Origin of the sequence: Brevibacterium renqingii (assembly GCF_017808105.1) — a bacterium.
Lineage (GTDB): Bacteria > Actinomycetota > Actinomycetes > Actinomycetales > Brevibacteriaceae > Brevibacterium > Brevibacterium renqingii.
Genome location: NZ_JADBHF010000010.1, coordinates 57,248 through 114,918, shown reverse-complemented (window position 1 = coordinate 114,918; position 57,671 = coordinate 57,248). Strand labels below are relative to the sequence as shown.

Sequence of the window (57,671 nt, the reverse complement as noted above, 5' to 3'; positions counted from 1 at the left end):
GGACTCCACACGCACACGCCTGTCGTTCGAAGCCGCCGCCAAACGGCTCTCGGCCGATGTGCTCAACTTCTCTGCGAAGGGATCCTCGGTGTCGAAGGGCGAGAGCCTGCAGGACACCATTCAGACGATCTCCGCGATGGGCGCCGATGCGATCGTCGTCCGTCATTCCGGCGCCGGCACCGCGCACCGGCTCGCCCACACCGGCTGGATCGACGTCCCCGTCGTCAATGCCGGCGACGGCACCCACGAACATCCCACCCAGGCGCTTCTCGACGCTTTCACTCTGCGCCGGGCACTCGCCGGGGTGCCCGCCTCGGGGCCGGTGGCCGGCGGCCCGCGCGGGCAGGGACTGGACGGTGCGAAGGTCGCCATCGTCGGAGACGTCCTGCACTCCAGAGTGGCTCGCTCGAATGTGCACCTGCTCTCCGGCCTCGGCGCGGACGTCCACCTCATCGCACCGGCCACCCTGCTGCCCTGGGGAGTGGAGGATTGGCCGGTCACCGTCCATTACGACTTCGACGCCGCACTGAGCGCCGAGGACTTCGCAGCCGTGATGATGCTGCGCGTCCAGCACGAGCGCATGCACGAATCGTTCTTCCCCAACGCCCGCGAATACGCCCGCCTGTGGGGACTGAGCGCCGCACGGCTGGAGAAGCTGCCGGCCGAGACGTTCATAATGCACCCGGGACCCATGAATCGCGGATTCGAGATCTCCGCCGCCGCGGCGGACTCACCCCGCGCCCTCGTCCTCGACCAGGTCGAGAACGGTGTGAGCGTGCGCATGGCGGTCCTCTACCGTCTGCTGACAGGTCAGGAGGAGACCAATGACTGATTACCTCATCCGCGGAGCCGATGTGCTCGGACGCGGTGCCGCCGACATCGCCGTCCGCGACGGGCGCATCGTCGAACCCGAGCTCCTCGACCCCGATGCGACCGAGATCGTCGACGCCGCAGGGCTCGTGGCTCTCCCGGGACTCGTCGACATGCACACCCATCTGCGCGAACCGGGCAAGGAAGATGCAGAGACGGTCCTCACCGGTTCCCGCTCGGCCGCGGCCGGGGGCTTCACCTGCGTGCACGCCATGGCGAACACCGCTCCCGTGGCCGACACCGCCGGAGTCGTCGAACAGGTTCACCGGCTGGGCCGCTCGGCCGGCTTCACCGAGGTCGTGCCCGTCGGTGCGGTCACCATCGGCCTCGAAGGCAGGCAGCTGGCCGAGCTCGGGGCGATGGCCCGGTCGGCGGCACGGGTGCGGATGTTCTCCGACGACGGCATCTGCGTCTCGGATCCCCTGCTCATGCGCCGAGCGCTCGAATACGTCAAGACCTTCGACGGGATCATCGCCCAGCACGCACAGGAACCGCGTCTGACCGAAGGCGCGCAGATGAACGAGAGCGCGGTCTCGGCCGAACTCGGACTGCCCGGTTGGCCGGCGGTGGCCGAGGAGTCGATCATCGCCCGCGACGTGCTGCTGGCCGAACACGTCGGCTCCCGGCTGCACATCTGCCATGTGTCCACGGCCGGCAGCGTCGACCTCATCCGCTGGGCGAAGGCCAGGGGAGTGGCCGTGACCGCCGAGGTGACCCCTCACCATCTCATGCTCACCGACGAACTCGTGCGCACCTTCGACCCCGTGTACAAGGTCAACCCGCCCCTGCGCACCGATGTCGATGTCACCGCCCTGCGCAAGGCACTGGCCGACGGCACGATCGACGTCGTCGGCACCGACCACGCCCCCCACACCGCCGAGCACAAGTGCAGCGAGTGGACCGCGGCGGCCATGGGCATGGTCGGCATGGAATCGGCGCTGTCCATCGTCGTCGCAGCGATGGCCGACTACGACTTCGGCTTCGGTGACGTGGCACGGGTGATGTCGACCGCTCCGGCTCGGATCACCGGTGCCTCAGGCCACGGAAGCCTCGAGATCGGAGCGAGCGCGAACATCGTCCTCGTCGATCCCTCGGCTGCGCACACCATCGATCCCGCCGCACACGCCACGAAGGGACGCAACAACCCTTTCGCCGGCGTCGAAGTGACCGCCCAGGTCACCGACACCTTCTTCTACGGCCACCGGGTATTGGCCGCAGGGGCACTGACAACACCCCACCCGGCAGGAGCAACATGGACAGATCACTAGGCACACTCATCGTCGCAGTCGTCATCATCCTCGTGATTCTGGCGATCGCCTGGGGATGGAGCCGACGCAAACGAGACCAAGCGCAAGTCGTCGTCCCTCCGAAGCCGCATCTCGGGATCACCCCCGTGGCCGATCCCGTCGAAGGCTCGTACGTGTCGACGACGAAGGCCGGACATCCGCTCGAACGCGTGGCCGTGCACGGCCTGGGCATCCGCACCACCGCCGAACTCGTCATCACCGACGGCGGAGTGATCATGGACCTGGCCGGACGCGAGGACTTCCTCATCCCGCGCCGGGACATCGTGTCCGTGGACACCACGTCCGGGATGATCGGCAAATTCGTCGAACGCGGCGGCATCGTCCGCATCACCTGGCGCCTGGGAGACACCCTCGTCGACACCGGCTTCCGCGCCCGCTACGCAGCGTCCACCGCTCCCACCGTCGACCGCATCCGCGCAATGATCGAAGAGGCACAATGAGTTTTTCCACCACCCCCGCCGTCCTCGTCCTCGAAGACGGCCGCACCTTCCACGGCTCCGCCTACGGAGCGATCGGCGAGACCACGGGCGAAGCCGTCTTCGTCACCGCGATGTCCGGTTACCAGGAGACGCTGACCGACCCGTCCTACCATCGCCAGATCGTCATCCAGGCCGCGCCGCACATCGGCAACACCGGGATCAACCGCACCGATGACGAATCGGCCCGTATCTGGGCCGCAGGGTACGTCGTCCGCGACGCCTCCCGGATCTCGTCGAGCTGGCGCTCCGAGGGCGACCTCGCCGATTGGCTCGCAGACTCCGGCATCGTGGGCATCAGCGACGTCGACACCCGCGCGCTGACCCGGCATCTGCGCGACAAGGGCGCCATGCGCGTGGGCATCTTCTCCGGACCGTCCGCCGAGATCGCCGAGGCAGAGCTCTTGGCCCGAGTGCAGGCCTCCCCGCAGATGGCCGGGGCCAACCTCGTCGACGAGGTCTCGATCACCGAACCGAAGCTCATCCCGGCCCGCGGCGAGAAGAGGTTCAGCGTCGCCGCCGTCGACCTCGGCATCAAGTCGATGACCCCCGAACGCCTGACCGAACGCGGCATCGACGTCCACCTCGTGCCGTCGTCGGCCACCTTCGACCAGATTCGAGCGCTGAACGTCGACGGAGTGTTCTTCTCCAACGGCCCCGGCGACCCCGCCACTGCCGATGACCAAGTCGAACTGCTCCGGTCCGTCCTCGACGCCGGGATCCCCTTCTTCGGCATCTGCTTCGGCAATCAGCTGCTCGGCCGGGCGCTGGGCTTCGGCACCTATAAGCTGCCCTTCGGCCACCGCGGCATCAACGTGCCCGTGATGGATCGGACGACGAGCAGAGTCGAGATCACTTCGCAGAATCACGGCTTCGCCGTCGACGCCCCGCTCGAGGGTGAGACGACCGCCCCGCACAAGGCCGACTACGGGCGCGTCATCGTCTCGCACGTGTGCCTCAACGACGATGTCGTCGAGGGCTTGGCCTGCCTCGACATCCCTGCCTTCTCCGTCCAGTTCCACCCCGAGGCCGCGGCCGGACCGCACGATTCGAGCTATCTGTTCGATCGCTTCATCGACCTCATGTCCGCTTCCCAGGCCGATACGGCTGCCCAGGCCTAAGGAGACCACCCATGCCACTGAGACAAGACCTCAACTCCGTCCTCGTCATCGGTTCCGGGCCGATCGTCATCGGCCAGGCCTGCGAATTCGACTACTCGGGCACACAGGCCTGCCGTGTCCTGCGGTCCGAGGGCCTGCGCGTCATCCTCATCAACTCGAACCCGGCGACGATCATGACCGATCCCGACATCGCCGATGCCACCTATGTCGAACCGATCGACGCGCAGGTGATCGAGACGATCATCGAGAAGGAGCGCCCTGATGCGCTCCTGCCCACGCTCGGAGGGCAGACCGCCCTCAACGCCGCGATCGCCCTCTACGAGTCGGGTGTGCTCGAGAAGTACGGCGTCGAACTCATCGGCGCGGATGTCGATGCCATCCAGCGCGGCGAGGACCGGCAGAAGTTCAAGGACATCGCCGTCGAATGCGGCGCCGAAGTGGCTCGTTCGGCCATCTGCCACAGTCTCGACGAGGCCATCGCCGCGGCCGAGGAACTCAACTACCCCGTCGTCGTCCGCCCCTCCTTCACCATGGGCGGTCTCGGCTCGGGCATGGCCTACGACGAATCGGATCTGCGCCGGATCGCCGGAGCCGGACTCGCCGACTCCATCACCCATGAGGTGCTGCTCGAGGAGTCCATCCTCGGGTGGAAGGAGTATGAGCTCGAGCTCATGCGCGACAACAAGGACAACGTCGTCGTGGTGTGCTCGATCGAGAACGTCGACCCCGTGGGCGTGCACACCGGTGATTCGATCACGGTCGCGCCGGCCCTGACGCTGACCGACCGGGAATACCAGGAGATGCGCGATATCGGCATCGCCATCATCCGTGCCGTGGGCGTGGACACCGGCGGATGCAATATCCAGTTCGCCGTCGACCCCAAGACCGGTCGCATCGTCACCATCGAGATGAACCCGCGCGTCTCCCGGTCCTCGGCGCTGGCGTCGAAGGCGACGGGCTTCCCGATCGCGAAGATGGCCGCCAAACTCGCCGTCGGCTATTCGCTCGACGAGATCCCCAACGACATCACGAAGGTCACCCCGGCCAGCTTCGAACCGACCCTGGACTACGTGGTCGTCAAGATCCCGCGCTTCACGTTCGAGAAGTTCCCGGCTGCCGACCCGACCCTGACGACGACCATGAAGTCCGTCGGCGAGGTCATGGCCCTGGGACGCAACTTCACCACCGCCCTGCAGAAGGCTATGCGCTCACTCGAGCAGAAGGACGCCTCCTTCGGCTGGGACGAGCTGCCCGATGTCTCCAACGACGAGGTCCGCGAATCGGTCCTTGAGGCGATCTCGCACGCCACCGCCGACCGCATCCACTCCGTCCAGCGGGGGCTCGCCGCCGGGCTGAGTGCCGCCGAGGTCTTCGACGCCTGTGAGATCGACCCCTGGTACCTCGACCAGATCCAGCTCATCAATGAAGTCGCCGCGCATATCCGCGATGCCGAAGAACTCGATGAGGCGGTGCTGCGGATTGCGAAGAACCACGGGTTCTCCGATGAGCAGATCGCCAGTCTGCGGAGCCTGCAGACCGATGTGGTGACGGGGATCCGCCACGCTCTGCGCGTGCGTCCGGTGTTCAAGACCGTCGACACCTGTGCCGGCGAGTTCGAAGCGCACACTCCGTACCACTACTCGAGCTACGATGCCGAGACCGAGGTCGCACCCCGTGAGCGCTCCGCCGTGATCATCCTCGGCTCGGGACCGAACCGGATCGGGCAGGGCATCGAATTCGACTACTCGTGCGTGCACGCGACCATGGCGATCGCCTCGGCCGGCTACGAGACGATCATGGTCAACTGCAATCCGGAGACCGTGTCGACCGACTACGACACTGCCGATCGCCTCTACTTCGAACCCCTGACCTTCGAAGACGTCATGGAGGTCTACCACGCAGAACTCGCCGCCGGGCCAGTCCTCGGCGTCGTGTGCACCCTCGGCGGACAGACGCCGCTGGGTCTGGCCGATCAGCTCAAAGCCGCAGGCGTGCCCGTGCTCGGCACCCAGCCCGAGGCGATCGACCTGGCCGAGGACCGCGGCGAATTCGGTGCCGTCCTCGACCGGGCGGGGCTGACCGCGCCGAAGCACGGTACGGCCGTGACGTACAAGGAAGCCGCCGACATCGCCGAGGAGATCGGCTACCCGGTGCTCGTGCGCCCCTCCTACGTCCTCGGCGGCCGCGGCATGCAGATCGTCTACGATCGCACCCAGCTGCTCGACTACATGGCCACGGCAACGGAGATCTCCGTGGACCGACCGGTGCTCGTCGACCGCTTCCTCGAAGACGCCATCGAGATCGACGTCGATGCACTCTACGACGGTGAGGAGGTCTTCATCGGCGGCATCATGGAGCACATCGAGGAAGCCGGGATCCACTCGGGGGACTCGGCCTGCGTCCTGCCCTCGCTGACCCTGGGCGATGATGTGCTCGAGCGCGTCCGTCAGGGGACGAAGGCGATCGCCGAGGGAGTCAGCGTGCGCGGACTGCTCAACATCCAGTTCGCCATCGCCGCCGACGTCCTCCACGTCATCGAGGCCAATCCGCGCGCCTCCCGCACGGTGCCCTTCGTCTCGAAGGCGACGTCGACCCAGCTGGCCAAGGCCGCAGCGCTCATCGCGGTGGGCCGAACCATCGACGAGATGCGCGGAGGGCTGCTGCCGTCGACCGGCGACGGTTCGAGCCTGCCGTTGGATCACCCGATCGCGGTGAAGGAAGCGGTTCTGCCCTTCCGTCGGTTCCGCACGGTCGAGGGCAAGGTCGTCGATTCGATCCTCGGACCCGAGATGCGCTCGACGGGTGAGGTCATGGGCATCGACCACGACTTCCCGACCGCCTTCGCCAAAGGCCTGCTCGGAGCGTCGGTGAAGCTGCCGACCTCGGGCACCGTGTTCGTGTCCGTGGCCGATCGGGACAAGCGGGCCATGGTGCTGCCGGTCAAGGAGCTCGTCGACATGGGATTCGACGTCGTCGCCACCACCGGCACAGCCGCCGTCCTCTCGCGCTACGGAATCCGGACCACGCAGGTGCACAAGCACTTCGAGGCCGATGCCGAGGACCGCACGGTGCTCGACTACCTCGCCGCGGGCACCATCGACATGGTCATCAATGTACCCTCCGGCAGGCAGGAGCGCGCCGACGGCTACGAGATCCGCGCCGCAGCGACCGCGAACTCCGTGCCTCTGATCACCACGCTGGCGGAATTCGCAGCGGCCGTGACCTCCCTCGAAGTCGTCCGCGACTCGACTTTCCAGGTGCGCAGCCTGCAGGACTGGAGCGCATGATGTTCGGCACCCGGCTGGCCGCCGCGACGGCCGAGCACGGTCCGCTGTGCGTGGGCATCGACCCGCACGAGCATCTGCTGCAGTCCTGGGGTCTGCCGCTCAGCGCCGAGGGCGTGCGCGAGTTCGCCCTGCGCACGGTCGCCGAGCTCAAGGGCACGGTGGCTGCGGTGAAACCCCAGTCGGCGTTCTTCGAGCAGTACGGTTCGGCCGGTGTCGCCGCCCTCGAAGAGACGCTGGCCGCGGCCGGCGAGGCCGGCATCCTCAGCGTCCTGGACGTCAAGCGCGGCGACATCGGCTCGACCATGGCTGCGTACGCGAAAGCCTATCTCGACCCCGCCTCGGCGTTGGCCGCCGATTCGATCACGGTGTCGCCCTACCTCGGATTCGGGGCGCTGGAGCCGGCGTTCGAACTGGCCGCCGCCCACGGCAAGGGCGTGTTCGTGCTCGCCCTGACCTCGAATCCCGAAGGCGCGCAGGTCCAGCACGCGCAGGGCACAGAGGGCTCGGTGGCCGGCTCCATCGTCGCCCGAGTCGCCGAACGCAACAGCCTCGCCCTCGCCGAGGCTGGGGAACGGGAAGGGCTCGGACCCTTCGGTCTCGTCGTCGGCGCCACCATCGGCACCGCCGCCCACGACCTCGGTGTCGACCCCAGCGGCTGCGGAGGCCCGATCCTGGCACCCGGGGTCGGCGCGCAGGGCGCCGGCATCGCCGAACTGCGCACGGTCTTCGGCGATCGGGCACTGACCTCCGGACAGGTCCTGGCCACCGCCTCGCGAGCGGTGCTGGGAGCAGGTCCGCAGGGTCTGGCCGATGCCGCTCGCCGCCTCAACGCAGCGCTGACCGAGCTCCGCTGACCATCGGTCGCCGCTGAGCCGGGGAGTCCCGGTCCGAGCATCGGACTTCGGTCAGGGGGCTCTGCCCGATGCCAGGAGCGATCGGAAAGGGCCGAAATCGGACTCGTGAGGAGTTTTCTTCGGCTCATTGCGCCTCTGCGCAGGGAATGTGTCTTAGACTGAGACAACTTCCCTACCTGCCCGTTCATGGTGACAGAGGAGATAATGTGGCACTCGAACCGTTGACCCCGCAACAGCGTTCCGCTGCTCTGGACAAGGCGTTCAAGGCGCGTCAGGCGCGGGCCGAAGTCAAGTCGGCACTGAAGAACGGTGAAACCGATCTCGCAGCCGTGCTCAAGAAGGCCGCAGACGACGAGGCACTCGCGAAGATGCGCGTGCTCGATCTGCTGCGGGCACTGCCCGGTGTCGGAGACCGCCGGGCAGAGGCAGCCATGGAAGAGGTCGGCATCGCGACCTCCCGCCGGATCAAGGGACTGGGCGTGCACCAGAAGTCCGCCCTGTTGGAGAAATACTCCTGAGTGTGACAACCTCGGATCTGTGAACACTCGACTCACCGTCCTCGCGGGTCCGACTGCCGTCGGAAAAGGCACCGTCAGCACCTACATCCGGCAGAATCATCCCGAGGTCTGGTTCTCCGTTTCCGCCACCACGCGGCCGAGGCGACCGGGCGAGGTCGATGGTGTCCATTATCACTTCCTGTCCGATGACGACTTCGACGCGCTCATCGCCGACGGACAGCTGCTCGAATACGCCGTGGTCCATGGACGTCACCGCTACGGCACTCCGGCGGCGCCGGTGCGCGAGAGACTCGAGCAGGGCGTCCCGGCCCTGCTCGAGATCGATCTGCAGGGCGCCCGCCAGGTCAAGGAGAAGATGCCCGACGCCCGATTCGTCTTCCTCGCCCCGCCCAGCTGGGACGAGCTCGTCTCCCGGCTGACCGGCCGGGGAACCGAATCGGCCGAGGAGCAGCAGCGGCGTCTGGCCACTGCGAAGCGCGAAATGGCCGCCGAAGCCGAGTTCGACGTGACCATCGTCAACGACCACGTTCGCACTGCGGCCGAAGAACTCCTATCATTGATGGGTATATCCACCTCCGATTAGATGGGAACCCCCTTGCCCGCACAGCCCGAAGGCATCACCAATCCTCCGATCGACGATCTGCTGAGCGTCACCGGTTCGAAGTACGAACTGGTCTCCATCGCGGCCAAGCGCGCCCGTCAGATCAACTCCTACTACGCCCAGCTGCAGGAGGGACTCCTCGAGAACGTCGGTCCGCTCGTCACCCCCGGCACGAACGAGAAGCCGCTGTCGATCGCTCTGCGCGAAGTCAACGAGTCGAAGATCGTCGCCCGTGAGGTCTCCGAGGCCGACTTCCTCCAGACCGCTGCCGAGCCGCAGCAGCCCGCTCCCGTGAGCAACGACGGCGCGATCGACTTCAGCGACCAGTGAGGACCGTACTCGGCGTCGCCGGTGGGATCGCCGCCTACAAGGCCGCGCACATCGTCCGGCGACTCCGGGAACTCGAGCACAGCGTCAAGGTCGTCCCGACGGCCAATGCGCTGAATTTCATCGGTGCCCCCACGTTCGAGGCACTCTCCGGACAGTCCGTGACGACCGACGTCTTCGCCGAGGTCGAAGACGTCAACCATGTCCGCATCGGACAGGAAGCCGAACTCGTCATCATCGCCCCGGCGACGGCGAACCTCATCGCGAAGATCGCCGCCGGAATCGCCGACGACCTGCTCACAGCCACCGTGCTGACCACCACGGCAGAGGTGGTCGTGGCGCCGGCTATGCACACGGAGATGTGGCACAACCCGGCGACCGTGGCCAATATCGCGACCCTGCGCTCCCGCGGCGTCCACGTGCTCGAACCGGCCGTCGGACGACTCACCGGACCTGATTCGGGACCGGGCAGACTGCCCGAACCCGAGGACATCGTCGCCTTCGCCCTGTCCGCGAAGGAAGGCGCACGCGGAGCCGTTGCCGCCGGAGGCGAGGAACCGCCGCCGACAGCCGGGGGACTGGCCGGCCGGCGCATCGTCATCAGCGCCGGTGGGACCCGGGAGGCACTGGACCCGGTGCGCTTCCTCGGCAACCGGTCCTCGGGCAAACAGGGCATCGCCCTGGCCAGAGCCGCCCGGGCCGCCGGCTCGCAGGTCGAACTCGTTGCAGCCAATATCGATTCGGGCCTGCTCAGGACCCTGCCTGCCGACATCGACGTGCAGCACGTCGAATCCACCCTCGAGCTGCAGGCGGCGATGCGCGCGGCCCAGTCGGACGCCGATGCCCTCATCATGGCGGCCGCCGTCGCCGACTACCGACCCGCCGCGACCGCCGAGTCGAAGATGAAGAAATCCGGCGACGACGGGCTGACGCTGCGTCTGGTGCAGAACCCGGACATCCTGCGCGGGCTCGTCGACGATCGACCCGAGAGCCAGATCATCGTCGGCTTCGCCGCCGAGACCGGTGACCCGGACACTGCCGCCGTCGACTACGCGCGGGCGAAGTTCCTGCGCAAGGGCGTGGATCTGCTCGTGTTCAACGACGTCTCCTCCGACCGCGCATTCGGTCATGATCACACGGCGGTGCAGATCATCGGCTCCAGAGCCGGAGAGACCTTCGTCGGTGAGGAATTCCACGGCACCAAGGACGATGTTTCGCAAAAGGTCATCGAGGCAGTGATCGACCAGCTCACCCACGTAGAATCGACAACGTGACTCATTCAAATCTCCGTTTCTTCTCATCCGAGTCCGTCACCGAGGGACACCCCGACAAGATCTGCGACCAGATCAGTGATGCCGTGCTCGACGATCTGCTGCGACAGGACCCCAACGCGAAGGTCGCTGTCGAGACCATGGTCACCACCGGGCTCGTGCACGTGGCCGGTGAGGTCAATACCGCGGCCTATGCCGATGTCGCCGGCATCGTCCGCAGCCTCATCACCGGCATCGGCTACGACTCCTCGGACACCGGATTCGACGGGCATTCCTGCGGAGTCTCCGTCTCGATCGGCAGCCAGTCCACGGACATCCACTCCGGAGTGACGAATCCCCTGGACTTCCGTGAGGCCGTCGCCTCCGACGACCACGGCACCAGCCTCGGTGCCGGTGACCAGGGACTAATGTTCGGCTATGCCGACAATTCGACCGATGTGCTCATGCCGCTGCCGATCCATCTGGCCTCCCGGATGGCCGAGAGGCTGTCCGAAGTCCGCAAGACCGGTCGGCTCGACTATCTGCGCCCTGATGGGAAGACCCAGCTGACGCTCGGCTACGACGGCGACGAAGCCGTGTCCATCGAGAACATCGTCGTCTCCACCCAGCACTCCGCCGATGTCAGCCAGTACCAGCTGCACGCGGAGATCCAGGAAGAGGTCATCGAACCGGTGATCGCCGACTCCGGTCTCGACACCTCCGGAGCGAACATCCACATCAACCCCGCCGGGCCGTTCGTCACCGGCGGTCCCATGGGAGACGCCGGACTGACCGGACGCAAGATCATCGTCGACACCTACGGCGGCTTCTCCCGCCACGGCGGCGGGGCGTTCTCCGGCAAGGATCCCTCGAAGGTCGATCGCTCCGCGGCCTACGCCATGCGCTGGGTGGCGAAGAACGTCGTCGCCGCCGGGCTGGCCGATCGCGCCGAGGTCCAGGTGTCCTACGCGATCGGGCGCGTGGATCCGATGGGCCTCTACGTCGAGACGTTCGGCACCGAGAAGGTCGACCCGAACGCGATCTCGGCAGCCATCCGGGAGGTCTTCGATCTCCGCCCGGCGATGATCATCGCCGAACTCGACCTGCTGCGCCCCATCTACTCACAGACCTCGACCTACGGTCACTTCGGTCGTGAGCTGCCCGATTTCACCTGGGAGGTCACGGACCGCGCCGAGGACCTGCTGCGCGCCGTGTCCACCCACTGAGCCTGCTTCGCGGCGTGGACGAACCCCTCCCGATCGACACCGGCACCTCGGCCGAAGGCCAGGTGCCGGTGGCCTCTGACGATCCGGTCGCCAGAGTGCTCATCGACCACCCGGTACCCCATCTCGCGCGAGTCTTCGACTACGCCGTGCCCGCCAAGCTCGCCGAGGCGGCCCTGCCCGGGGTGCGGGTGCGCGTGAAGTTCGCCGGGAAGCTCCGTGACGGATATCTGCTGGAGCGCGTGAGCTCCTCGGAGCACCTCGGCCCGCTGGCGACGCTCCAGCGCCTGAGCGGGCCCGTGCAGGTGCTCGGCCCGGAGCTCCTGGCTCTGTGTGAGGCCACCGCGAGACGGTACGGCGGCACCCTCGCCGATGTGCTCCGACTGGCCATCCCACCCCGCCATGCCCGCGGCGAGAAGGCCGTGCTCAGAGCCGAGAAGGCGCGCACCGAAGACGCCGACCGCGGCACCCCTGCCCAGCAGGGAACGGCGACCGACGACACCGGGACGCAAGCGGCGCAGGCGGCCGCGGGGATCGGGGAGCCCGAAGCACAGCTGCTTCGTCGCCTCGCCGGATGGCTCCTCGAGGCGGTGCCCGAGACGACGGCCCCTGACGACGGTCCCGTGCCTCGGCGACGGACGCTGGCCTGCACCCCAGGTCCCACGCCCGGACTGAGCTGGATCCGAGCCGGACTCGCCGCGGCACGGCGGACACTGGCGGCCGGCCGATCAGTGCTGTGGCTCGTCCCCGACCATCGTGAGCTCACAGTCCTGCATACCAGCCTCGTCGCCGCAGGCATCGAGGACGTCTCCGTGCTCAGCGCCGACCAGCCGCCCGAACAGCGCTGGCAGTCATGGCTGCGCGGACTGCTCGGACACACGCGGGTGACGATCGGCACTCGGGCCGCGGCCTTCGCTCCGATGACCGAACTCGGCCTCATCATCTGCACCGATGACGCGAACCGCAACTACCTCGACCAGCACGCTCCCTATCCCCATGCCCGGGAGGTCAGCCTCCTGCGATCGACGATCGAGGACACCGAGCTCCTCTTCGTCTCCACCGAACGCAGCGCCGAGGTGCAGCGGCTCGCCGAGATCGGCTGGCTCGCCGACATCACTCCCACGGGGCCCGCACGCCGGAACGCGGCGCCCGTCGCCCACGTCCCCGACGAAGACCGGGACCCCTTCGCCTGGCAGCGGATCCCCAGTCGCGCCTGGCAGATCATGCGCACCGCTCTGCGGCCGCGGCCCCGTGACGGAGGCGTCCCCGGTCCCGTCCTCGTCCAGGTGCCCCGCTCCGGGTACTACCCGGTCTTCGCCTGCGCCCGGTGCCAGGAGGTCGCTCGCTGTCCCCGCTGCGAAGCCACGCTGACCACTCAGTCCGAGGTGGGCCCCTTCGCCTGCCGCGCCTGCGGGTATCACTCCGAGGAATTCACCTGTTCCCGCTGCCGCTCGCATCAGGTGCGCGCCGTCGTGCGGGGGCGAGCGCGGACAGTCGAGGAGCTGCGCCGGGCGATGCCGGACGTCGAGATCATCGAATCCGGCGGCGAGCACATCGTGACCGTCCTCGACGAAGCGCCGCGGCTGATCGTGGCCACCACCGGAGCCGAACCCTATGTGCTCGGCGGCTACTCCGCGGCGATCCTGCTCGACTCCCTGTGGCCGGGGCCGTGGATGCGTTCGATCGACGAGGCCGTGTCCCGCCGCCTCCGCGCGGCCGCGCTCGTGCGCTCACGCGACCAGGGCGGAGTCGTCTACCTCGGCGACGAGGACGAACTGATCAGGAAGACGCTGACCGGGTTCGACCCCATCACGTTCATGTCCCGGCAGCTGGCCGACCGGAAGGCGCTCGGGTTTCCTCCCTACCGGCGGATCCTCGAGCTCACCGGCGCCGGCTCCGACATCGACGCCGTGCTCAGCGAGCTCGGGGAGGTCGACGAGCTGCTGCGTGACGAGGCCGAGGACGGTCAGCGGAGTGTCTCGGCCTACCCGATCTCCGCCGGAGACCGGGTCGGGACCCGAGTGGCCGAGATGACCGCCTCCCGCTCGGCGAAGAAGCAGCCGCAGGTCCGGGTGCGCATCGACGATCCCCGCTCGCTGTGACCGGCCGGAGAACCAGTAGAATCCATGACGTGGATATCGTCTTCGCCGGAACCCCGGATGTCGCAGTGCCCGCCCTCGAGGCCCTCGCCGAATCCGAGCACCGCATCCGTGCGGTCCTCACCCGCCCCGACGCCCCCGTCGGGCGCAGGCGCGTCCTCACCCCCTCGCCGGTCAAGACCCGCGCCCTCGAACTCGGCCTCGACGTGATCGAGGCCGATCGGCTGCGCGGAGAGGTCATCGCCAGGCTGCGGGAGCTGCAGGTCGACGCCGTCGCCGTCGTGGCCTACGGCGCCATCGCCGGGCCCGCCGCACTGGCCACCGCCCGGCTCGGCTGGTTCAACCTCCACTTCTCCCTGCTTCCCGCCTACAGAGGCGCGGCACCCGTGCAGCGGGCCCTCATCGACGGCCTCGACCGCAGCGGAGTGAGTGTCTTCAGAATCGATACGGGCATGGACACCGGCCCCGTGCTGCGTCGGCGCGAACTCGACCTCGGCCACCTCGACGTCAGCTCCGCCTTGGAGGACTACGCACGACGCGGAGCTCACGAACTCGTGGCCGCCTTCGACGACCTCGCCGCGGGCACCGCCCACGAGACCCCGCAGACCGGACCGTCCTCCCATGCGGAGAAGATCACCGCCGCCGACGCCCGACTCGATCTCACAGCCCCTGTCGGTCGCGTGATCGACCGGGCCCGCGGCACCAGCCCCAGTCCCGGCCCCTGGGTCGAACTCGACGGGAAGCGGACGAAGCTCTTCGGCCTCAGCCGGGCACCGGAGGTGACTGCGAGCGCCGAAGCCGGAACGCTGACGAGCTGGAACGGTGCTCCCGTACTGCGCTGCGGAGACGGCTGGGTCCATATCGCCGAGATCCAGCCCTTCGGCAAACCGCGGATGGCGGCCGCTGACTTCCTCCACGGTCACGGCGACATCCGCTTCGACCACCACACCGACCAGGGAGCATGAGAGCAATGGCCGAATCAGAGCGACGTCGCGGGCAGCGCCGTCGGGGCGCGGCGGGACCGCGACGCAGCGGAGGCGGCGCGTCTCCTCGCTCAGGTGCGGGTGTGAACCTGCCCCGGCGCATCGCCTGGGAGGTCCTCCTCGATGTGGCGACGAAGGACTCCTATGCGAACCTGCTGCTGCCGGCGAAGCTCACCCGCACCCGCATGAACGCTCAGGACGCCGCATTCGCCACCGAACTGACCTACGGGGCCCTGCGCCGACAGAAGTTCTACGACGCCGTCATCGAATCAGCAGCTCGCCGCCGGATCGACGCGATCGACGCAGAGCCCCTGGCGGCGATGCGCCTCGGCGCCCACCAGCTGCTGGCCATGCGCGTGCCCGACCACGCCGCCCTGTCCGAAACCGTCGCCGTGGTCAAACGGAATGCTGCGAAGACCGCCGGCTTCGTCAATGCGGTGCTCCGTCGCATCTCCGAGGCCGACAGCCGGGAATGGCTCGAGCGAGTCACCGCGGGGACCTCGGAGACGACGCGCTTGGCCATCGAACACTCCCATCCGGAATGGATCGTGCGGGCCCTGACCCAAGCGCTCAAGGGCCACGAACGCGATGCCGGGGAGCTCGAGGCGCTGCTGGCGGCCGACAACGCGCCCGCGAAGGTCGGCGTCAGCGCCCTGCCCGGCCTGCTCGACCGTTCCGAACTGCCCGGAGAGGCGACCCCGCTGTCGCCGATCGGAGCGACCCTGGACACGGCGGTGCCGCGCGAGGTCCGAGCTGTCGCCGACGGTCGCGCCCGCGTCCAGGATGAGGGATCGGCGCTCGTCGCACTCGCCCTGGCCGAGGTCGACGCCCCCGCCGGCACGTGGGCCGATCTGTGTGCCGGGCCCGGCGGCAAGGCCGCTGTGCTCGGCGCCGCAGCTGCCCAGCGGGGAGAGGCCGTGGCCGCCTTCGACTCGAGCGAGCACCGGGTCGAGCTCGTCCGCGACTCGACCCAGGCTCTGCACAATGTCACCGCAGAGGTCCGGGACGGACGCGAAGCGAGCGGGCCCTACGTCAGGGTCCTCGTCGACGTGCCCTGCTCCGGGCTCGGAGCCCTGCGTCGGCGTCCCGAAGCCCGCTACCGCAGACAGCCGGAAGACATCACCGCACTGACCGGACTGCAGCGCGAACTCCTCGGCGCCGCCCTCGACGCCTGCGCCCCCGGGGGAGTGGTCGCCTATTCGACCTGCTCGCCGCACTACGCCGAAACCGTGCTCATCGTCGACGAAGTGCTGCGGACCCGCGCACAGAACGGGCACGAGGACGTCGAGGTCCTCGACGCTCCGTCCGTACTCGCGGCGATCACCGGTGCCGCCGCCGACGACTTCGCCTCGGTCTCACGAGGCGAAGGACGCTGCGCTCAGCTGTGGCCCCACCTGCACAACAGTGACGGAATGTTCCTGACACTCCTGCGAAAGGCGGAATGAGACATGGCCATCGACATCAACCCGAGCATCCTGTCCTCGGACTTCTCCGATCTGCGGGGCGAACTCGCGAAGATCGACACCGCCGATATGGCGCATATCGACGTGATGGACAATCACTTCGTCCCCAACCTCACCTTCGGCCCGCCCGTGGTCGAGAGGATCCAAGCGATCTCGCCGATCCCGCTCGACGCGCACCTGATGATCGCCGACGCCGACCGCCACGCCCCGGTGTATGCGGAGATCGGCTGCGCCTCGGTGACCTTCCACGCCGAGGCGGCAGCAGCACCGGTGCGCTTGGCCCGCGAACTCCGCCGACTCGGCGCGAAGGCCAGTCTCGCGCTCAAACCCGCCACCCCCATCGAGCCCTTCGTCGACCTCCTCGACGAGTTCGACCAGATCCTCATCATGACCGTCGAACCCGGATTCGGCGGACAGAAGTTCCTCGACGTGTGTCTGCCGAAGATCCGCCGCACCCGCGAAGCGATCTCCGCGACCGGTCTCGAGATCCGCCTGCAGGTCGACGGGGGAGTCTCGGCGGCGACGATCGACCGGGTCGTCGACGCCGGTGCCGACGTGCTCGTCGCCGGCTCTGCCGTCTACGGCGCCGCTGACGCCGCTGCGGCGATCAGCGAGCTGCGTTCCCTGGCCGCTGCCCACACCCACTGACCGATCCGGGCCGGCACGACCGACCCACCGTCCGAAGAGAGCCACCGATGGAACTGTTCGACTGGTTGAACACCCCGGCATTCGAGCTGCTGGGTCGACTTGTGCCCTATTCCGACCTGTTCGGCAATATCTGCGCCCTGGCCACGGTCGTCCTCGCTCTGCGACGCAGCATCCTGTCCTGGCCGGTGCAGATCCTCGGCTCGATCCTCCTGTTCTCCGCGAGCGTCTCAGCCGGCCTCGGCGGCAACGCCTCGCGGCAGGTCGTCATCATCGTCGCCGCCGTCTGGGGCTGGTCCCAGTGGAAGAAGTCGAAGGAGGTCTCCGGCGAGGTCATCGTCCGGTGGGCGAGCTGGAAGGAACGCGGTCTGCTGCTGGCGGCCCTGCTCATCGGGACCGCGGCCTTCGGCTGGGTCCTCGCCCTCGGCGGCTGGTCGTGGAACCCGTACCCGGACGCCTATATCTTCATCGGATCGGTCGTGGCCATGTACGCCCAGGGGCGTGCCATCGTCGAATTCTGGTTCGTCTGGCTGGCCGTCGACCTCGTCGGCATCCCGCTGGCCGTGGCCGGCGGGCTGGTCTTCTCCGGAGCCGTCTACCTCATCTTCCTCGTCATGGTCGTCCTCGGGCTCATCGACTGGTCGAAGCGCTCGAAGCAGACGATCTCGGCACCGCACCGCTCGGCCACCGATGTCGGTCGCGACCCGGATGACTGAGCCCCACGGGCCGGACCCGCTCGGAACATGAGACCCGTGGTGCTTCGTCCGGAGACGATGCATTAGGCTGGTCGGGTGAAGACCTTTGACTCTCTCTACGCCGAACTCCTGCAGAAATCCCACGATCGGCCGGACGGTTCGAAGACCGTGGCCGAACTCGACGCCGGAGTCCATGCGATCGGCAAGAAGGTCGTCGAAGAGGCCGCCGAGGTGTGGATGGCCGCCGAATACGAAACCAAGGAGGAGCTCGCCGAGGAGATCTCGCAGCTGCTCTACCACGTGCAGGTGATGATGATCGCCAAGGGAGTGACCCTCGACGAGGTCAACACCCACCTCTGAGACCCTCACGAATCCCACCGACCCGATGCCATCGAACTCACAAGGGACCTCATGCTGCGTGTAGCCGTGCCCAACAAGGGCGCACTGTCCGAAGCCGCCTCCGAGATGCTCGGCGAAGCCGGATACTCCACTCGACGCGGAGCCAAGACGCTCGTCCATCAGGACGAGGTGAACGGGGTCGAGTTCTTCTACCTGCGCCCCCGCGACATCGCCATCTACGTCGGTTCGGGCATCCTCGATGCCGGGATCACCGGGCGTGACCTGCTGCTCGAGTCGCAGGCCGAAGCGCAGGAGGTGCTCGGACTCGGATTCGGCGCCTCCCGCTTCTTCTACGCCGGCACCGCCGGATCCTTCACCTCGCCGGAGGAGCTCGCCGGAGCCCGCATCGCGACGAGCTTCCCGAACCTCGTCGCCGCCGACCTCGACGCCCGCGGCATCGACGCGACCACCGTGCAGCTCGACGGCGCCATCGAGGTCTCGATCCAGCTCGGCGTCGCCGAGGCCATCGCCGACGTCGTCGAGACCGGGTCGACCCTGCGAGCCGCGGGGCTGGAGACCTTCGGCGAGCCGCTGCTCGAATCCGAGGGCGTGCTGATCCAGCGCGCCGGAGCCGAAGAGCGCATCGGCGTGCTCAAACGCCGCCTCGAATCCGTCATGGTCGCCCGCCAGTACGTGCTCGTCGACTACAACATCGAACAGCGACTCGTGCCGGAGGCGATCGCGCTCACCCCGGGTCTGGAATCCCCGACCGTCTCGCCCCTGCAGGAGACCGGATGGGTCGCCGTGCGCGTGATGGTCGAGGCGAAAGAGGTCAACAACGTGATGGACCGGCTCTACGGCGCCGGTGCCCGAGCGATCCTGGTGACGAACATTGGCGCCTGCCGAATCTGATCTGCGCATCTTCCGGCCCCGACAGGTGCGAATCATCGGCATCGTCGGCGCCATCGCCGTGACCCTGGGCTTCGCGATCCTGTCCGTGGCTCTGCTCATCGTGGACTGGGAACCATGGACCGTTCTGGACATGGTATGGATGAACCTGCTGGGCATCCTCTTCGGAGCCGCCCTGCTGCGTATCGCCGACATCCAGGCCCGACCGACCGAGACGGGCCTGGTGGTCAAGAACATGGTGCGCACCCGGCGCTTCGAATGGGGGCAGATCCTCGGAGTGTCGTTCTCACCCGAGGGCGACGACCCCTGGCCGCTGCTCGACCTCACTGACGGCACCACATGTGCTGTGATGGCCATCCAGCATGCCGACGGTCCCCGCGCCCATGCGGACGTCGCACGATTGCGTATGCTCATCAGCAGACGCACCCACTTCAAGGAGGATTAGGAATGGCGAACGAGACTCACGAGGCGGGCACGGGACCGCTGACCGGCTACACCGTCGTCGATCTCTCCCGCGCACTCGCCGGTCCCCACGCGGGGATGATGCTCGGCGACCTCGGTGCCCGTGTGATCAAGGTCGAGAACCCCGGCAGGGGCGATGACTCGCGTTCCTGGGGGCCTCCGTTCGTCGGACCCGAGGACGACCCGCAGGCCACGTACTTCTTCTCCTGCAACCGCAACAAGGAATCCATCGCCCTCGATCTCAAGTCGGAGACGGGCAAGGACACGCTGACAGGGCTCATCGCACGGGCCGATGTGCTCGTCGAGAACTTCCGCTCCGGGGTCCTCGACCGGCTCGGCTTCTCCACCGCCAGGTGCATGGAGATCAACCCTCGTCTGGTCATCCTCTCGATCACCGGGTTCGGTCACGACGGCCCTGAGGCCTCTCGCGCCGGCTACGACCAGATCGCCCAGGGCGAGGCCGGGCTGATGTCCCTGACCGGTTCGGGACCCGATGACATGCAGCGCGTGGGTGTGCCGATCGCCGATCTCCTGGCCGGCATCTACGGCTCGTACGGCGTGCTCGCCGCCCTGCTCGAACGCGAACGCACCGGCAGGGGAAAGGTCGTGCGCACCTCTCTCATCGCCGGAATGGTCGGCGTGCACGCCTTCCAGGGGACACGGGCGACCGTGGCCGGACAGGAACCGCAGCCCGGCGGCAACCACCACCCCTCCCTGTCGCCCTACGGACTCTTCGCCTGCCGCGACGGTGCCGTGCAGATCTCCGTGGGCAATGAGAACCTGTGGCAGAAGTTCTGCGCCGCCTTCGATATCGATCCCGCCGCCGCGGGACTGGCCGACAACGCCTCCCGCGTGGCGAACCGGCCGGCGCTCATCGAACTCATCGAGGACCGGTTCTCGGCCTACGACTCCGCCGAGCTGCTGACCAAACTCACCGAGGCAGGCATCCCGTCGGGCACGGTGCGCACCCTGCCCGAGGTCTACCAGTGGGAGCAGGCGCTCAGCCAGGGACTCAAGGTCTCCGTCGACCACCCGGTGCTCGGCGACATCGACCTGCCCGGACCGCCGCTGCGCTTCTTCGACGCCTCCGGAGACGGCGAGGTCGAGACCACCCGCACCGCCCATGACGCCCCGCCGCTGCTCGACGAGGACGCCGAATCGATCGTGGCCTGGCTGGCCGACGGGAACTGAGCGCCGTCATGCCGCGTCTGAACGCACACGAACTCGTCGACATCGTCCTCGACGAGGGCTCCTTCCGGTCCTGGGACACCGCGCCCATCCAGCCGGCCGGCGGGGTCTCCGAGGACTACGCAGCCGAGCTCGCCGCCGCAGCCGAGAAATCCGGGGTCGACGAGGCCATCATCACCGGTGAGGGAACCATCTCCGGACGTCGCGTAGCCGTGGTCGTCGGCGAGTTCCGGTTCCTCGCCGGCTCGATCGGCGTCGCCGCAGCCGAACGCCTCGTCGACGCCATCGAAAGGGCGACGCTCGAGGGGCTGCCGCTGCTGGCCGGGCCCGCCTCGGGGGGAACGCGGATGCAGGAGGGCACGATCGCCTTCCTGTCGATGGTGAAGATCACGAATGCCGTCGTCGCCCACCGCCGGGCCGGCCTGCCCTACCTCGTCTACCTGCGGCATCCCACCACCGGGGGAGTGTTCGCCTCCTGGGGATCCCTGGGACACGTGACCGTGGCCGAACCCGGCTCGCTCATCGGCTTCCTCGGCCCCCGGGTCTTCGAGGCCATCTACGGGGAGAAGTTCCCGGACAACGTCCAGACCGGGGAGAACCTGCACAAGAACGGCATCATCGACGCCGTCATCGGCCCCGAACGGATCACGGCCACCGTCTCCCGCGTCCTCGACGTGCTCATGGGAGCCAAAGAGGTGCCCGGCCGCGTTCCCGACCCGGACACGGCTCCCGCCGAGACCGACCCGGCCTCCGACGCCTGGGCGGCGATCACGAGCTCGCGCCGCCCCGAACGTCCAGGGGTCAGAGATCTGCTGCGCACCGCGGCCAACACCGTGCTGCCGCTCAACGGCACCGGCGAAGGTGAGAAAGACCCCGGTCTGCTCCTGGCACTGGCGAAATTCGGCTCCGCCCCCTGCATCGTCCTCGGACAGGACCGGTTCCGCCAGGACTCCCGTGCCCCACTGGGCCCGGCGGCCCTGCGCGAGGCCCGCCGGGGCATGCGCCTGGCGGCCGAACTGCACCTGCCTCTCGTCACCGTCATCGACACGCCCGGAGCGGCCCTGTCCCAGTCCGCGGAGGAGGGCGGGATCGCCGGAGAGATCGCCCGCAGCCTCGCCGAGCTGGCCAACCTCGACGCGCCGTCCGTCTCGCTCATCCTCGGCGAAGGCTCCGGCGGAGGGGCTCTGGCGCTCATCCCGACCGACCGCGTGCTCAGCGCCGAACACGGCTGGCTCTCACCGCTGCCGCCCGAGGGCGCCTCGGCGATCGTCCACCGCACCACCGCTAGGGCCCCGGAGATGGCCCAGAGCCAGGGGGTGCACGCCCCGATGCTCCAAGCCACGGGAGTCGTCGACCGGATCATCGCCGAACACCCCGACGCCAGCGACGAACCTCTCGACTTCGTCGCCCGCGTGGGAGCGACACTCGAATTCGAACTCATCTCGCTCATGCGCGAACCATCGGCCAGACGACTGGCCCGCCGAATGGATCGCTACCGGGGCCTGGGCATCTAGGAGAACTGCATGGTAGCTGTGAGAATCATCCCCTGTCTCGACGTCGACGGCGGACGCGTCGTCAAGGGAGTGAAGTTCGCCGACCTCAAGGACGCCGGCGACCCCGTCGAACTCGCGAAGCGGTACGGAGAGTCCGGCGCCGACGAACTCACCTTCCTCGACGTCACCGCCAGCAGCGGGGACCGCGAGACCGTCCACGATGTCGTCCGCTCCTGCGCCGAACAGGTCTTCATTCCGCTGACGGTCGGCGGCGGCGTGCGCAGCCTCGCCGATGTCGACCGGCTGCTGCGCGACGGGGCCGACAAGGTCTCTGTGAACACCTCGGCGGTGGCCGATCCGGGGCTGATCAGTGAGATCTCCCGGCACTTCGGCAATCAGGTCCTCGTCCTCTCCCTCGACGCCCGCCGGGTGCAGTCGACGGCGACGCCCTCCGGCTTCGAAGTCACCACCCGCGGCGGTCGCGAGGGCACGGGCCGCTGCGCGATCGAGTGGATCCGGGAGGCGGCCGAGCGGGGAGTCGGAGAGATCCTGCTCAACTCCATCGACGCCGACGGCACCCGGGAGGGATTCGACCTCGAACTCATCTCCGCCGCCCGCGCGGCCGTCGACGTGCCGCTCATCGCCTCGGGTGGGGCCGGGAAAGTCGAGCACTTCGCACCGGCCGTGGCCGCCGGAGCCGACGCTCTGCTGGCCGCCAGCGTCTTCCACTTCGGCACGCTGAGCATCGCCGAGGTCAAATCCGCGCTGCGAGCCGAGGGGGTCGAGGTCCGATGAGCGGGGACACCGCGCTCGACGCGACGCCGGAGAACTGGCGCGAACTCATCCGGCCGAACTCCGACGGGCTCGTCCCGGTCATCGTCCAGGAGACGACGAGCCGCGAGGTCCTGATGCTCGCCTGGATGGACATCGAAGCCGTGGAGCGCACTCTGGACACCCGCCGCGCCACCTATTGGTCGCGCTCACGACGGGAATACTGGGTGAAGGGCGAGACCTCGGGGCATGTCCAGCACGTGCGCTCTCTCAGCCTCGACTGCGACGCTGATGCTCTGCTCCTCCTCGTCGACCAGACCGGTCCCGCCTGCCACACGAACACACCGACCTGCTTCACCGGAAGGACCATCAGTGCCGACTGACTCAGCGGCGAACCCGAGCGACCTGCCGATCCGTCCCAGCCTCGAGGAGTTCCGCTCGCTCGGGGCCGAGCACAGGCTCGTGCCCGTCCACACTCAGGTCCTCGCCGACTCCGAGACCCCGTTGAGCCTCTACCGCAAACTCACCGACGGCGGTCCGGGCAGCTTCCTCTTCGAGTCCGCCGTCGCCGGCTCCTGGGCCCGGTACTCCTTCATCGGCTCGGCGCCCGTGGCCACCCTCGTCTCGACGGCGGACGGCTTCCGGTGGTCGGGGACCCCGCCCGTGGGCATCCCCACCGACGGGGACGTCCTCGACGCGATCACCGCCGCACTCGACCTGCTCGCCGTGGACGCAGGCGAGTCGGTTCTGCCGCCGATGGTCTCGAGCCTCGTCGGCTACTTCGGCTGGGACATCATCCGCCGCTTCGAGCGCCTCGGCCCACCCCTGCCCGATGAACACCACCTGCCCACCGTGCAGCTGATGATCCCCGGCGACATCGCCGTCTACGACCACTATTCGGGCACGGTCACCCTCGTGGCCAACGTATTCAACGTCAACGGGGCCGACACCGGGATCGACGAAGCCCACGCCGCGGGAGTCGAGCGCATCACCGCCATGCTCGAACGCCTCCGGCGGCCCAGTCCGTCCGACATCCTGCGCGTGCAGAGGACCGACCCCGAGGTGGCCACCCGGACCCCCTCGCAGATCTACCTCGACGGCGTCCGGCAGGCGAAGCAGGAGATCATCGACGGGGAGATCTTCCAGGTCGTCCTCGGACAGCGCTTCGACACCCCGTGCGCGGCGGACGCGCTGAGCGTCTATCGGATGCTGCGGCACTCGAACCCGAGCCCTTTCATGTATCTGCTCAACCTCCATGACGACGCAGGAGAGCCGGCAAGCATCATCGGCTCCTCGCCCGAGGCCCTCGTCACCGTCCGCTCCGGCGACGTCGTGACCCATCCGATCGCCGGTTCTCGTCCCCGCGGGGCGACCCCGGAGGCCGATGACACCCTGGCCAGGGAGCTGCTGGCCGATGAGAAGGAGCGGGCCGAACACCTCATGCTCGTCGACCTGGCCCGCAACGATCTCGCGAAGGTGTGCTCTGCCGGAACCATCGACGTCAGCGAATTCATGGACATCGTCCGCTACAGCCACATCATGCACATCACCTCGACCGTCCGCGGCGAACTCGAACCGGGAACCACCGCCATCGACGTCCTGCGCGCGACGTTCCCCGCCGGAACGCTGTCCGGTGCGCCCAAACCACGCGCCCTGCAGATCATCGACGAACTCGAACCGATCGGTCGGGGCATCTACGGGGGAGTCGTCGGCTATATGTCCTTCACCGGTGACCTCGACCTGGCCATCGCCATACGCACCGGCGTGCTGCGCCGGGGCACCATGAGCGTGTATGCCGGCGGAGGCATCGTGGCCGATTCGGTCCCGGAGACCGAGTACCAGGAATCCGAGAACAAGGCCGCCGCCGTGCTGCGCGCCGCTGCCGCAGCGAACACCCTGTCTGCGGAGTCATCGGCGCAGGGCCGGCACACGACGGACGGAAGTCAGGAGTGATCTGAGATGTCGAAGTCACGCGGAGTCCTCATCGTCCTCGTCATCGCCGCCGGCCTGTGGGCGCTGACGATCTCGTCCTGGCAGGCCGGTGCCGTGGGAGACACCCTCGGGCCCAGCGGTGTGGCCACCGTCGCCGAGGACCCGAGCTCGCAGGCCTCTCCCGTCGCCACCGCCTGCGTGGCCATCATCGCGGTGACCGGCCTGCTGGCCGCAATGCTCGGCCGGGCCGGACGCTTCGTCGTGCTCGGACTCGCGGGGATCGCAGCCGTCGGCTACGGCATCACCGCGCTCTTCGCCGCCTCGGCCCCCGGAGCGACCGCCTGGCCGATCATCGCGGCCGTCGCCGCAGGCATCGGAACCATCGGAATCGTCTGGGTCGCGACCGCCTCGGCGGGGTGGACGAACTCGAACCGGTACGCTCGCAGCGCCGAAGCCGCCGAAGGAGAGTTCGATTCGGCTGCGACCTGGGACGCGCTCTCCCGCGGCGAGGAGATCGCCGACGGTCCCGGCTCTGAGACGGAGACCGGCCATGTGACGGGGTCCGGCGCACAGTCGCACGTCGACGCGGACGACGCCGAGACCGGCATCGATGCGGACGACCCGGATTCGAAATGACCTTGTGACCGGGTCGGTGTCCGGTCAGCCCACGAAGCGTGACACAATGGAGGAAAGTTTCCACACGCGTGCCACGCCTGTCACTCTAAGGAGCGCCATGTCGCAGTCCCTCGCCCGCAACGGGGCCACAGATCTCGACAAATCCACGATCGACTACGCAGCGATCGCCGATCCCGGCCACGGCAACTCGGTGGCGGGGTGGACCGGTGTCATCATCATGCTCATCGGCGTCTCCGTCGGCTGTGTCGGCTTCACGATCCACAATGCGATGATCACCTACATCTCCATCGGCATCGTCGCTCTCGGCGTCGTCGTCGGCCTCATCCTGCGCGCAGTCGGACTGGGCAACAAGCCGAAGACCAAATGACGGTACTGGCCGAGATCATCTCCGGCGTGCGTGAGGATCTGCAGGCACGCCGGAGGGACCTTCCGCTCCCGGAGATCATCGCCCGAGCCGAGGCGGCCGAACCCGTCCGCCCCTTCGCTCTCCACGCCGACTTCGGAGTCATCGCCGAGGTCAAACGGAAGTCGCCGTCTCGCGGCGACCTTGCCCACATCCCCGATCCGGGCACACTGGCCGGCCTCTACGCCGCCGGCGGTGCTCACGCCATCAGCGTCCTCACCGAGTCCCGCCGCTTCTCCGGCAGCCTCGACGACTTCGATGCGGTCCGGGCCGCCGTCGACGTCCCGGTCCTGCGCAAGGACTTCATGGTCGACGAATACCAGTTCCATGAGGCTCGTGCCCACGGCGCCGACATCGTCCTGCTCATCGTGGCCGCCCTCGATCCCGTGCAGCTGGGTGAGTTCCACGCTCTGGCGAAGGAACTGGGCATGACCGCGCTCGTCGAGACCCACAGCCGTGAAGAGCTGGAGATCGCCGCCGACCTCGGCGCCGAACTCATCGGAGTCAACACGCGCAATCTCAAGGACCTCAGCGTCGACACCGACCGATTCGCGCCGCTGGCCGATCTGGCCCCGCAGGGATGCACCCTCGTCGCCGAATCGGGCGTCGCCGGTGCGGCGGAGGTCACGAAGTACGCGGATGCCGGAGCCGACCTCGTGCTGGTCGGCGAGGCCCTCGTCACCGGGGGCCGACCGCAGGCCGCGGTCGAGGAATACACAGCCATCGGCCGGGAGCGCCGCCGGCTGTCCGCATCCTGAACCCTGACCCCGCCCCTCGCCCGAGGTGACCGACCATGGGCGAGGAGTGCACCCATCCGGCCGTCTGACGGGAGCGAGGTCGCACCTCACCCGACGACGTTGAGATCGAGAAGGACCGCAATGAACGATGTGAGCCAGGAGACCGGGCCGTATTTCGGCGAGTTCGGAGGCAGATTCATCCCCGAAGCGCTGATCCCGGCGCTCGACGAGATCGAGGAGACCTGGCGCAAATCCCAGGTCGATCCCGCCTTCACCGACGAACTCCTCGAGCTGCAGCGCAGCTACATCGGCAGGCCCTCGCTGCTCACCGAGGCCACTCGCTTCGCCGAGCACTGCGGCGGCGCTCGTGTGTTCCTCAAGCGCGAGGACCTCAACCACACGGGCAGCCACAAGATCAACAACGCCGTGGCCCAGGCACTGCTGGCCAAGCGCATGGGCAAGTCCCGTCTGATCGCCGAGACCGGCGCCGGTCAGCACGGGGTCGCCACCGCGACGGCTGCGGCTCTGCTGGACATGGAGTGCGTCGTCTACATGGGCGAGGAGGACACTCAGCGTCAGGCTCTCAACGTCGCGCGCATGCGTCTGCTCGGCGCCACGGTAAATGCGGTGACCAATGGCACCCGCACGCTCAAGGATGCGATGAACGAAGCCATGCGGGACTGGGTGGCCAACGTCGACGCCACCCACTACGTCATCGGCACCGTCGCCGGACCGCACCCGTTCCCGGCGATGGTCCGCTCCTTCCAGAACGTCATCGGCATCGAGGCCCGCGAACAGATCATCGAGGCGGCCGGGCGTCTGCCCGACGCCGTCTGCGCCTGCGTCGGAGGAGGATCGAACGCGATGGGCATCTTCGCCGCTTTCCTCGCCGATGCCGACGTCAGGATCTTCGGCTTCGAGGCCGGGGGAGAGGGAATCGACTCCGGCCGTCACGCGGCCCGCTTCTCCGGCGGGCGGCCCGGCGTCCTCCACGGGTCCGCCACGTACATCCTGCAGGACGAGGACGGCCAGACTCGCGGCTCGCACTCGGTTTCGGCCGGCCTCGACTACCCGTCGGTGGGTCCCGAGCACTCCCACCTCCACGACATCGAACGGGTCACCTACGAACCCGTCGTCGACGAGGACGCGATGGAGGCCATGCGCCTGCTCTCGCGCACCGAAGGGATCATTCCCGCGATCGAATCGGCACATGCTCTGGCCGGTGCCATGCGCGTCGGCCGCGAACTCGGTCCCGACGCAGTTCTGCTCGTCAATCTCTCCGGCCGCGGCGACAAGGACATGACGACCGCCGCCAAATGGTTCGACTACCTCGACGAAGGAGCTGTGCAGGTATGACAGCAGCAGGTCCCCGCACGGGCACGACTCTCACCGCCGTCGCCGAGGCCGGTCGCAAGGCCGCCCTCATCGGCTACCTTCCCGTCGGCTTCCCCTCGGTCGAGGGATCGATCGAGGCCATGGTCGAACTCGTGAAGTCCGGCGTCGACATCGTCGAGGTCGGAATGCCCTATTCCGACCCGGGCATGGACGGCCCGGTCATCCAGCGAGCCGCGGAACGGGCGCTCGAGGGCGGAGTTAGGACCAGGGACGTGCTCACCGCCGTCTCCGCCATCGCCGAGGCGGGCGGCACGGCCGTGGTCATGAGCTACTGGAACCTCATCGTCCAATACGGCATCGCCGACTTCGCCCGCGATCTCGACTCCGCCGGCGGGGCCGGGATCATCACCCCCGACCTCATCCCGGACGAAGCCGATCCCTGGTTGGCCGCCTCGGACGACTACGACCTCGACAGGATCTTCCTGGCCGCACCCTCGTCCACACCCGAGCGCATCGCACGCATCGTCGCCCAGACGCGCGGATTCGTCTATGCCGCGTCCACCATGGGCGTGACCGGAGTCCGGGCCGAGGTCGACAACCACGCACGTGACCTCGTCTCCCGACTCAGAGAGGCCGGCGCTCAGCGGGCCTGTGTCGGACTCGGAGTCTCCACGCGCGCCCAGGCCGCAGAGGTCGCCGACTACGCCGACGGCGTCATCGTCGGATCCGCGCTGGTCAAGTCCCTCGACACCGATGGGGTGCGCGGGCTCGGCGAACTCGCTGCCGAACTCGCAGAAGGATGTGCATGAGCTTCAGCCCGGCATGGGCCCTGTTCGTCATCCTCGGCATCGGCCTAGCCCTGTGGATGACGGCGATCCAATGGCGAGCACGCGGTGGTCACAAGGGCGACCTGTGGGCGATCACGGTGGTCACGGTCCCAGCAGCCGTGGTCGGGGGTCGTCTCGGTCATGTGCTGCTGTCGCTGGACACCTATTTCGGACCCGGCATCAGCCCGCTGCGGGCGCTGGCCGTCTGGGACGGCGGATTCAGCTTCTGGGGCGCGCTGCTCGTCGGGTTGGTCACCGCCGTGCTGCTCACGCGATATCAGGGAATCCGCATCCTGCCCTTCCTCGATGCGGTCGCTCCCGGCCTCATCCTCGGTCAGGTGGCCGGAGCCTGGGGCGACTGGTTCGACGGCAGGGTCAACCTGCCGTCCATTATCGTCGAATCGGCATGGAACCTGTTCGGCTGCATCGCCCTCATCATCATCTCGAAGCGGCTGCGTCTGGGCTACGGGCAGGTCTTCGCCCTCTACCTGTGCCTCTTCGGGCTCGGCCGAGTCATGCTGGAGGCGCTGCGCATCGGCACCCCGGCGGCGGCACACGCTCGTGAGGTGCTGGGCCTCTCGCTCAATGTGTGGACCGCTGCACTGACCCTGTTCGTCGGGTTCGTCTGGCTGATCGTCTCGCGGCTGCGTCACCGGACGCAGGAGCGCGGCGTCTACGTCCATCAGGCCCGCACCCTGATCCGACGTCGCGATCGCGGCAAGCACACATACGAAGTCAACGCGCCGATGACGGGATCCATACCGTATGTCGTCGAGACGGGGACCGGCACGAACGTTCGGCGGCCGGCAGATCGGTCCACGCAGGACCCGACGGCCGCGGACACCGGTGCCGGCCATCCGTCCATCGCGCGTCAGGAAGCCGCACGAGCGGCCGGGGCGGCGCAGCCGCCCGCTCCCGACGACGAGGAAGCGATCGCCCTCCGAGGTGCGCACAGCTTCGGATTCTTCGGTGCGGTGACCTCCGCGATCTCCATCGTGCCCGATGTCCGCGGCCGGACGGGTGTCCAGCCCGGAGCCCGGGTGGAGGCGCCGTCTTCGGGACAGGAGCCCTCAAGTCCCGAGCGCTGAGACGAATAGGTTCACAGTTCGAGCCTTTCCGATCGTTCAGCGCAGGCAGCGGTTCGTGTAGATTGAGATTCCGCCTGTGAGGGACGTCTCACAGGTGAGTCCTCGGAACTCTTCCGATGACACGTCCGAACCGCAGAGGACAGCGCCGTCTTTTCGGAAGCACCGCACCGGGAAGGCAGCTGATGGCACAGAAGAATCGCACGACTCCGAAATCCTCGTCCCCGCCCGGCCGCGCAGGCCTCTACGATCCGGCCCTCGAACACGATGCGTGCGGTCTCGCCCTCATCGTCCGCTATCGCGGACCGGCCGACCACGAGGTCGTCGACCAGGCTCTGACCGCTCTGCGCAGGCTCGAGCACCGAGGCGGCATCGGCTCGGACGAAGGCACCGGCGACGGAGCGGGCATCACGCTCCAGATCCCCCACGACTACTTCTGCCGAGTGCTGAGCGAACAGGGAGTCGAACTCCCGGCTGTCGGCGAGTACGCGACAGGGATCGGCTTCTTCTCCCAGGACTATCGTCGTGACCTCATCGGCACAACCGCGGCCGTGACCGCCGATGCCGCCTGCGGACTGCCCGAACCGGGCACCGACGATGGGGACGCCGAAGAGGACACCGTCCGCCGGATCGCCGCCGAAGAGGGGCTGAACGTGCTCGCCGTGCGCGATGTGCCGCACGACGAGAGCGTGCTCGGCGAGATCGCGCGCTCGACGCAGCCCCGGATGCGCCAGGTCTTCTTCGTCCTCGACGCCGACTATCCGGCCGAAGACGCCGAGGACCTCCGTCGCCGCGCCTACATCATCCGGAAGCGGCTCGATGCCGAGGGCATCTACTTCCCCTCGCTGTCACCGGCGACGATCACCTACAAAGGCATGCTCTCGACCGGGCAGCTGTCCGGCTTCTACACCGAACTGAACGACGAACGCCTGACCTCGCGGATCGCGCTCGTCCACTCGCGGTTCTCGACGAACACCTTCCCCTCCTGGCAGCTCGCGCAGCCCTTCGGCACGATCGCCCACAACGGTGAGATCAACACCGTGCGCGGCAACCGGAACTGGATGCAGGCCCGCGAGTCCCAACTCGACTCCGAGCTGCTCTCCTCACCGGTGCCGACGACCTCGAACAGCCTCGAGCGGGTGTGCCCTATCGTGCCTCCGGGTGCGTCCGACTCGGCCTCCTTCAACGCCGTACTCGAACTCTTAGTCGCCGCCGGCCGCTCGCTGCCGCAGGCGATGCTCATGATGATCCCCGAAGCCTGGGAGAACAATCCGGGCATGGGCGAATCCCGCAGAGCATTCTACGAATACCACTCCCTGCTCATGGAGCCCTGGGACGGACCCGCCTGCGTGGCCTTCACCGACGGGCGCCTGGCCGGTGCCGTGCTCGACCGCAACGGTCTGCGCCCCGCCCGCTATGTGATGACGAACGACACGGTCGTGCTCGCCAGCGAGGTCGGCGTGGTCGACGTCGACGAAGCCGAGATCGTCGCCCGAGGACGCCTGACCCCGGGACGGATGTTCCTCGTCGACACCGAGACCGAGCGGATCATCTCCGACACCGAGATCAAGAATCGGCTCTCCGCTCAACACCCCTACGCGGACTGGGTGAAGCAGAGCTCGAAGCGCCTCGAGGAGCTGCCCACCCGCGTGCACGTCAGCCACCCGCAGGCCTCGGTGCGCCGCCGGCAGCGGACATTCGGCTACACCGAGGAGGAGCTGCGCCTCCTCATCGCCCCGATGGCCGAGACAGGCGCCGAACCCCTCGGGGCGATGGGCACCGACACCGCGATCGCAGGCCTGTCCGCACGGCCCCGTCTGCTCTTCGACTACTTCCACCAGAATTTCGCGCAGGTGACGAACCCGCCGCTCGACTCGCTCCGCGAACACATCGTGACCAGTATGGCCGCCGGACTCGGACGGGAGGGCAACCTCCTCGAACACGGCCGGACCGACTCCGCGCACATCATTCTGGACCGCCCGGTCATCGACAACGACGAACTCGCCGCCATCGCCCACATCCGCGGCGACCACCTCGGCACGGCGGCCCCGCGAGCGACGGTGACCCTGTCCGGGCTCTACTCCGTCAACGCCGGAGCCGATGCCATGGAGGAACGGATCGAGGCGCTGTGCGCCGAGGCGAGCGCCGCCGTCGCCGCAGGCGTCGTGTTCATCGTGGTCAGCGACCGTGAGTCCACAGCCGATCTCGCGCCGATCCCCTCCCTCCTGCTCACCTCCGCCCTCCACCACCATCTCGTGCGTCAGCGCACGCGGACCCGGGTGAGCATCGTCGTCGAGGCCGGAGACGTCCGCGAGGTCCACCATGCGGCCACGCTCGTGGCGTTCGGCGCCTCCGCGGTCAACCCCTATCTGCTCATGGAGTCCGCCGAAGAGCTCGTGCGGGCCGACCGGATCCGCGGGATCACCGAGACCGCGGCGGTTGCGAACGTGCTCACCGCGCTCAACAAAGGCATGCTCAAGATCATGTCGAAGATGGGCATCTCGACAGTGCGGTCCTACCACGGAGCGCAGACCTTCGAGGCGGTCGGACTGGCCGCCGAACTCGTCGACCGCCACTTCACCTCGACGCCGCATCAGCTCGGCGGCAAGACCATCGCAGACATCGCCGCGGACAACTCGGCCAGGCACGCCGATGCCTACCGCGACGACCATCCGAAGCCGGCCCACCGGCCGCTGCGCGGCGGCGGGGAATACCAATGGCGCCGGGAGGGCCCGGGCCACCTGTTCAGCCCGGAGACGATCTTCAAGCTCCAGCACGCGACGGCGACGAAGCGCTTCGACATCTTCTCCGAGTACACGGCGGCGATCGACGAGCAGTCGCGGGAGCTGATGACCCTGCGCGGTCTGTTCGAACTCGTGCCCGGAGACTCGGGTCCGATCGACATCTCCGAGGTCGAACCGGCCGAAGCGATCATGCGCCGTTTCTCGACCGGGGCGATGAGCTACGGCTCGATCTCACGCGAGGCTCACGAGACGCTGGCGATCGCGATGAATCGGATCGGCGGGAAGTCGAACACCGGCGAGGGCGGGGAAGACGCCGACCGGCTGGTCGACCCCGAGCGGCGTTCGGCGATCAAGCAGATCGCCTCCGGACGCTTCGGGGTGACCAGCCACTACCTCACCGAAGCCGACGATCTGCAGATCAAGATGGCGCAGGGAGCAAAACCCGGGGAAGGCGGACAGCTTCCGGGGGAGAAGGTCTACCCCTGGATCGCGAAGACCCGTCACGCGACCCCCGGAGTGGGCCTGATCTCTCCGCCGCCGCACCACGACATCTACTCGATCGAGGATCTCGCCCAGCTGATCCACGACCTCGGCCGGGCCAACGCCCGAGCCCGGGTCCACGTCAAACTCGTCTCCGCGATCGGTGTGGGCACCGTCGCGGCGGGGGTGGCGAAGGCCGGAGCCGACGTCGTCCTCATCTCCGGTCATGACGGCGGCACGGGAGCGAGCCCGCTCGGCTCGCTCAAGCATGCCGGAACCCCATGGGAGCTGGGCTTGGCCGAGGCGCAGCAGACGCTCGTGCTCAACGGTCTCCGCGATCGAGTGAGCGTCCAGGTCGACGGTCAGCTCAAGACCGGTCGCGACGTCATCATCGCCGCTCTGCTCGGCGCCGAGGAATTCGGGTTCGCGACCACCGCGCTCGTCGTCTCCGGCTGCATCATGATGCGCGTCTGCCACAAGGACACCTGTCCCGTCGGGATCGCCACCCAGAACCCGGTGCTGCGCGAGCGCTACCGAGGCCAGGCCGATCACGTCGTGAACTTCTTCACCTTCATCGCCGAGGAAGTGCGCGGCCACCTCGCGCAACTGGGCTTCCGCACCCTCGACGAGGCGATCGGGGCCGTGGAGCGTCTGCGCATCGATGTGGAACGGGCCGCCGCCACCGGCCTCCACCTCGATCTCCAGTCGATCCTCACCGTCCCCGCCGACCCCTCGGGGTCGACGACCGGAGCGCGCAAAGGCTCCGGTCCGGTGACCCGCGACTTCGCCGGAGAGCTCGATCCCCGGCTGCTCGAACAGGCCGGCGAGGCGATCGCCACCGGCAGGCCGGTGACGATCAGTTCGAGGATCGAGAACACCGACCGATCGGTCGGCACGCTGCTCGGCCATCACGTCACCCGGTCGCACGCCGCACGCGGACTGCCCGAGGACACGATCCGCCTCGAACTGGGCGGCACGGCCGGCCAGTCGCTCGGCGCCTACCTGCCCAAGGGTGTGAGCATCTGCCTGTCCGGAGACGCCAATGACTACGTCGGCAAGGGCCTGTCCGGCGGCATCATCAGCGTCCGTCCCGGCGAGCTCAGCCGGACCCGACCCGAACACGACGTGATCGCCGGCAATGTGATCGGCTACGGAGCCACCTCGGGCAGGCTCTTCGTCTCCGGCCAGGTGGGGGAGCGGTTCCTGGTCCGCAACTCGGGTGCCGAGGCCGTCGTCGAAGGGATCGGCGACCACGGCCTGGAGTACATGACCGGGGGCGTGGCCGTCATCCTCGGCGGAACCGGAAGGAACTTCGCAGCCGGCATGTCCGGCGGAACCGCCTACGTCCTCGACTTCAATCCTGTCCGGCTCAATCCCGACGAGCGCGCGGCCGGCGTGTTCCGGTTCACCGGAGTCGGCGTCGACGACATGACGGTCCTCGAGCGCCTCCTCGGCGAACACCTCGCCCGGACGGGCTCGCCTCTGGCGGACGAACTCCTCGAGGGGCTCCACCGCGGCGAGGACGTCCTCTCCCGCTTCACGAAGATCATTCCCGTCGCCTACCAAGCCGTCCGCGACATCCAGGCCGATCTCGCCGCCGCCGGGCACGAGCCGGACTCCGAGGCCGTCTGGAACACCATTCTGGAGGTCACCCATGGCTGATCCGCACGGATTCCTCACCGTCACCGACCGTGAGCTGCCGAAGCGGCGACCCGTTCCGATCCGGCTGATGGACTTTCGCGAGGTCCACGAAGAAGGCGATCCCGAGCAGCTGCGCCGCCAGGCGTCTCGCTGCATGGACTGCGGTGTGCCCTTCTGCCATCAGGGGTGCCCCCTGGGCAATCTCATCCCGGAATTCAACGACGCGATGCACCGCGGCGAGCTCTCGCGCGCCGTGGAACTCCTGCACGCGACGAACAACTTCCCGGAATTCACCGGCCGGGCCTGTCCGGCCCCGTGTGAGAGCGCTTGTGTGCTCGGCATCAACCAACCGCCGGTGACGATCAAACAGGTCGAGGTCAGCATCGTCGACCAGGGATTCGCCGCGGGCCTCATCGCCCCGGAGATCCCTGACCGGATCTCCGGGCATACCGTGGCCGTCATCGGCTCCGGACCTGCGGGACTCGCCTGCGCCCAGCAGCTGACTCGGGCCGGACACACGGTCGTCGTCTACGAACGCGACGAGCGCCTGGGCGGGCTCCTGCGCTACGGGATCCCCGATTTCAAACTCGAGAAGCACCACATCGACCGCCGGCTCGAACAGATGCGGGCCGAGGGCACACGCTTCGAGACCGCGGTCGAGATCGGCGCGGAACTCACGCTCGAGGACGTCCGAGCTCGCTTCGACGCCGTCGTCGTGTGCACCGGTGCGACGGTGCCGCGGGACATGCCCGTGCCCGGACGGGAACTCGCAGGCGTCGAATTCGCCATGGACTACCTCGTGCCCTCGAACAGGGCTCAGGCGGGTGAGGACTCCGTTCCGGGTATCGACGCGGCGGGCAGACATGTCATCATCATCGGCGGCGGCGACACGGGCGCCGACTGCCTCGGCACGGCCCTGCGACAGAAAGCCGCCTCGGTGACGACCCTGGCGATCGGGGACAAGCCTCCCACCGAACGCAGCGAGAGCGATCCCTGGCCGACGGTTCCGCGGATCTTCGAGGTCCAGACCTCGCACGAGGAGGGAGGCGTCCGGCGCTACCTGGCCTCGACCACGGGTTTCGTCGGCGACCGGAACTCAGCGGTCCGCGGCATCGAGGTATCCGAGACGCAGTTCCTCGACGGACGCCGGATCCCGACCCCGGGCACAGAACACGTGCTCGACGCCGATCTCGTCCTGCTGGCCCTCGGCTTCTCCGGCCCCGAATCCGAAGCGCTCGGCCTCGACCTCGATGAGTCAGGAGCCTTCTGCCGCGACGACTCCTTTCAGACCGCGACCGCCGGTGTCTTCGTCGCCGGAGACGCCGGCCGCGGCCAGTCGCTCATTGTCTGGGGGATCGCGGAGGGACGTGCCGCGGCCGCCGAGGTCGACCGGTACCTCACCGGATCGACGCGGCTGCCTGCCCCCGTCACCCCGCGTGACATCGGGTTCAAGTAAGATGAAAAATGTCGAACATTGAGACACTGGCACACTGAGGTGCCGGCAGCCGAACGAGAACGCATCCCGGCGGACGAGTCGAAGCCGTCGTCGCGATGCAGGTAGGGTGGAGTGCATGAGGCGTGCAAAGATAGTCGCAACTTTAGGTCCGAACCAGAATTCCTACGAAGAGATCCGCGCACTCGTCGATGAAGGAGTCGACGTCGCGCGATTCAACCTCAGCCACGGAACCCGAGACGAACACGAGGAGAAGTTCGCATGGGTCCGACAGGCGGCCCTCGACACCGGACGGGCGGTCGCCGTGCTGCTCGACCTGCAGGGGCCGAAGATCCGCGTGGGCACCTTCGCCAACGGCAAGGAGGAGCTCACCGAAGGATCCGCCTTCACGATCACCAGCCGTGATGTGTCCGGCACCGCCGAAATCGTGAGCACAACGCTTCCGACCCTGGCCGAGGACGTCTCCGTCGGCGATCCGCTGCTCATCGACGACGGGCGCCTGCGCCTGCGCGCCACCGAGGTCACCGACACCGAGGTGGTCACCGAGGTGGAGATCGGCGGAACCATCTCCAACCACAAGGGCATCAACCTGCCCGGCGTGCCGGTGTCCGTCCCGGCCCTGTCGGAGAAGGACATCGACGACCTCAAGTGGGGGCTGCAGCTCGGCTTCGACTGGGTCGCGCTGTCCTTCGTCCGCAGCCCGGAGGACATGGACGATGTGCGCGCCGTCATGGACGAGGTCGGGATCACCGCGCCCGTCATCGCCAAGCTCGAGAAGCCTCAGGCCGTCGACCGGCTCGATGAGGTCATCGACGCATTCGACGGCATCATGGTCGCCCGGGGAGACCTCGGAGTCGAGCTGCCGCTCGAGCAGGTCCCGATCGTGCAGAAGCGCGCTGTCGAGATCGCGCGTCAGCAGGCGAAGCCGGTCATCGTGGCCACGCAGATGCTCGAGACCATGATCGAAGCTTCGCGCCCCACCCGGGCCGAGGCCAGTGACTGCGCGAACGCCGTCCTCGACGGCGCCGATGCGCTCATGCTCTCCGGGGAGACGTCGGTCGGCGCCCACTGGATCGAGGCGATCCGGACGATGAGTCGGATCATCGGCTCCACCGAGGAGCACGGTCTCGACCGGATTCCGCCGCTGGGCACTGTGCCGCATACGAAGGGCGGAGCGGTGACCGCGGCTGCCGTACAGATTGCTCAGCAACTCGACATCGACTTGCTGTGCACGTTCTCACAGACCGGTGATTCGGTGCGCCGGATGTCGCGTCTGCGCCCGGCTTGGCCGATCCTCGGCTTCACCCCCGACGCGCAGGTCCGCCATCAGCTGGCCCTGACCTGGGGAGTGCGGCCGTATCTCGTCAAGCCGGTGCGGCACACCGACCAGATGGCCAGGCAGGTCGACGCGGTCCTGCTCGCCGACGGCACCGCTCGCGAAGGGGACCAGAGCATCCTCGTGGCCGGTTCTCCTCCTGGGATCCCCGGCTCGACGAACGCCCTGCGCATCCATTCCATCGGGGATGCCGCCAAGGGCGTCACGGCCGCCTACCAGGACGCCTCGGACTCCGAGGAGGATCCGCTGGCCGGATACGGGGTCGTTCCCGAATCCCCGATCACCCGTGAGGTCCCGATCGTCCGGGAGGGCGGCTCGCCCCGGCACTGAGCCCGCGAGAGTCGACGATGCCGGCGGCGTCCGATCCGAATCAGGGTCGGGCGCCGCCGGTTTGCGCATGCGGCGCAGCTCACACGGATTTGCGGAATTTCCAGAATTGCTCAACAGTTGTTCCTGTCGAACACTCCCCGCAGCAGAACGCGGGAAGGAACAGCTAGGAGAGTTATCACATGAGACTGCCCGCATGGAGCAAGTCATTCGGAGTGCAGGTGACCATCGCACTCATCGCCGGTGTCATCCTCGGGCTCATCGCGCGGTCATGGGGTCCGGTCAGCGGAACCGAAGACAACTGGCTCGGGCAGACGCTCGACACCATCGGATCGTCCTATGTGACTCTCCTCAAGGCCGCTGTGGTCCCACTGGTCATCACCGCGATCATCGCGAGCATCGGCAATCTGCGCAAGGTCACCAATGCCGCCCGACTCGCCGTGTCGACCCTGCTGTGGTTCGCGCTCACCGCCCTCATCGCCGTGCTCATCGGCCTCATCCTCGGCGTCGTCATCCAACCGGGCGCGCACGCCGATGCCACCTCACTGAGCGGATCCGCTCCGGATTCGCAGGGCAGCTGGATCGGTTTCCTCACCGGGCTGGTGCCGGTGAACTTCCTCGGACTCGAAGTGGCCACCTCGGCCGATGAAGCCGGAGGACTGAGCTCCGAAGTCGACTTCAACATCCTCCAGCTCATCATCGTCTCGGGTGCCATCGGCATCGCCGCCGTCAAGGTCGGCAAGGCCGCGGAACCGTTCCTCGAGTTCACCGAGGCGGCCCTGGCCGTGGTGCAGAAGGTCGTGTGGTGGATCGTGCGCATCGCCCCGATCGGCACCCTGGGCCTGATCGGCAATGCGGTGAACTCCTACGGCTGGTCGACGATGGGTTCGCTGCTGTGGTTCGTCGTGGCCGTCTACGTGGGACTGGCCATCGTGTTCTTCGGCGTCTATCCGGCACTGGCCAAGGCCAATGGTCTCTCGGTCCGGCAGTACTTCTCCGGTGTGTGGCCCGCCACTCAGATGGGATTCGTCTCCCGGTCCTCGATCGGGACGATGCCCGTGACGCAGAAGGTCGCGACCGACAACTTCGGTGTGCCGCAGAGCTATGCGGCCTTCGCCGTGCCCTTCGGCTCGACGACGAAGATGGACGGCTGCGCCGCGATCTATCCGGCCATCGCCGCGGTGTTCGTCGCGCAGTTCTTCGGCGTCGACCTCTCACTCATCCAGTACCTGCTCATCATCTTCGTCGCGGTCATCGGATCGGCGGCGACGGCGGGCACCACCGGCGCCACCGTGATGCTCACGCTCACGCTGTCGACTCTGGGCCTGCCTCTCGAGGGCGTCGGCCTGCTGCTGGCGATCGAGCCGATCGTCGACATGGGCCGGACAGCGCTCAACGTCTCAGGTCAGGCGCTCATCCCGGCCATCGTGGCCAAGCGGCATGAGATCCTGGATGTCGAACGCTTTGATGCGCAGCGCATCAACGGCTACGTTCCGGTCGAGGAGGAGGCCGAGACCGAGGAGGCGATCGCCGCAGAAGGCGCCGCACGCGAACCCGTCGGCGAAGCCGCCGTCGGCCGGATGCGCGACTGAGTCGGAGCCCGGGTCGAACGCGACCCGGTGACAGCCGGGCCGGCATGAGCGTCTCGTTCATGCCGGTCAGCGTGTCTGACACCCGCGGTCTGCGCGGTGAGGACGACCGGACTGTCGGGATCTGCGGCTCCCTCGCCTGTGCTCCTGCGAGCCGCCGCCCAGTCGAGCACTGTTTGTGGTCAGCGCACCGAGGAAATGGCCGCGATTCGGCGGATTCTCCTCGGTTCCGTGACCACAGACGGCGCAGGGAGCGTGCAGGAACCCCGCGGGCGCGAGGGGCGGAGGAGTGCTGAGGGCTGCGGGCGCGAGAAACGGGGGAAGTGCTGAGTGCTGCGGGAAAGCGGCGCGGGGCTCGCCGCGAAGACGACTGAGCCGCGACCTGGTCGAGGCCGCGGCTCAGGGTTCCGTACCGGATGCGGGACTCGAACCCGCACGTCTTTCGACAATGCATTTTGAGTGCACCGCGTCTACCGATTCCGCCAATCCGGCTCGCACCGGCGCCCGTTCGAAGGCCGCCACGCGACGTGGATGATTCTACTGCCAGGCGTCTGGGATTGCACAATCCGTCGAGCGGCAGCAGTGCGCCGGTGGCCGTGGTCACCGCTGGTGGCCACCCTCACAGAAGAAACTTTCCCGCCCGCTGGTCAGGAGGAGCCGGGCCTGGTCTAGACTGGTGCCGTGCTTTCAAACAGCGAACAGTCAACTGCAGATGAGTCCGTGCCGGTCCGCCGCGTCGTCGTGGCCGAAGACGAGGCAGTGATTCGTCTCGATATCGTAGAAATGCTGCGCGAGGTCGGCTACGACGTCGTCGGCGAGGCCGCCGACGGTGAGTCCGCCATCCGCCTGGCCGAGGAGCTCCGTCCCGATCTCGTCGTCATGGACATCAAGATGCCGATCCTCGACGGCATCTCCGCGGCCGAGCGCATCGCCCGCGCCCGCATCGCCCCGGTCGTGCTGCTCACCGCGTTCTCGCAGAAGGAACTCGTCGAGCGCGCCCGTGACGCCGGTGCGATGGCCTATGTGGTCAAGCCGTTCACCTCGGCCGATCTCATTCCGGCGCTCGAGATCGCGCTCTCGCGCCATGCGGAGATCAGCTCCCTCGAATCTGAGATCTCCGATCTCACCGAGCGCTTCGAGACCCGCAAGCTCGTCGAACGCGCCAAGAGCCTGCTGCAGACCTCGATGGGCCTGAGCGAGCCCGAGGCCTTCCGCTGGATCCAGAAGACCTCCATGGATCGCCGACTGACCATGCGCGAGGTCGCCGAGACCGTTCTCAATCAGATCGGCTCGAAGAAGTAGCCCACCCCACGTCCGTCGAGGGCCCTGACTGCTCAGCAGTCGGGGCCCTCCTTCGTCGGCTGGCGCCGCGCGTCCACCATCGTGGTCGGTCGGCCGCCGCAGCCGTCGCCGGTGCCTCGGCCGCCGGCTACTTCGCCTCGGTCCTGAGGATCATATTCGTGATCCGCACGATCGAGAGCAGGCGCTCCGACGCATCCGTCATCCTCACTTCGTGCGAGACGATCGTGCGTCCCTGGTGGAGCACCTCGGCGCGGCCGGTGACGACACCCTCACGAGCCGCACGCAGATGCGTGGCGTTGAGGTCGACGCCGACGACGCCCTTCCCGCCCGCGAGCAGGTAGGAATGCATCGAGGCCAACGACTCGGCGAGCACGACATGAGCCCCGCCGTGGAAGAGTCCCATCGGCTGAGTATTGCCCTGCACAGGAGCGGTGGCGGTGAGATGACCGTGACCGAGCTCAACGAACTCGATGCCCATCTTCCCCGCCAGGTCGCCGCCCGCTCCCGGTGAGCGCAGCTGCTCGAGCAGCCGCTCGATCTGGTCGGCGGGCGTGTGCGAGGTCAGGGAAACTTCGGGACGCAGCATCGGTTCTCCTTCGAGTCAGGTTCGAACGCTAGGCTATGCCATGTGAGTCACTCAAACGAATCCCTCCTGCTCATCGACGGACACTCCCTTGCCTACCGGGCCTTTCACGCCCTCCCGGTGGAGAACTTCTCCACCAGCACGGGGCAGACGACGAACGCCATCTACGGCTTCATCTCGATGCTCATCAACGTCCTCCGCGACGAAGCACCGAGCCATGTGGCGGTCGCCTTCGACCTCGGTCGGCAGACGTTCCGCCTCGAGGAGTATGCCGAATACAAGGCCGGTCGGGCCAAGACCCCGCCTGAGTTCCACTCCCAGATCGACCTCATCAAGGACATCGTGCTGGCCATGGGCATCACGGTCGTGACGAAGGAGGGGTTCGAAGCCGATGACGCATTGGCGACCATGACGCGCATCGGCACCGAAGCCGGCGCAGCCGTGGCAGTGATGAGCGGGGACAAGGACTCCTTCCAACTCGCATCCGAAACGGTGACGATCCTCTATCCCAAGCGCGGAGTCAGCGACCTCAACCGGATGACGCCCGCGGCCATCGAGGAGAAGTACGGCGTCAGTCCCGCGAACTACCGGGGGCTGGCAGCGCTCGTCGGTGAGAAGGCCGACAACCTGCCCGGAGTCCCCGGCGTGGGGGACAAGACCGCGGCGAAGTGGATCGCCGCTCACGGGGACCTGCGCGGGGTCCTCGACAACGCCGATTCGATCGGCGGGAAGGTCGGGCAGAAGCTGCGCGACCACCTCGCCGAGGTGGAGCGGAACTTCCGTCTCAACCGTCTCCTCGACGACGTCGACCTCGGGCTGAGCTTCGACGATCTCGGCTGGGGCGAGGGCGATCCCGCAGAACTGTCCAGCCTGTTCGACCAGCTCGAGTTCCAAGCCCTGGGCAAGCGACTGGCCGCCATCTTCCCGGACGCCGCCGAGACCGAAGACATGCCGGCCCGCGAAACCGCTGTCGAGTCCGTCGGCGTCGACACATTGCTGGCGAACATCGCCGACCACGACGTGCTGGCGCTCGACTCCGACGCGCGGTTCGAGCTCGGCCACGGCGACGCGCGAGTCCTCGCGGTCTCCGCCGAACCCGCTCAGGCCTGGGTCGTCGACCTCGCCGAGGCGAGCGAAGCATCGATCATCGAGCTCGGCGCCGCCCTGGCCCGACGCTCGCTCATCCTCCACAGTGCGAAGCTGCAGATCAAGGCCTGGGAATCGATCGGCCTCTCAGTGACCGACATCGGCGGGGACACAGCACTCGCCGCCTACCTCCTCGTTCCCGACGCCCGCTCCTACGAACTCGGACAGATCGCCTCCGAACGCGCCGGAATCGACCTCGGCGAACCCGCGGCCGATTCGGGGCAACTCGCGCTCGACCTCGACTCCGATGCGACCGTGAGCACGCACGGGCAGCGCGCCGCAGCGCTGCTCGAAGTCCACGATGTGCTGGCGAAGGCCGTCGAGGATGCGAACATGACCCGGGTCTACCGCGAGATCGAACTGCCGCTCGTGCCGGTGCTCGCTCGAATGGAGCTCAGAGGCATCGCCGTCGACGAGGACGGCCTGTCCGGCCTCATCGGGGAATTCACCCGGCAGGCCGAGGCCAGCGCACAGCAGGCTTACGAGGCGATCGGCCATGAGGTCAACCTCGGATCGCCGAAACAGCTGCAGGCCGTGCTCTTCGACGAACTCGATATGCCCAAGACGAAGCGCACGAAGACGGGTTACACGACCGACGCCGATGCGCTGGCCGAACTCTTCGTCAAGACCGAACACCCCTTCCTCCAGCACCTCCTGGCGTACCGGGACTCGACGAAGCTCAAGCAGACCGTCGTCGGACTGCTCAAGACCGTCGCCGACGACGGTCGCATCCACACGACCTACCAGCAGACGGTCGCCGCCACCGGTCGGCTGTCCTCGCTCGACCCGAACCTGCAGAACATTCCCGTCCGCACCGAATCCGGTCGTCGCATCCGAGAGATCTTCATCGCCGATCCCGGCGTCACAGGAGGTCGCCTGCTCACAGCCGACTACTCGCAGATCGAGATGCGCATCATGGCGCATCTGTCCGGCGATGCCGCACTCATCCAGGCATTCAAGGACGGCGAGGACCTGCACTCCTACGTCGGGTCGAAGGTGTTCGGCGTCGGCATCGACGAGGTGGACTCCGAGATGCGTTCGAAGGTCAAGGCGATGTCGTATGGCCTCGTCTACGGACTGTCCGCCTACGGGCTCTCCAGACAGCTGGCGATCGGTGTCGACGAGGCCAAGGGTCTCATGGAGCAGTACTTCGAACGCTTCGGTGCGGTCAAGGACTATCTCGACGAGATCGTCGAGCAGGCCCGGGCGAACGGATACACGGAGACCATCATGGGACGTCGGCGCTACCTGCCGGCTCTGCACAGCGATCGACGACAGCTGCGGGACATGGCCGAGCGGGCGGCGCTCAACGCTCCGATCCAGGGTTCGGCCGCGGACATCATGAAGATCGCGATGCTCAAGGTCGCCGACCGCCTCGAGAGTCTGCGCTCCCCGATGCTCCTGCAGGTCCATGACGAGATCATCGTCGACCTCCACCCGGAGGAAGTCGACGAGGTGACGGCGATCGTCACCGAGGAGATGGGGTCGGCCTTCGAACTCGACGTGCCGCTCGACGTCAACGTCGGCACCGGAATCTCCTGGCACGCCGCCGCCCACTGAGCGGAGCGCCGGCGAGTCCTCAGTCCTTGTGCAGCGTGGTCGAGAAGATCACAGTGCCCGGCATGAGGGCTCCGCGCAGCGGCGACCACCCGCCCCAGGCGGTGTGGTTGCCCTCGGGCCATTCGGGTTCGGTCACCGAGTCGATGGTGAATCCGGCGCTCACGAGCAGGCGGACCCAGTCGCTCATCGTCCGATGGTGTTCGGCGTAGACGGGCTGACCGGCCGATGACAGTTCGACGTACGGGGTGCGGTCGAAGTACGAGTACTCCACCGTCAGGCCGGCCTCGCCGGGCACATCCGGGAACATCCAGCGAATCGGATGCGTGGTCGAGAAGACCCAGTGCCCTCCGGGACGCACGACACGGGCGACCTCGGCGAACACCACCTCGGCGTCCTTGACGAAGGGGAGTGCGCCGTAGGAGGAGAAGGCGACATCGAAGCTGTTCGACGCGAACGGCAGCTGGCGGGCATCGGCGAGGAGGAACGTCGGGGGAGTGGCCGCGGAGCTCAGGGGATGCTCCCGCTGCAGGCGTGATGCCTGTTCGAGCATTCCGGCCGAGACATCGACGCCGGTGGTGATGGCGCCCTGCTCGGCGAGCCACCGGGAGCACTGGCCGGCACCGCAGCCGACCTCGAGGACCTGCCGGCGGTCGACATCGCCGAGGAGGCGGACGTCGGACTCGTGAATTCCCTCCGGACACCAGATGAAATCCGAGGCTCCGAGGAACGTGCCGTGCTCGGCCAGGTACTCCTCTGCGGAATTGTCCCAATAGCTGCGATTGGCCCGGACAGAGGCCTCTTCGTCGATCGGCAGATACCCGCCGCTGATGACCTCGGCTCCGTCGGTTCCCTCGCTCATCGTTCCTCCGTAGCCGCGGGTGCTGAAAAATCGGATCCTCGGCGTGCATTCACGCCCGTGTTGGTGCTAGCATTGACAACCGTATGCGCCTGTGCATGCAAGTCCAAATTCGCAATCGAGACCGGATCCGTCAACTGCGGCAAGACTTACTGACCTGCCGACAGAGTACCGGATCTGGACCAATATTCCATCGGAGTCCCTACCTATATGACCACCACCACGCCGGAATCGGTGCAGCCGAAGCAGGTCGCTGTCAACGACATCGGAACCGCTGAGGATTTTCTCGCCGCCGTCGACGAGACCATCAAGTACTTCAACGATGGTGACATCGTCGAAGGAACCGTCGTCAAGGTTGACCGTGACGAGGTCCTCGTTGACATCGGATACAAGACGGAAGGCGTCATCCTCGCACGTGAGCTTTCCATCAAGCACGATGTCGATCCCGGCGAAGTCGTCGAGGTCGGGGACGAGATCGAAGCCCTCGTGCTCCAGAAGGAGGACAAAGAGGGTCGTCTCATGCTGTCGAAGAAGCGTGCGCAGTACGAGCGCGCCTGGGGCGACATCGAGAAGATCAAGGAAGACGACGGCGTCGTCACCGGCACCGTCATCGAGGTCGTCAAGGGCGGCCTGATCGTCGACATCGGACTGCGCGGCTTCCTGCCCGCTTCCCTGGTCGAGATGCGTCGCGTCCGCGACCTCGCTCCCTACATCGGCCAGCAGGTCGAGGCCAAGATCATCGAGCTCGACAAGAACCGCAACAATGTGGTCCTCTCGCGTCGTGCCTGGCTCGAGCAGACCCAGTCGGCCGTCCGCCACGACTTCCTGCAGACCCTGCAGAAGGGCCAGGTCCGTCCCGGTGTCGTGTCCTCCATCGTCAACTTCGGTGCCTTCGTCGACCTCGGTGGTGTCGACGGACTCGTCCACGTCTCCGAACTGTCGTGGAAGCACATCGATCACCCGGGTGAGGTCGTCACCGTGGGCGACGAGGTCACCGTCGAGGTCCTCGACGTCGACATGGACCGCGAGCGCGTCTCGCTCTCGCTCAAGGCCACCCAGGAAGATCCCTGGCAGCACTTCGCCCGCACCCACGTCATCGGACAGATCGTGCCCGGCAAGGTCACCAAGCTCGTTCCCTTCGGCGCATTCGTGCGCGTCGAGGACGGCATCGAAGGCCTCGTCCACATCTCCGAGCTGGCTGTGCGCCACGTGGATCTGCCCGAGCAGGTCGTCTCGGTCGACGAGACCATCTACGTCAAGGTCATCGACATCGACCTCGAACGCCGCCGCATCTCGCTGTCGCTGAAGCAGGCCAACGAGGGCGTCGATCCCGAGGCCGAGGAGTTCCTCGACCCCGCTCTCTACGGCATGCCGCAGGAGTACGACGAGGACGGCAACTACAAGTACCCCGAGGGCTTCGACCCCGAGACCAACGAATGGGTCGAGGGCTACGAGGCGCAGCGCGAGGCCTGGGAGCAGCAGTATGCCGCCGCTCAGGAACGATGGGAAGAGCACAAGAAGCAGGTCGCCAAGGCCATCGCAGCGGACGCCGAGGCCTCCGCAGCCGATGCCGTCGGTTCTGCCGATGCCGCTCCGGCCACCGGATCGTACTCCTCGGAAGAGGCGGGCGACGAAGGTACGCTGGCCAGCGACGAAGCTCTCGCAGCCCTGCGTGAGAAGCTTGCAGGCAGCTGATAGCAGCCATCACAGGGGCTCCCGGTCGGAAGGCCGGGAGCCCTTTGTATATGCCCCCACGACCGGCACGCCGCTGCAGAGGCTGCGCCCCTGGCTGTGGTTCACGGTGCTGCTGTCCCTGGTCAGCCTCACCGTATTCGGCTCCGTCGCGGCACGCCCCGGCGAGGTGGTCGTCGCCGACAACGATGACACCTCCCTCTTCGTGTGGTGGCTCGGACACGGTGCTCAGGTGCTTGCCGACCGCCTCGGCTTCGGACACGGCGAAACCGGCGGTCTCCTATTCACGGACTCGATGAATGCGCTCGGCGGAGGAGTCAACGGCGCGTGGAACACCTCGATGGTCGGCATCGCCCTTCTCCTCGCCCCTCTCACCTGGCTGGCGGGTCCGATCGTCAGCTACAACCTGCTCATCCTCACGATCCCGGTCCTGAACAGCCTGGCCGTCGCGGTGCTCTTCCGCCGCTTCCTCCACCGGCTTCCGGCCTTCATCGCCGCCGGCGGAGTCGGCTTCTCGAGCTACGTCATCGCACAGCTCGGCGGCCACCCGAATCTCGCGTTCGCCGTCACACCGCCCCTGACCGCCGCGGCGATCCTCGCCCTCCTCGGCCTCGGCGGCTCCGGTCGCGGGCAGGCCGACACTCGGTTCGATTCCGCCCGCGGGGCCGGGCAGTCGGCGAGCACCTCCCGTTCCTTCGCATCGTCCGTGCTCTGGCGCAGTCGCCGTGTGTGGTCGATCGGCCTCAGCTTCGGCCTGCTGCTCGGCTTCCAGTTCTATGTCTCCACCGAGGTGCTGGCCGGGACCTTCCTCGCGGCTCTCTGCTTCCTCCTCTGCCTCGCAGCATTCGCCCGCCGGATGCTGACCATGCACTCGTGGATGAAGCTGGGATCGGGCTCGCTCATCGCCGGAGCGGTGGCACTGCTCTGCGCGGCGCCGCTGCTCAAGACCATGACCGGGGCGAACGCGCCCGCGGGGACGCTGCGTCCCCACGGCGTCTGGAACACCGATCTGCTCGACCCCGTCCTGCCCGCGGCCCCCGCCTGGCTGAGTGCAGGGGTCTCCCCGCTGCCGCGCGTGATGGACATCGACCCCGCCGAACTCGGCGCATACGTCGGCGCGCCCGCACTGCTGGCCGCGGTCGTCATCCTCATCGGCCTCGGTCGCCGCTCCCGGCACCGCTCGGCCCTGCGCATCGCGGCCGCGACAGGCCTGCTCGTCTTCTCCCTCGCCTTGGGCTCGCCGATCCTCCTCGGCGGGCGCGTGATCGCCGGGAGCGGGCCATTCGCCCTCATCGAAGCCGTCCCCGTGCTCAACAACATCCTGCCCATGCGACTGGTCCTCCACTCGACCATCGCCCTCTTCGCCGTCCTCGGCATCGGGCTCGACTGGGCGTGGGCCCACCGTCGGCTGCTGCGTGCCCGACTGCTGATCGGGCTGCTCGTGCTCGCCGCCGTATGCGTCGTCCCCGGTCCCCAGACCGCGCGCGAGGTGACGGTGCCCGAGTTCTACACAGAATCCGTCGCCGAGGTGATCCCGCCCGGATCCACCGTCAAGACCCTGCCCCGTCCGCTGGCCTGGGCCGAACCGCATGCCGACGAGGCGATGGTGTGGCAGGCGGTGAGCGGCTTCCGCTACCGGGAGACCGGCGGCTACTTCATCGGTTCCGGCGCGGACGCCCCCGTGATCTATTCCGCCCCCGAGGACAGCCTCGACGCTTTGCTCCACGCGTCCGTCTTCGACGGCGCGGATCTGCCCGACCCGAAGAGCCCCGAGACCGCCGCGGCGATCGCGGACCTGCGCGCGGCGGGAGTCGACTTCATCGTGCTGGTGCCCGAGGCCCCGCTTCTGCCCGGCGGGGAGGGAGCCTACGCGCAATTCCTCGATGAGGCAGTCGGAGATCCGGAATTCGCCGACGAGGGCGTGCTGGTCTACCGGCTCGATCAGTAGGATGAGCCCATGCTGAGAATCGGTCTCACCGGCGGAATCGGCGCCGGCAAGTCAACCGTGTCCGAGATGCTCGTCGAACACGGGGCAGTGCTCATCGACGCCGACAGGATCGCGCGCGAAGTCGTCGCCCCCGGCGAGCCGCTGCTGCCCCGACTGGCCGAGGCCTTCGGCCCGGAGATCATCGACGCCGAGGGAGGACTCGATCGGGTCCGACTCGCAGCAGCGGCCTTCGCCGACGCCGAGAGCACGGCCAGGCTCAACGGGCTCATGCACCCGGCGATCAGGGACCGCACGGCCGCACACTTCGCCCGACATGCCGAGGCTGCGATCGTCGTCCACGACGTCCCGCTGCTCGTCGAGAACTCGATGACGCCTGCCTACCATCTCAACCTCCTCGTCGACGTGCCCGCCGAAGTGCGGCTGCGCAGGCTGATGGACTCCCGCGGCATGGATCGCGATGATGCGGAAGCGCGGATCACCCGCCAAGCCGAAGACTGGCAACGACGAGCGGCATGCGATGTCATCATCGACAATTCTGGTCCGATCGAGTCCACTCGCGACAGAGTCCGCGAGCTCATCGACGACCGGATCGGGCCCTTCGCCGCGAACCTGTCCCAGCGGCGTCCGGCTCCGCGCGGCCGGCTCGAGCTCACTGACCCCGCGGACAAGGACTGGGCTGGTGAGGCCGAGCGGGTGATGGCGAAGCTGAGGCACGGAACCGACGCGGAGTTCGCCGTCGAGCATATCGGCTCGACCTCGGTGCCGGGCCTTCCGGCCAAGGACGTCGTGGACCTCCAGCTCCTCGTGCCTGATCTCGCGACTGCAGAACGGCTTGCACCCCGCCTGGCAGAGCTCGGGTACCCGGGTGGGGAACTGACCGACCACCTCGGCGAGGGCGGGTCCGAGGGCAAATGGTTCCACAAGAATTCGGACCCGGGCCGCGCAGTCAACCTCCACGTGCGCACCGAGGACTCCGTCGGTGCCCGCTTCGCCCGAGCCTTCCGGAGCCTGCTGCGCACCGATGCAGGGGAGAGGGAGCGCTACCTCGAGCTCAAACGCGAGCTCATCGAACGGATCGGCGAAGCGACGGACACGGAGGCGGAGACGACGAATGCCTATGCCGACGCGAAGGAGCCGTACTTCCTCCGGATGCGTCAGCGGCTGGTGCCGGAGAGCTTCGCCTGACCGAGTCCGGAGATCGCGACTGCCCAATGTCAGGGCCGAGGGTTAGTGTGGGGATATGAGCTCAGCACGCCCCCTGCCCGCGATCGGCCACCGTCCCGACGTCACCCGAGAGGTGGCGCCCTTCGAGGTCGTCTCCGAATACTCGCCCTCCGGCGACCAGCCGACTGCGATCCAGGAGATCTCCGAACGGCTCGACGCGGGGGAGAGGGACATCGTGCTGCTCGGCGCCACCGGCACGGGCAAGTCCGCGACGACCGCGTGGCTGATCGAGCAGGTCCAACGTCCCACCCTCATCATGGCTCCGAACAAGACATTGGCCGCGCAGCTGGCCAATGAGTTCCGTCAGCTGCTGCCGCACAACGCGGTCGAGTACTTCGTCTCCTACTACGACTACTACCAGCCCGAAGCGTATGTGCCGCAGACGGACACCTTCATCGAGAAGGACTCCTCGATCAACGACGAGGTCGAGCGGCTCCGCCACTCGGCGACGAACTCGCTGCTGACGAGGCGCGATGTCGTCGTCGTCTCGACGGTCTCATGCATCTACGGCCTCGGCACCCCCGAGGAGTACGTCGACCGGATGGTCACCCTGCACAAGGGCGACGAGTGCGACCGCGACGAGCTCCTCAAACGCTTCGTGTCCATGCAGTACGCCCGCAACGACATGGCCTTCACCCGCGGCACCTTCCGCGTCCGCGGAGATACCGTCGAGATCATCCCGCAGTACGAGGAGCTGGCCCTGCGGATCGAGTTCTTCGGCGACGAGATCGAAAGTCTGCAGACGCTGCACCCGCTGACCGGTGAGATCGTGCGCGACGAGGACACTATCCATGTGTTCCCGGCCAGCCACTACGTCGCCGGTGAGAACCGGATGGCCACGGCCATCAGCGGCATCGAAGAGGAACTCCAGCACAGGCTGAGCGAATTCGAGTCGCAGAACAAGCTCCTCGAGGCCCAGCGGCTGAAGATGCGCACGAGCTACGACCTCGAGATGATGGAGTCGATGGGCTTCACCTCCGGCATCGAGAACTACTCACGTCACATCGACGGCCGTGACCCCGGATCGGCGCCGAACTGTCTGCTCGACTACTTCCCGGAAGACTTCCTGCTCGTCGTCGACGAGTCCCATGTCACCGTCCCGCAGATCGGCGGCATGTACGAGGGCGACATGTCTCGCAAACGCACACTCGTCGAACACGGATTCCGTCTGCCCAGCGCCATGGACAACAGGCCCCTGAAGTTCGACGAGTTCCGCGAACGCGTCGGCCAGACCGTCTACCTGTCGGCCACGCCCGGCAACTTCGAGCTCGGAAACTCCAACGGCTACGTCCAGCAGATCATTCGACCCACCGGACTCGTCGATCCGGAGATCAAGGTCAAACCGACGAAGGGACAGATCGACGATCTGCTCGACGAGATCAGAACCAGGGTCGATGCGAACGAACGTGTGCTCGTGACCACCCTGACGAAGAAGATGGCCGAGGATCTCACCGACTATCTGCTCGAACACGAGATCCGCGTCCAGTACCTCCACTCGGACGTCGACACCCTCCGTCGCGTCGAACTGCTCACCGAACTGCGCGCCGGCGAGTTCGACGTCCTCGTCGGGATCAACCTGCTGCGCGAGGGCCTCGACCTGCCCGAGGTGTCCCTCGTGGCCATCCTCGACGCCGACAAGGAGGGCTTCCTCCGGTCCTCGACCTCGCTCATCCAGACGATCGGGCGTGCGGCCCGCAACCTGCACGGACAGGTGCACATGTACGCCGATACGATCACCGACTCGATGCGCACGGCCATCGACGAGACCGATCGCAGGCGCGCGATCCAGATCGCCTACAACGAGGAACACGGCATCGATCCGACGCCGCTGGTCAAACGGATCGCCGACATCACCGAACGGCTGCAGCGCGAGGACGAGGACACCCGCGAGCTGCTCACCGAGTTCGACTACGGAAAGGGCAAGCGCGGCTACAATTCGACGCTGAGCGACGAACAGCGAGAAGCCGCGAACAAGTCGGGATCGCTGCGGCCGCCGGCAGCCGATCTCACCGAGCTCATCGAATCGCTGACCTCGCAGATGCACTCGGCGGCCGCCGAACTGCAGTTCGAGCTCGCCGCGCGGCTGCGCGATGAACTCTCCGAGCTCAAACAGGAACTGCGGCAGATGAAGGAAGCCGGCCACGCCTGAGCGGGGAGCCGCCCGCGGGCGGCAGCGAGCATCGGGCCGCGGGGCGCCCGTGTAGACTGGAGCGCCGGAGGGGAGTATCCCAAAAGCTCCGAGCCCGTCATCACGATCTTGTCTTGGATCCGGGTTCGGGCGCGGTCGAATCACGCCGCGGGAGAGACTTTCGAATTGCCCAGCCGTGCTCGACACGCACGGACAACAGCGAAAGGCTTCCATGACAACCGAATTGCCATTGTGGTTCGAGACCGGTTCACTCATCGTTCTCGTCCTGATCCTCGTGGCCGATCTCCTGCTGGTGATCAAGCGACCGCACATCCCATCGATGCGCGAAGCCACACTCTGGGTGAGCTTCTACGTCACGCTCGCTCTTCTCTTCGCCGTAGCCATGTACTTCTTCGCGGACGGGGAGCACGCAGGCCAGTTCCTCGCCGGCTGGCTCACCGAATACAGCCTGAGCATCGACAACCTCTTCGTCTTCGTCATCATCATGACCCGGTTCAAGGTGCCTCGCCAGTATCAGCAGGAAGTGCTGATGGTGGGCATCATCATCGCCCTGGTCTTCCGCGGTGTGTTCATCCTCGCCGGATCTGTCGTCATCAACCTCTTCATCTCCGTGTTCTACCTCTTCGGCATCTTCCTGCTGTGGACGGCATGGAACCAGGCTTTCGGCAGCGAAGAGGACAACGATGAGGACAACCGCTTCGTCAGATGGCTCAAGGGGCGGGTGAACATCTCCGATGACTTCGACGGCAACAAGCTCAAGACGACGATCGACGGGCAGAAGCACTTCACCCCGATGCTGCTGGTCTTCATCGCCATCGGCACCACCGATGTGATGTTCGCCCTCGACTCCATTCCGGCGATCTTCGGCATCACCCAGAGCCCCTTCATCGTGTTCACCGCGAACATCTTCGCCCTGATGGGTCTGCGTCAGCTCTACTTCCTCCTCGGCGGCCTCCTCGACCGTCTCATCTACCTCAAGTACGGCATCGCCGCGATCCTGGCGTTCATCGGAGTCAAGCTCATCCTCCACGCCGCGCACGAGAACAACCTTCCGTTCATCAACGGCGGGGAGAAGCTCGAATGGGTCCCCGACGTCAGCACCGGCATGTCTCTGGCCGTCATCGTCGGGTGCATGGCGGTGGCGACGGTCGCCAGCCTCATCGCCATGAAGCGCGGTCACCAGGAGGTCCACTTCGGTCAGGTGGAACACGAGCAGCACCACTCGGTGCCGGGCGCGATGGAGGAAAGCCCCGACCACGACGACCCGGACCTGGGCCGGACGACGAAGGAGCCCGGTTCCCCACAGGAACCGGACTCCGAGTAGCTCCGTCCGCGCGCACCGGAGCAGCCGGTGTGCGCGACTCGCGGCCGATCTGCGGATTGGCCGCGAGTCAGTCTGTCGAGAAGGGTCCGAAGACGGGAGTCCACTCCCGGATCGCCGTCTCCTCGATGACACCGAGCGAGGCGTAGGGGTCGCCGGTGAGCAGCCGCTCGATCTCGTCCCGGTCACCCGCCCGCATGAGCAGCAGACCGCCCGGCTGCGGATCCGAGTCCAGGGGGCCCGAAGCCAGGATGGTCCCGGCCTCGTTCATCTCCGACTGCCAGCGGCGATGCGCGGGCCGGTGCTCCATTCGCGTTTCGGTATCGGGACCATAGACATAGGTGACGGCGAAGACCGGCATATGTGACTCCTCGGGGTCGAGCAATAGGATGGAACCAGTCTAATCGGAAAGGTCTGTGCATCAGCGTGGCCAGATTGCAGGAGATCCCAGCGGAATTCGCGGACGACGACTCCATCTACGAGTCCTTCGGCGAGTACTGCGCAGAGATCGGCGTCGAACCCTACCCGGCCCAGGACGAGGCCTTCCTCACCATCCTCGCCGGCGACAACACGATCATGGCCACCCCGACCGGGTCGGGGAAATCCCTCGTCGCCCTCTTCGCCCTCTACCAGTCGTACACCCGCGGCATCCGGGCCTACTACACCGCCCCGCTGAAAGCCCTGGTGAGCGAGAAGTTCTTCTCGCTCATCGATGCGTTCGGCGCTGAGAACGTCGGTATGATCACCGGCGACTCGACTGTCAACGGCGATGCGCCCGTCATCTGCGCCACCGCCGAGATCCTGGCCAACCAGGCGCTTCGCGAAGGCGGGCTCCTCGACGCCGGGATGGTCGTCATGGACGAATTCCACTATGTCGCCGACCCCGCACGCGGTTGGGCCTGGCAGGTCCCGCTGCTCGAGATGCCGCAGTCGCAGTTCGTCCTCATGTCCGCGACCCTCGGCGACACCACCGAGATCTGCCGCACGATGGAGGAGACGACCGGGCGCGATTCCTCGGTGGTCACCTCGGCGACACGGCCGGTCCCGCTCGAATACGAGTACTCGACCGAGACGCTCTCGGACACGCTGCGCGGCCTCGTCCGCAATGACAAGGCACCGGTCTACGTCGTCTCCTACTCGCAGAACGGAGCGATCGATCTCGCCACGAATCTGCTGTCGGTCGACCTCGCCTCCAAGGAGCAGAAGGCCGCCGTCGCCGAGGCGATCAAGGGCTTCGCCTTCGGCAAGGGCTTCGGACAGAGCCTGCGCAGACTGCTCCTCCACGGCGTCGGAGTCCACCACGCCGGAATGCTCCCGAAGTACCGGCGGCTCGTCGAACAGCTTGCGCTCAAGGGAGTGCTGCTCGTCATCTCCGGGACCGATACTCTGGGGGTCGGCATCAATGTGCCCATCCGCTCCGTGCTGCTGACGGGTCTGACGAAGTTCGACGGCCGCCGGATGCGCAGGCTCAGCGTCCGCGAATTCCAACAGCTGGCCGGACGTGCCGGCCGGGCCGGATTCGACACCCGGGGCTATGTCATCGCCCAGGCGCCCGAACACGTCATCGACAACCTGAAGGCCGAGGCGAAGGCCGCGAACGACGACAAGAAGAAAAAGAAGAAGGTCAAGAAGAAGGCCGCTCCGGCCGGATTCGTCGGCTGGTCGTCCGAGACCTTCGCCAAACTCATCGAAGGCGACTCCGAGACGCTGCGTCCGCGGATGAAGATCGATCATTCGACGATCCTCAATCTCATCGCCCGTCCCGGCTCCGATGTGTCCACCATCAGCGACTTCATCGACAAGACCCACGAGAGCAGAGACCGCAGGCTCGACCTCAAGCTCACAGCCCTGAGCATCGGACGCTCGCTCATCGACGCAGGGCTCATCGAGGTCAGGGGAGACGAACTCGTCCCCACCGAGGACCTCGGTCCCCAGTTCGCACTCAACCAGCCGCTGGCGCCGTTCGTGCTCGCGGGGCTCGAACTCCTCGACGCAGACGACGAGACCTACGCCCTCGACGTGGTCTCCCTCGTGGAATCGACCACCTCGGTGCCGTACCAGATCCTCAAGGGACAGCTCGATCGGATCAAGGCGGACACGCTGGCCGAGCTCAAGGCCGAAGGCGTCGACTACGCCGAGCGCATGGCCGTCCTCGACGAGATCGAAGGCCCCGCACCGTTGGCCGATGTGCTCGAACCGGCCTTCGAGCATTTCGTCGAGACCCACCCATGGCTGCGCGGAGGCAGCTTCGAACCGAAGTCCGTCGTCCGCGACATGTGTGAGCAGGCCATGGGCTTCACCCAGTTCGTGGGATATTATTCCCTGACCCGAGCCGAGGGCGGCCTGCTGCGCTACCTCACCGACGTCTACCGGGCCCTGCTGCACAATGTGCCGGCCGAGAACCGGACCGAGGAGCTGTCGACGATCATCGAATGGCTGGGAGAGACCATCGCGCGCACGGATTCCTCCCTGCTCGACGAATGGCGGACCCTGCAGGGACTCGACCCGACGGAGTTCTCCGGCGAGGAGCTGCCCGATCTCGACCGGCGCTTCTCCGAGAACACGAAGGTCTTCACGGCGGAGATCCGCAACGCTCTGTTCCACCGGGTGCTCCTGGCCGAACGAGCCGACTACGCCGAGCTCGGCCGGCTCGACTCCGAATCCGGCTTCGACGCCCGAGCCTGGGAGGACGCGATCGAGGACTTCTACGACGAATACGGAGACCTGCTCACCGACCAGAAGGCCCGCGGACGGGAATATATCGACATCGAACCCGGTTCCCAGACATGGAGCGTCCGCCAGATCCTGGCCGACCCTGAGGGGAACCGGGACTGGGCCATCGACGCCGAGGTGGACGTGGCCGCCAGCGACGCAGCCGGAGACATCGTGCTCCGGATCGTCTCCGTCGGAGAGATCGGCAGCGGTCGGTGAACACCGAACCCGAATCGGTCGGCGTCGGAACGGCGCCTGAGAATCCGCAATGTCAGTGCCGAGTAATACAGTGGTCAGGTGATGAAAACCAATAACGGTGAGCAAGTGACAGGCGTCTCCCATCTCGACACCCTGTGGGTCAAGGGTGCGCGGGCACACAATCTCAAGAACGTCGAGATCGCCCTGCCGCGCGACTCCATGGTCGTGTTCACCGGCCTGTCCGGATCCGGCAAGTCCTCGCTGGCGTTCGACACGATCTTCGCCGAGGGGCAGCGGCGCTACGTCGAATCCCTGTCCTCCTACGCCCGCATGTTCCTCGGACAGATGGACAAACCCGATGTCGACTTCATCGAAGGGCTGTCCCCGGCCGTGTCGATCGACCAGAAGTCGACGTCTCGCAACCCGCGTTCGACCGTGGGCACGATCACCGAGGTCTATGACTTCCTGCGTCTGCTGTGGGCGCGCATCGGGGTGCCGCACTGTCCCGTGTGCGGTGAGGTGATCACGAAGCAGACGCCGCAGCAGATCGTCGACCAGCTGCTCGAACTCGAGGAGCGCACGAAGTTCCTCGTGCTCGCACCCGTCGTGCGTTCGCGCAAGGGGGAGTTCGTCGACCTCTTCACCGACCTCCAGACCAAGGGCTTCTCCCGCGCCATCGTCGACGGCGAGCAGATCAGCCTGAGCGAGCCCCCCACGCTGGAGAAGCAGTACAAGCACACGATCTCCGTGATCGTCGACCGACTCGTAGCCAAACCGGGCATGCGTCCCCGACTGACCGACTCCGTCGAGACCGCCCTCGGACTGGCCGACGGCCGCATCGACATCGACCTCGTCGACGAGGGCACGATCCGCACCTTCTCCGAGCACATGTCGTGTCCGAACGAGCACCCGCTGACGATCGACGAGATCGAACCGCGCTCGTTCTCCTTCAACTCTCCCTTCGGCGCCTGCCCCACCTGCGACGGCATCGGCACCCGCCTCCAGGTCGATGAGAACCTCGTCGTGCCCGACGACGATCTCAGCCTCGGGGCCGGTGCGATCGCCCCCTGGTCGGGCGGCAAACAGGTCTCGAAGTACTTCAACCGTCTGCTCAAGGGACTCGGAGACGAACTCGGCTTCGACATGAAGACGCCGTGGAAGAAGCTGCCGAAGGCGGCGAAGACGGCGATCCTCACCGGCAAGGACTACAAGGTCCATGTGAAGTACAAGAACCGCTTCGGTCGTGAACGCACCTATTCGACCGGGTTCGAAGGCGTGTACCAGTACATCCAGCGCAAGCACGAGGAGACCGAGTCGGACTGGTCGCGGGAGCGCTATGAGTCCTATATGCGCGAAATCCCCTGCGCCAGCTGTCAGGGCAGCCGCCTCAAACCCGAGATCCTCGCCGTCAAGGTCGGCGACCGCTCCATCGCCGAAGTGTCCGAGCTCGCCCTCGACGAGGCCGCTGAATTCCTCGGCTCCCTCGAACTCAGCGACCGTGACGCCGCCGTGGCGGCGCAGGTGATGAAGGAGATCAACGCCCGGCTCGGATTCCTCCTCGACGTCGGACTCGA

Annotated in this window: 46 protein-coding genes and 1 tRNA gene (2 of these 47 running past the window's edge); 43 read left to right on the top strand and 4 right to left on the bottom strand. The window is 67.2% G+C overall.

Going from position 1 to position 57,671, the window contains the following annotated elements:
- From IHE57_RS11780 to IHE57_RS11615, 34 genes are all read left to right on the top strand, one after another.
- On the top strand, positions 1–832 hold the 3' portion of the coding sequence (locus tag IHE57_RS11780; protein ID WP_209373184.1) for an aspartate carbamoyltransferase catalytic subunit. 149 nt of this gene lie to the left of the window's left edge; 832 of the gene's 981 nt are visible here — the last part of the coding sequence; its start codon lies beyond the left edge, outside the window; it ends in the stop codon at positions 830–832.
- Complete coding sequence (locus IHE57_RS11775; RefSeq protein ID WP_209373182.1) at positions 825–2,138, top strand: dihydroorotase; 1,314 nt, start codon at positions 825–827, stop codon at positions 2,136–2,138. Before IHE57_RS11780 ends, IHE57_RS11775 begins: the two co-directional genes overlap by 8 nt.
- Positions 2,123–2,617 (top strand): PH-like domain-containing protein, encoded by a 495-nt coding sequence (locus tag IHE57_RS11770; protein ID WP_209324808.1) that lies wholly within the window; start codon positions 2,123–2,125, stop codon positions 2,615–2,617. Before IHE57_RS11775 ends, IHE57_RS11770 begins: the two co-directional genes overlap by 16 nt.
- The gene (gene carA / locus IHE57_RS11765; RefSeq protein ID WP_209324809.1) at positions 2,614–3,774 is read left to right on the top strand and encodes a glutamine-hydrolyzing carbamoyl-phosphate synthase small subunit; all 1,161 of its coding nucleotides are present in this window, start codon (positions 2,614–2,616) and stop codon (positions 3,772–3,774) included. Before IHE57_RS11770 ends, carA begins: the two co-directional genes overlap by 4 nt.
- An 11-nt stretch (positions 3,775–3,785) precedes the next feature.
- Positions 3,786–7,061, top strand: a complete 3,276-nt coding sequence (gene carB / locus IHE57_RS11760; protein WP_209373180.1) for a carbamoyl-phosphate synthase large subunit — start codon at positions 3,786–3,788, stop codon at positions 7,059–7,061.
- Complete coding sequence (gene pyrF / locus IHE57_RS11755; RefSeq protein WP_253720199.1) at positions 7,058–7,915, top strand: orotidine-5'-phosphate decarboxylase; 858 nt, start codon at positions 7,058–7,060, stop codon at positions 7,913–7,915. The genes carB and pyrF overlap by 4 nt, the downstream gene beginning before the upstream one ends.
- Before the next feature lie 206 nt (positions 7,916–8,121).
- Positions 8,122–8,433, top strand: a complete 312-nt coding sequence (gene mihF, locus IHE57_RS11750; RefSeq protein ID WP_209324811.1) for an integration host factor, actinobacterial type — start codon at positions 8,122–8,124, stop codon at positions 8,431–8,433.
- A gap of 19 nt (positions 8,434–8,452) precedes the next feature.
- On the top strand, positions 8,453–9,016 hold the full coding sequence (gene gmk, locus IHE57_RS11745; protein ID WP_209324812.1) for a guanylate kinase: 564 nt from the start codon (positions 8,453–8,455) through the stop codon (positions 9,014–9,016).
- A gap of 12 nt (positions 9,017–9,028) precedes the next feature.
- Entirely contained in the window at positions 9,029–9,364 is a 336-nt protein-coding gene (gene rpoZ / locus IHE57_RS11740) for a DNA-directed RNA polymerase subunit omega (protein WP_436627488.1), read from the top strand.
- Positions 9,361–10,635, top strand: coding sequence for a bifunctional phosphopantothenoylcysteine decarboxylase/phosphopantothenate--cysteine ligase CoaBC (coaBC, locus tag IHE57_RS11735; RefSeq protein ID WP_209373173.1), 1,275 nt, complete (start codon positions 9,361–9,363; stop codon positions 10,633–10,635). The genes rpoZ and coaBC overlap by 4 nt, the downstream gene beginning before the upstream one ends.
- A complete protein-coding gene (gene metK / locus IHE57_RS11730) occupies positions 10,632–11,837 on the top strand; it encodes a methionine adenosyltransferase (protein ID WP_209373171.1) in 1,206 nt (401 codons plus the stop codon). The genes coaBC and metK overlap by 4 nt, the downstream gene beginning before the upstream one ends.
- 14 nt (positions 11,838–11,851) lie before the next feature.
- On the top strand, positions 11,852–13,936 hold the full coding sequence (locus IHE57_RS11725; protein ID WP_209373169.1) for a primosomal protein N' family DNA-binding protein: 2,085 nt from the start codon (positions 11,852–11,854) through the stop codon (positions 13,934–13,936).
- A gap of 29 nt (positions 13,937–13,965) precedes the next feature.
- Complete coding sequence (locus IHE57_RS16735; RefSeq protein WP_209373167.1) at positions 13,966–14,898, top strand: methionyl-tRNA formyltransferase; 933 nt, start codon at positions 13,966–13,968, stop codon at positions 14,896–14,898.
- 5 nt (positions 14,899–14,903) lie between these two features.
- Entirely contained in the window at positions 14,904–16,361 is a 1,458-nt protein-coding gene (locus tag IHE57_RS11715; protein ID WP_209373165.1) for an RsmB/NOP family class I SAM-dependent RNA methyltransferase, read from the top strand.
- Between the two features lie 3 nt (positions 16,362–16,364).
- On the top strand, positions 16,365–17,027 hold the full coding sequence (gene rpe, locus IHE57_RS11710) for a ribulose-phosphate 3-epimerase (protein WP_209373163.1): 663 nt from the start codon (positions 16,365–16,367) through the stop codon (positions 17,025–17,027).
- Positions 17,028–17,074: 47 nt separating this feature from the next.
- A complete protein-coding gene (locus IHE57_RS11705; protein WP_209373161.1) occupies positions 17,075–17,740 on the top strand; it encodes a nicotinamide mononucleotide transporter family protein in 666 nt (221 codons plus the stop codon).
- 75 nt (positions 17,741–17,815) lie between these two features.
- Positions 17,816–18,079: a phosphoribosyl-ATP diphosphatase gene (locus IHE57_RS11700; protein WP_209324821.1), complete on the top strand. Its 264-nt coding sequence runs from the start codon at positions 17,816–17,818 to the stop codon at positions 18,077–18,079.
- Positions 18,080–18,130: 51 nt separating this feature from the next.
- Complete coding sequence (gene hisG / locus IHE57_RS11695) at positions 18,131–18,970, top strand: ATP phosphoribosyltransferase (RefSeq protein WP_209324822.1); 840 nt, start codon at positions 18,131–18,133, stop codon at positions 18,968–18,970.
- Entirely contained in the window at positions 18,951–19,412 is a 462-nt protein-coding gene (locus tag IHE57_RS11690) for a PH domain-containing protein (RefSeq protein ID WP_209324823.1), read from the top strand. The genes hisG and IHE57_RS11690 overlap by 20 nt, the downstream gene beginning before the upstream one ends.
- A gap of 2 nt (positions 19,413–19,414) precedes the next feature.
- The gene (locus IHE57_RS11685; RefSeq protein WP_209324824.1) at positions 19,415–20,620 is read left to right on the top strand and encodes a CaiB/BaiF CoA transferase family protein; all 1,206 of its coding nucleotides are present in this window, start codon (positions 19,415–19,417) and stop codon (positions 20,618–20,620) included.
- Between the two features lie 8 nt (positions 20,621–20,628).
- A complete protein-coding gene (locus IHE57_RS11680) occupies positions 20,629–22,131 on the top strand; it encodes a carboxyl transferase domain-containing protein (protein WP_209324825.1) in 1,503 nt (500 codons plus the stop codon).
- A gap of 9 nt (positions 22,132–22,140) precedes the next feature.
- Positions 22,141–22,905, top strand: a complete 765-nt coding sequence (gene hisF, locus IHE57_RS11675; RefSeq protein ID WP_209373159.1) for an imidazole glycerol phosphate synthase subunit HisF — start codon at positions 22,141–22,143, stop codon at positions 22,903–22,905.
- On the top strand, positions 22,902–23,264 hold the full coding sequence (hisI, locus tag IHE57_RS11670; RefSeq protein WP_209324827.1) for a phosphoribosyl-AMP cyclohydrolase: 363 nt from the start codon (positions 22,902–22,904) through the stop codon (positions 23,262–23,264). Before hisF ends, hisI begins: the two co-directional genes overlap by 4 nt.
- Complete coding sequence (gene trpE, locus IHE57_RS11665) at positions 23,173–24,834, top strand: anthranilate synthase component I (protein ID WP_209324828.1); 1,662 nt, start codon at positions 23,173–23,175, stop codon at positions 24,832–24,834. Before hisI ends, trpE begins: the two co-directional genes overlap by 92 nt.
- 6 nt (positions 24,835–24,840) lie before the next feature.
- On the top strand, positions 24,841–25,449 hold the full coding sequence (locus IHE57_RS11660; protein WP_209373157.1) for a Trp biosynthesis-associated membrane protein: 609 nt from the start codon (positions 24,841–24,843) through the stop codon (positions 25,447–25,449).
- Positions 25,450–25,546: 97 nt separating this feature from the next.
- On the top strand, positions 25,547–25,816 hold the full coding sequence (locus IHE57_RS11655) for an HGxxPAAW family protein (protein ID WP_209324830.1): 270 nt from the start codon (positions 25,547–25,549) through the stop codon (positions 25,814–25,816).
- Positions 25,813–26,610, top strand: a complete 798-nt coding sequence (gene trpC / locus IHE57_RS11650; protein ID WP_209373155.1) for an indole-3-glycerol phosphate synthase TrpC — start codon at positions 25,813–25,815, stop codon at positions 26,608–26,610. Before IHE57_RS11655 ends, trpC begins: the two co-directional genes overlap by 4 nt.
- A gap of 120 nt (positions 26,611–26,730) precedes the next feature.
- Entirely contained in the window at positions 26,731–27,945 is a 1,215-nt protein-coding gene (trpB, locus tag IHE57_RS11645; RefSeq protein ID WP_209324832.1) for a tryptophan synthase subunit beta, read from the top strand.
- Entirely contained in the window at positions 27,942–28,733 is a 792-nt protein-coding gene (gene trpA / locus IHE57_RS11640) for a tryptophan synthase subunit alpha (RefSeq protein ID WP_209373153.1), read from the top strand. The genes trpB and trpA overlap by 4 nt, the downstream gene beginning before the upstream one ends.
- Positions 28,730–29,839, top strand: coding sequence for a prolipoprotein diacylglyceryl transferase (locus IHE57_RS11635; RefSeq protein WP_209373151.1), 1,110 nt, complete (start codon positions 28,730–28,732; stop codon positions 29,837–29,839). Before trpA ends, IHE57_RS11635 begins: the two co-directional genes overlap by 4 nt.
- Before the next feature lie 182 nt (positions 29,840–30,021).
- Complete coding sequence (gltB, locus tag IHE57_RS11630; RefSeq protein ID WP_209373148.1) at positions 30,022–34,722, top strand: glutamate synthase large subunit; 4,701 nt, start codon at positions 30,022–30,024, stop codon at positions 34,720–34,722.
- The gene (locus tag IHE57_RS11625; RefSeq protein WP_209373147.1) at positions 34,715–36,157 is read left to right on the top strand and encodes a glutamate synthase subunit beta; all 1,443 of its coding nucleotides are present in this window, start codon (positions 34,715–34,717) and stop codon (positions 36,155–36,157) included. The genes gltB and IHE57_RS11625 overlap by 8 nt, the downstream gene beginning before the upstream one ends.
- A 115-nt stretch (positions 36,158–36,272) precedes the next feature.
- Positions 36,273–37,820, top strand: a complete 1,548-nt coding sequence (gene pyk / locus IHE57_RS11620; protein ID WP_209373145.1) for a pyruvate kinase — start codon at positions 36,273–36,275, stop codon at positions 37,818–37,820.
- A 179-nt stretch (positions 37,821–37,999) separates the two neighbouring features.
- Positions 38,000–39,409: a dicarboxylate/amino acid:cation symporter gene (locus IHE57_RS11615; RefSeq protein ID WP_209373143.1), complete on the top strand. Its 1,410-nt coding sequence runs from the start codon at positions 38,000–38,002 to the stop codon at positions 39,407–39,409.
- A 407-nt stretch (positions 39,410–39,816) separates the two neighbouring features.
- Here the strand turns inward: IHE57_RS11615 and IHE57_RS11610 are convergent.
- Positions 39,817–39,898 (bottom strand) — tRNA-Leu (locus tag IHE57_RS11610).
- Positions 39,899–40,087: 189 nt separating this feature from the next.
- Here IHE57_RS11610 and IHE57_RS11605 point away from each other — a divergent pair.
- On the top strand, positions 40,088–40,708 hold the full coding sequence (locus tag IHE57_RS11605; RefSeq protein WP_425491447.1) for an ANTAR domain-containing response regulator: 621 nt from the start codon (positions 40,088–40,090) through the stop codon (positions 40,706–40,708).
- Between the two features lie 127 nt (positions 40,709–40,835).
- Here IHE57_RS11605 and IHE57_RS11600 read toward each other — a convergent pair whose 3' ends face one another.
- Positions 40,836–41,294 carry a PaaI family thioesterase gene (locus tag IHE57_RS11600; RefSeq protein WP_209373141.1) on the bottom strand — a complete coding sequence of 153 codons (459 nt, stop codon included), beginning with the start codon at positions 41,292–41,294 and terminating at the stop codon, positions 40,836–40,838.
- 42 nt (positions 41,295–41,336) lie between these two features.
- On the opposite strand from IHE57_RS11600, the gene polA reads away from it, so the two are divergent.
- The gene (gene polA, locus IHE57_RS11595; protein ID WP_209373133.1) at positions 41,337–43,997 is read left to right on the top strand and encodes a DNA polymerase I; all 2,661 of its coding nucleotides are present in this window, start codon (positions 41,337–41,339) and stop codon (positions 43,995–43,997) included.
- Between the two features lie 19 nt (positions 43,998–44,016).
- Here the strand turns inward: polA and IHE57_RS11590 are convergent, their stop codons facing one another.
- The gene (locus tag IHE57_RS11590; RefSeq protein ID WP_209373131.1) at positions 44,017–44,856 is read right to left on the bottom strand and encodes a class I SAM-dependent methyltransferase; all 840 of its coding nucleotides are present in this window, start codon (positions 44,854–44,856) and stop codon (positions 44,017–44,019) included.
- Between the two features lie 207 nt (positions 44,857–45,063).
- Between IHE57_RS11590 and rpsA the strand changes: the two genes are divergently transcribed.
- From rpsA to IHE57_RS11565, 5 genes are all read left to right on the top strand, one after another.
- The gene (gene rpsA / locus IHE57_RS11585) at positions 45,064–46,548 is read left to right on the top strand and encodes a 30S ribosomal protein S1 (RefSeq protein WP_209324842.1); all 1,485 of its coding nucleotides are present in this window, start codon (positions 45,064–45,066) and stop codon (positions 46,546–46,548) included.
- Positions 46,526–48,493 carry a hypothetical protein gene (locus IHE57_RS11580; protein WP_366933934.1) on the top strand — a complete coding sequence of 656 codons (1,968 nt, stop codon included), beginning with the start codon at positions 46,526–46,528 and terminating at the stop codon, positions 48,491–48,493. Before rpsA ends, IHE57_RS11580 begins: the two co-directional genes overlap by 23 nt.
- A gap of 9 nt (positions 48,494–48,502) precedes the next feature.
- Positions 48,503–49,678, top strand: coding sequence for a dephospho-CoA kinase (gene coaE / locus IHE57_RS11575; RefSeq protein ID WP_209373129.1), 1,176 nt, complete (start codon positions 48,503–48,505; stop codon positions 49,676–49,678).
- Positions 49,679–49,733: 55 nt separating this feature from the next.
- On the top strand, positions 49,734–51,866 hold the full coding sequence (uvrB, locus tag IHE57_RS11570; RefSeq protein WP_246475831.1) for an excinuclease ABC subunit UvrB: 2,133 nt from the start codon (positions 49,734–49,736) through the stop codon (positions 51,864–51,866).
- Between the two features lie 211 nt (positions 51,867–52,077).
- The gene (locus IHE57_RS11565) at positions 52,078–53,190 is read left to right on the top strand and encodes a TerC family protein (RefSeq protein WP_209324844.1); all 1,113 of its coding nucleotides are present in this window, start codon (positions 52,078–52,080) and stop codon (positions 53,188–53,190) included.
- Between the two features lie 67 nt (positions 53,191–53,257).
- Here the strand turns inward: IHE57_RS11565 and IHE57_RS11560 are convergent, their stop codons facing one another.
- A complete protein-coding gene (locus IHE57_RS11560) occupies positions 53,258–53,548 on the bottom strand; it encodes a YciI family protein (protein ID WP_209324845.1) in 291 nt (96 codons plus the stop codon).
- 65 nt (positions 53,549–53,613) lie between these two features.
- Here IHE57_RS11560 and IHE57_RS11555 point away from each other — a divergent pair, with 65 nt between their 5' ends.
- Positions 53,614–56,118, top strand: coding sequence for a DEAD/DEAH box helicase (locus IHE57_RS11555; protein ID WP_209373127.1), 2,505 nt, complete (start codon positions 53,614–53,616; stop codon positions 56,116–56,118).
- Positions 56,119–56,199: 81 nt separating this feature from the next.
- Positions 56,200–57,671: the 5' portion of an excinuclease ABC subunit UvrA gene (gene uvrA, locus IHE57_RS11550; RefSeq protein ID WP_209373225.1), read on the top strand. Its footprint extends 1,399 nt past the window's final position; 1,472 of the gene's 2,871 nt are visible here — the first part of the coding sequence; the start codon lies at positions 56,200–56,202; its stop codon lies beyond the right edge, outside the window.

Excerpts from the sequence above, each read along its gene's own strand:
- IHE57_RS11775 (WP_209373182.1), top strand. The coding sequence starts at position 825 with ATGACTGATTACCTCATCCGCGGAGCCGATGTGCTCGGACGCGGTGCC.
- IHE57_RS11770 (WP_209324808.1), top strand. The coding sequence starts at position 2,123 with ATGGACAGATCACTAGGCACACTCATCGTCGCAGTCGTCATCATCCTC.
- carA (WP_209324809.1), top strand. The coding sequence starts at position 2,614 with ATGAGTTTTTCCACCACCCCCGCCGTCCTCGTCCTCGAAGACGGCCGC.
- carB (WP_209373180.1), top strand. The coding sequence starts at position 3,786 with ATGCCACTGAGACAAGACCTCAACTCCGTCCTCGTCATCGGTTCCGGG.
- pyrF (WP_253720199.1), top strand. The coding sequence starts at position 7,058 with ATGATGTTCGGCACCCGGCTGGCCGCCGCGACGGCCGAGCACGGTCCG.
- IHE57_RS11715 (WP_209373165.1), top strand. The coding sequence starts at position 14,904 with ATGGCCGAATCAGAGCGACGTCGCGGGCAGCGCCGTCGGGGCGCGGCG.
- rpe (WP_209373163.1), top strand. The coding sequence starts at position 16,365 with ATGGCCATCGACATCAACCCGAGCATCCTGTCCTCGGACTTCTCCGAT.
- IHE57_RS11705 (WP_209373161.1), top strand. The coding sequence starts at position 17,075 with ATGGAACTGTTCGACTGGTTGAACACCCCGGCATTCGAGCTGCTGGGT.
- hisG (WP_209324822.1), top strand. The coding sequence starts at position 18,131 with ATGCTGCGTGTAGCCGTGCCCAACAAGGGCGCACTGTCCGAAGCCGCC.
- IHE57_RS11685 (WP_209324824.1), top strand. The coding sequence starts at position 19,415 with ATGGCGAACGAGACTCACGAGGCGGGCACGGGACCGCTGACCGGCTAC.
- IHE57_RS11680 (WP_209324825.1), top strand. The coding sequence starts at position 20,629 with ATGCCGCGTCTGAACGCACACGAACTCGTCGACATCGTCCTCGACGAG.
- hisF (WP_209373159.1), top strand. The coding sequence starts at position 22,141 with ATGGTAGCTGTGAGAATCATCCCCTGTCTCGACGTCGACGGCGGACGC.
- hisI (WP_209324827.1), top strand. The coding sequence starts at position 22,902 with ATGAGCGGGGACACCGCGCTCGACGCGACGCCGGAGAACTGGCGCGAA.
- trpE (WP_209324828.1), top strand. The coding sequence starts at position 23,173 with ATGCTCTGCTCCTCCTCGTCGACCAGACCGGTCCCGCCTGCCACACGA.
- IHE57_RS11660 (WP_209373157.1), top strand. The coding sequence starts at position 24,841 with ATGTCGAAGTCACGCGGAGTCCTCATCGTCCTCGTCATCGCCGCCGGC.
- IHE57_RS11655 (WP_209324830.1), top strand. The coding sequence starts at position 25,547 with ATGTCGCAGTCCCTCGCCCGCAACGGGGCCACAGATCTCGACAAATCC.
- trpC (WP_209373155.1), top strand. The coding sequence starts at position 25,813 with ATGACGGTACTGGCCGAGATCATCTCCGGCGTGCGTGAGGATCTGCAG.
- trpB (WP_209324832.1), top strand. The coding sequence starts at position 26,731 with ATGAACGATGTGAGCCAGGAGACCGGGCCGTATTTCGGCGAGTTCGGA.
- trpA (WP_209373153.1), top strand. The coding sequence starts at position 27,942 with ATGACAGCAGCAGGTCCCCGCACGGGCACGACTCTCACCGCCGTCGCC.
- IHE57_RS11635 (WP_209373151.1), top strand. The coding sequence starts at position 28,730 with ATGAGCTTCAGCCCGGCATGGGCCCTGTTCGTCATCCTCGGCATCGGC.
- gltB (WP_209373148.1), top strand. The coding sequence starts at position 30,022 with ATGGCACAGAAGAATCGCACGACTCCGAAATCCTCGTCCCCGCCCGGC.
- IHE57_RS11625 (WP_209373147.1), top strand. The coding sequence starts at position 34,715 with ATGGCTGATCCGCACGGATTCCTCACCGTCACCGACCGTGAGCTGCCG.
- pyk (WP_209373145.1), top strand. The coding sequence starts at position 36,273 with ATGAGGCGTGCAAAGATAGTCGCAACTTTAGGTCCGAACCAGAATTCC.
- IHE57_RS11615 (WP_209373143.1), top strand. The coding sequence starts at position 38,000 with ATGAGACTGCCCGCATGGAGCAAGTCATTCGGAGTGCAGGTGACCATC.
- IHE57_RS11600 (WP_209373141.1), bottom strand. The coding sequence starts at position 41,294 with ATGCTGCGTCCCGAAGTTTCCCTGACCTCGCACACGCCCGCCGACCAG.
- IHE57_RS11590 (WP_209373131.1), bottom strand. The coding sequence starts at position 44,856 with ATGAGCGAGGGAACCGACGGAGCCGAGGTCATCAGCGGCGGGTATCTG.
- rpsA (WP_209324842.1), top strand. The coding sequence starts at position 45,064 with ATGACCACCACCACGCCGGAATCGGTGCAGCCGAAGCAGGTCGCTGTC.
- coaE (WP_209373129.1), top strand. The coding sequence starts at position 48,503 with ATGCTGAGAATCGGTCTCACCGGCGGAATCGGCGCCGGCAAGTCAACC.
- uvrB (WP_246475831.1), top strand. The coding sequence starts at position 49,734 with ATGAGCTCAGCACGCCCCCTGCCCGCGATCGGCCACCGTCCCGACGTC.
- IHE57_RS11565 (WP_209324844.1), top strand. The coding sequence starts at position 52,078 with ATGACAACCGAATTGCCATTGTGGTTCGAGACCGGTTCACTCATCGTT.
- IHE57_RS11560 (WP_209324845.1), bottom strand. The coding sequence starts at position 53,548 with ATGCCGGTCTTCGCCGTCACCTATGTCTATGGTCCCGATACCGAAACG.